Annotated in this window: 51 protein-coding genes and 1 pseudogene (1 of these 52 only partly in view); 19 read left to right on the plus strand and 33 right to left on the minus strand. The window is 71.8% G+C overall.

What is annotated here, in order from left to right; all coding sequences use genetic code 11:
- Positions 1-114: 114 nt before the first annotated feature.
- The 3 genes from ACLQ2S_RS00705 to ACLQ2S_RS00715 all read right to left on the minus strand — a co-directional run bounded on the left by ACLQ2S_RS00705 (position 115) and on the right by ACLQ2S_RS00715 (position 3,422).
- Positions 115-1,059, minus strand: a complete 945-nt coding sequence (locus ACLQ2S_RS00705) for a CDP-alcohol phosphatidyltransferase family protein (protein ID WP_155214894.1) — start codon at positions 1,057-1,059, stop codon at positions 115-117.
- A gap of 363 nt (positions 1,060-1,422) precedes the next feature.
- Positions 1,423-2,328, minus strand: a complete 906-nt coding sequence (locus tag ACLQ2S_RS00710) for an NUDIX hydrolase (protein WP_425700915.1) — start codon at positions 2,326-2,328, stop codon at positions 1,423-1,425.
- Positions 2,329-2,474: 146 nt separating this feature from the next.
- The gene (locus ACLQ2S_RS00715) at positions 2,475-3,422 is read right to left on the minus strand and encodes an NUDIX hydrolase (RefSeq protein ID WP_309222514.1); all 948 of its coding nucleotides are present in this window, start codon (positions 3,420-3,422) and stop codon (positions 2,475-2,477) included.
- Positions 3,423-3,566: 144 nt separating this feature from the next.
- Here ACLQ2S_RS00715 and ACLQ2S_RS00720 point away from each other — a divergent pair.
- Positions 3,567-3,938: pseudogene (locus tag ACLQ2S_RS00720) on the plus strand (PspC domain-containing protein); the annotation flags it as partial.
- A 156-nt stretch (positions 3,939-4,094) separates the two neighbouring features.
- Here the strand turns inward: ACLQ2S_RS00720 and guaA are convergent.
- Positions 4,095-5,651: a glutamine-hydrolyzing GMP synthase gene (gene guaA / locus ACLQ2S_RS00725; protein WP_155214606.1), complete on the minus strand. Its 1,557-nt coding sequence runs from the start codon at positions 5,649-5,651 to the stop codon at positions 4,095-4,097.
- A gap of 145 nt (positions 5,652-5,796) precedes the next feature.
- Positions 5,797-7,470, minus strand: a complete 1,674-nt coding sequence (locus tag ACLQ2S_RS00730; RefSeq protein WP_155214605.1) for an FAD-dependent oxidoreductase — start codon at positions 7,468-7,470, stop codon at positions 5,797-5,799.
- A 220-nt stretch (positions 7,471-7,690) separates the two neighbouring features.
- Between ACLQ2S_RS00730 and ACLQ2S_RS00735 the strand changes: the two genes are divergently transcribed.
- Positions 7,691-8,803, plus strand: coding sequence for an LCP family protein (locus ACLQ2S_RS00735; protein WP_155214604.1), 1,113 nt, complete (start codon positions 7,691-7,693; stop codon positions 8,801-8,803).
- Positions 8,804-8,847: 44 nt separating this feature from the next.
- Here ACLQ2S_RS00735 and ACLQ2S_RS00740 read toward each other — a convergent pair whose 3' ends face one another.
- The 3 genes from ACLQ2S_RS00740 to guaB form a co-directional block, all read right to left on the minus strand.
- Positions 8,848-10,278 carry a M1 family metallopeptidase gene (locus ACLQ2S_RS00740; protein ID WP_375335276.1) on the minus strand — a complete coding sequence of 477 codons (1,431 nt, stop codon included), beginning with the start codon at positions 10,276-10,278 and terminating at the stop codon, positions 8,848-8,850.
- A gap of 116 nt (positions 10,279-10,394) precedes the next feature.
- On the minus strand, positions 10,395-11,513 hold the full coding sequence (locus ACLQ2S_RS00745) for a GuaB3 family IMP dehydrogenase-related protein (protein WP_155214603.1): 1,119 nt from the start codon (positions 11,511-11,513) through the stop codon (positions 10,395-10,397).
- A gap of 36 nt (positions 11,514-11,549) precedes the next feature.
- Positions 11,550-13,112, minus strand: coding sequence for an IMP dehydrogenase (gene guaB / locus ACLQ2S_RS00750; protein ID WP_309222513.1), 1,563 nt, complete (start codon positions 13,110-13,112; stop codon positions 11,550-11,552).
- 196 nt (positions 13,113-13,308) lie between these two features.
- On the opposite strand from guaB, the gene ACLQ2S_RS00755 reads away from it, so the two are divergent.
- Positions 13,309-13,716 carry a DUF5319 domain-containing protein gene (locus ACLQ2S_RS00755; RefSeq protein WP_425700916.1) on the plus strand — a complete coding sequence of 136 codons (408 nt, stop codon included), beginning with the start codon at positions 13,309-13,311 and terminating at the stop codon, positions 13,714-13,716.
- Between the two features lie 7 nt (positions 13,717-13,723).
- Here the strand turns inward: ACLQ2S_RS00755 and ACLQ2S_RS00760 are convergent, their stop codons facing one another.
- Positions 13,724-14,524, minus strand: a complete 801-nt coding sequence (locus ACLQ2S_RS00760) for a helix-turn-helix transcriptional regulator (RefSeq protein WP_309222511.1) — start codon at positions 14,522-14,524, stop codon at positions 13,724-13,726.
- A 252-nt stretch (positions 14,525-14,776) separates the two neighbouring features.
- On the opposite strand from ACLQ2S_RS00760, the gene ACLQ2S_RS00765 reads away from it, so the two are divergent.
- Entirely contained in the window at positions 14,777-15,160 is a 384-nt protein-coding gene (locus ACLQ2S_RS00765) for a WhiB family transcriptional regulator (RefSeq protein ID WP_155214601.1), read from the plus strand.
- A gap of 81 nt (positions 15,161-15,241) precedes the next feature.
- Here the strand turns inward: ACLQ2S_RS00765 and ACLQ2S_RS00770 are convergent, their stop codons facing one another.
- The 3 genes from ACLQ2S_RS00770 to groES form a co-directional block, all read right to left on the minus strand.
- Positions 15,242-16,837, minus strand: coding sequence for a molybdopterin-dependent oxidoreductase (locus ACLQ2S_RS00770; protein WP_425700917.1), 1,596 nt, complete (start codon positions 16,835-16,837; stop codon positions 15,242-15,244).
- Between the two features lie 116 nt (positions 16,838-16,953).
- Entirely contained in the window at positions 16,954-18,603 is a 1,650-nt protein-coding gene (gene groL, locus ACLQ2S_RS00775) for a chaperonin GroEL (protein ID WP_155214600.1), read from the minus strand.
- A 70-nt stretch (positions 18,604-18,673) separates the two neighbouring features.
- Positions 18,674-18,988 (minus strand): co-chaperone GroES, encoded by a 315-nt coding sequence (gene groES / locus ACLQ2S_RS00780; protein WP_089155197.1) that lies wholly within the window; start codon positions 18,986-18,988, stop codon positions 18,674-18,676.
- Positions 18,989-19,359: 371 nt separating this feature from the next.
- On the opposite strand from groES, the gene ACLQ2S_RS00785 reads away from it, so the two are divergent.
- From ACLQ2S_RS00785 to ACLQ2S_RS00815, 7 genes are all read left to right on the plus strand, one after another.
- On the plus strand, positions 19,360-20,631 hold the full coding sequence (locus ACLQ2S_RS00785) for a THUMP-like domain-containing protein (protein ID WP_425700918.1): 1,272 nt from the start codon (positions 19,360-19,362) through the stop codon (positions 20,629-20,631).
- A gap of 229 nt (positions 20,632-20,860) precedes the next feature.
- Positions 20,861-21,955, plus strand: coding sequence for a sugar ABC transporter substrate-binding protein (locus tag ACLQ2S_RS00790; RefSeq protein ID WP_155214598.1), 1,095 nt, complete (start codon positions 20,861-20,863; stop codon positions 21,953-21,955).
- Between the two features lie 104 nt (positions 21,956-22,059).
- Complete coding sequence (locus tag ACLQ2S_RS00795; protein WP_309222508.1) at positions 22,060-22,878, plus strand: ATP-binding cassette domain-containing protein; 819 nt, start codon at positions 22,060-22,062, stop codon at positions 22,876-22,878.
- Positions 22,875-24,134, plus strand: a complete 1,260-nt coding sequence (locus ACLQ2S_RS00800; protein ID WP_155214597.1) for a sugar ABC transporter permease — start codon at positions 22,875-22,877, stop codon at positions 24,132-24,134. The genes ACLQ2S_RS00795 and ACLQ2S_RS00800 overlap by 4 nt, the downstream gene beginning before the upstream one ends.
- 29 nt (positions 24,135-24,163) lie before the next feature.
- The gene (locus ACLQ2S_RS00805; protein ID WP_425700919.1) at positions 24,164-25,345 is read left to right on the plus strand and encodes an ROK family transcriptional regulator; all 1,182 of its coding nucleotides are present in this window, start codon (positions 24,164-24,166) and stop codon (positions 25,343-25,345) included.
- Positions 25,346-25,491: 146 nt separating this feature from the next.
- Positions 25,492-26,229 (plus strand): DUF4142 domain-containing protein, encoded by a 738-nt coding sequence (locus ACLQ2S_RS00810; protein WP_155214595.1) that lies wholly within the window; start codon positions 25,492-25,494, stop codon positions 26,227-26,229.
- A 17-nt stretch (positions 26,230-26,246) separates the two neighbouring features.
- On the plus strand, positions 26,247-27,887 hold the full coding sequence (locus ACLQ2S_RS00815) for a copper resistance protein CopC (RefSeq protein ID WP_425700920.1): 1,641 nt from the start codon (positions 26,247-26,249) through the stop codon (positions 27,885-27,887).
- Positions 27,888-27,913: 26 nt separating this feature from the next.
- Here ACLQ2S_RS00815 and ACLQ2S_RS00820 read toward each other — a convergent pair whose 3' ends face one another.
- From ACLQ2S_RS00820 to ACLQ2S_RS00865, 10 genes are all read right to left on the minus strand, one after another.
- Complete coding sequence (locus tag ACLQ2S_RS00820; RefSeq protein ID WP_309222507.1) at positions 27,914-28,168, minus strand: hypothetical protein; 255 nt, start codon at positions 28,166-28,168, stop codon at positions 27,914-27,916.
- Positions 28,169-28,180: 12 nt separating this feature from the next.
- Positions 28,181-29,227 carry a tRNA (adenosine(37)-N6)-threonylcarbamoyltransferase complex transferase subunit TsaD gene (gene tsaD / locus ACLQ2S_RS00825; protein WP_155214593.1) on the minus strand — a complete coding sequence of 349 codons (1,047 nt, stop codon included), beginning with the start codon at positions 29,225-29,227 and terminating at the stop codon, positions 28,181-28,183.
- Positions 29,228-29,232: 5 nt separating this feature from the next.
- Positions 29,233-29,685: a ribosomal protein S18-alanine N-acetyltransferase gene (gene rimI, locus ACLQ2S_RS00830; RefSeq protein WP_425700921.1), complete on the minus strand. Its 453-nt coding sequence runs from the start codon at positions 29,683-29,685 to the stop codon at positions 29,233-29,235.
- Positions 29,682-30,359, minus strand: a complete 678-nt coding sequence (tsaB, locus tag ACLQ2S_RS00835; RefSeq protein WP_309222505.1) for a tRNA (adenosine(37)-N6)-threonylcarbamoyltransferase complex dimerization subunit type 1 TsaB — start codon at positions 30,357-30,359, stop codon at positions 29,682-29,684. Before tsaB ends, rimI begins: the two co-directional genes overlap by 4 nt.
- A gap of 185 nt (positions 30,360-30,544) precedes the next feature.
- Entirely contained in the window at positions 30,545-31,696 is a 1,152-nt protein-coding gene (locus ACLQ2S_RS00840) for a glycoside hydrolase family 11 protein (RefSeq protein ID WP_196222418.1), read from the minus strand.
- Positions 31,697-32,011: 315 nt separating this feature from the next.
- Entirely contained in the window at positions 32,012-32,713 is a 702-nt protein-coding gene (ung, locus tag ACLQ2S_RS00845) for a uracil-DNA glycosylase (RefSeq protein ID WP_155214591.1), read from the minus strand.
- An 80-nt stretch (positions 32,714-32,793) separates the two neighbouring features.
- Complete coding sequence (tsaE, locus tag ACLQ2S_RS00850; protein WP_155214590.1) at positions 32,794-33,291, minus strand: tRNA (adenosine(37)-N6)-threonylcarbamoyltransferase complex ATPase subunit type 1 TsaE; 498 nt, start codon at positions 33,289-33,291, stop codon at positions 32,794-32,796.
- Positions 33,270-34,373, minus strand: a complete 1,104-nt coding sequence (locus ACLQ2S_RS00855) for an alpha/beta fold hydrolase (RefSeq protein WP_425700922.1) — start codon at positions 34,371-34,373, stop codon at positions 33,270-33,272. Before ACLQ2S_RS00855 ends, tsaE begins: the two co-directional genes overlap by 22 nt.
- A 55-nt stretch (positions 34,374-34,428) precedes the next feature.
- Positions 34,429-35,547: an alanine racemase gene (gene alr / locus ACLQ2S_RS00860; RefSeq protein WP_155214882.1), complete on the minus strand. Its 1,119-nt coding sequence runs from the start codon at positions 35,545-35,547 to the stop codon at positions 34,429-34,431.
- A gap of 42 nt (positions 35,548-35,589) precedes the next feature.
- On the minus strand, positions 35,590-37,059 hold the full coding sequence (locus tag ACLQ2S_RS00865) for an NAD(P)H-hydrate dehydratase (RefSeq protein WP_155214589.1): 1,470 nt from the start codon (positions 37,057-37,059) through the stop codon (positions 35,590-35,592).
- Between the two features lie 221 nt (positions 37,060-37,280).
- On the opposite strand from ACLQ2S_RS00865, the gene ACLQ2S_RS00870 reads away from it, so the two are divergent.
- Entirely contained in the window at positions 37,281-37,577 is a 297-nt protein-coding gene (locus ACLQ2S_RS00870) for a hypothetical protein (protein WP_155214588.1), read from the plus strand.
- Positions 37,574-39,163, plus strand: a complete 1,590-nt coding sequence (locus tag ACLQ2S_RS00875; RefSeq protein ID WP_425700923.1) for an alpha/beta hydrolase — start codon at positions 37,574-37,576, stop codon at positions 39,161-39,163. Before ACLQ2S_RS00870 ends, ACLQ2S_RS00875 begins: the two co-directional genes overlap by 4 nt.
- Before the next feature lie 11 nt (positions 39,164-39,174).
- On the opposite strand, the gene glmS is transcribed toward ACLQ2S_RS00875, so the two are convergent.
- Positions 39,175-41,088 carry a glutamine--fructose-6-phosphate transaminase (isomerizing) gene (gene glmS / locus ACLQ2S_RS00880; protein ID WP_425700924.1) on the minus strand — a complete coding sequence of 638 codons (1,914 nt, stop codon included), beginning with the start codon at positions 41,086-41,088 and terminating at the stop codon, positions 39,175-39,177.
- 155 nt (positions 41,089-41,243) lie between these two features.
- Here glmS and ACLQ2S_RS00885 point away from each other — a divergent pair, with 155 nt between their 5' ends.
- Positions 41,244-42,437, plus strand: coding sequence for a pyridoxal phosphate-dependent aminotransferase (locus ACLQ2S_RS00885; RefSeq protein ID WP_309222502.1), 1,194 nt, complete (start codon positions 41,244-41,246; stop codon positions 42,435-42,437).
- A 69-nt stretch (positions 42,438-42,506) separates the two neighbouring features.
- Here the strand turns inward: ACLQ2S_RS00885 and ACLQ2S_RS00890 are convergent, their stop codons facing one another.
- From ACLQ2S_RS00890 to ACLQ2S_RS00920, 7 genes are all read right to left on the minus strand, one after another.
- Positions 42,507-43,595, minus strand: coding sequence for a hypothetical protein (locus ACLQ2S_RS00890; protein ID WP_155214585.1), 1,089 nt, complete (start codon positions 43,593-43,595; stop codon positions 42,507-42,509).
- 124 nt (positions 43,596-43,719) lie between these two features.
- Positions 43,720-45,072, minus strand: a complete 1,353-nt coding sequence (glmM, locus tag ACLQ2S_RS00895) for a phosphoglucosamine mutase (RefSeq protein WP_155214584.1) — start codon at positions 45,070-45,072, stop codon at positions 43,720-43,722.
- A gap of 134 nt (positions 45,073-45,206) precedes the next feature.
- A complete protein-coding gene (gene rpsI, locus ACLQ2S_RS00900; protein WP_155214583.1) occupies positions 45,207-45,671 on the minus strand; it encodes a 30S ribosomal protein S9 in 465 nt (154 codons plus the stop codon).
- A gap of 20 nt (positions 45,672-45,691) precedes the next feature.
- A complete protein-coding gene (gene rplM / locus ACLQ2S_RS00905) occupies positions 45,692-46,135 on the minus strand; it encodes a 50S ribosomal protein L13 (protein WP_309222501.1) in 444 nt (147 codons plus the stop codon).
- Between the two features lie 207 nt (positions 46,136-46,342).
- Positions 46,343-47,710, minus strand: a complete 1,368-nt coding sequence (locus tag ACLQ2S_RS00910; protein ID WP_155214582.1) for a NarK family nitrate/nitrite MFS transporter — start codon at positions 47,708-47,710, stop codon at positions 46,343-46,345.
- Between the two features lie 119 nt (positions 47,711-47,829).
- Positions 47,830-48,135: a type II toxin-antitoxin system PemK/MazF family toxin gene (locus tag ACLQ2S_RS00915; protein WP_309222500.1), complete on the minus strand. Its 306-nt coding sequence runs from the start codon at positions 48,133-48,135 to the stop codon at positions 47,830-47,832.
- A complete protein-coding gene (locus ACLQ2S_RS00920) occupies positions 48,113-48,370 on the minus strand; it encodes a hypothetical protein (protein WP_155214581.1) in 258 nt (85 codons plus the stop codon). The genes ACLQ2S_RS00915 and ACLQ2S_RS00920 overlap by 23 nt, the downstream gene beginning before the upstream one ends.
- Before the next feature lie 265 nt (positions 48,371-48,635).
- On the opposite strand from ACLQ2S_RS00920, the gene ACLQ2S_RS00925 reads away from it, so the two are divergent.
- From ACLQ2S_RS00925 to ACLQ2S_RS00945, 5 genes are read left to right on the plus strand one after another with little or no spacing between them, the layout of a single operon-like run.
- Positions 48,636-50,747, plus strand: a complete 2,112-nt coding sequence (locus ACLQ2S_RS00925; RefSeq protein WP_155214580.1) for a molybdopterin oxidoreductase family protein — start codon at positions 48,636-48,638, stop codon at positions 50,745-50,747.
- Positions 50,744-52,189 (plus strand): FAD-dependent oxidoreductase, encoded by a 1,446-nt coding sequence (locus ACLQ2S_RS00930; RefSeq protein ID WP_425700925.1) that lies wholly within the window; start codon positions 50,744-50,746, stop codon positions 52,187-52,189. Before ACLQ2S_RS00925 ends, ACLQ2S_RS00930 begins: the two co-directional genes overlap by 4 nt.
- On the plus strand, positions 52,186-54,723 hold the full coding sequence (nirB, locus tag ACLQ2S_RS00935) for a nitrite reductase large subunit NirB (RefSeq protein ID WP_155214578.1): 2,538 nt from the start codon (positions 52,186-52,188) through the stop codon (positions 54,721-54,723). Before ACLQ2S_RS00930 ends, nirB begins: the two co-directional genes overlap by 4 nt.
- A complete protein-coding gene (nirD, locus tag ACLQ2S_RS00940; protein WP_155214577.1) occupies positions 54,720-55,067 on the plus strand; it encodes a nitrite reductase small subunit NirD in 348 nt (115 codons plus the stop codon). The genes nirB and nirD overlap by 4 nt, the downstream gene beginning before the upstream one ends.
- Positions 55,067-56,155, plus strand: coding sequence for a uroporphyrinogen-III synthase (locus ACLQ2S_RS00945; RefSeq protein WP_155214576.1), 1,089 nt, complete (start codon positions 55,067-55,069; stop codon positions 56,153-56,155). The genes nirD and ACLQ2S_RS00945 overlap by 1 nt, the downstream gene beginning before the upstream one ends.
- A gap of 65 nt (positions 56,156-56,220) precedes the next feature.
- On the opposite strand, the gene ACLQ2S_RS00950 is transcribed toward ACLQ2S_RS00945, so the two are convergent.
- The 3 genes in view from ACLQ2S_RS00950 to ACLQ2S_RS00960 are tightly spaced (at most 42 nt apart) and all read right to left on the minus strand, a layout consistent with a single transcriptional unit that may run on beyond the window.
- A complete protein-coding gene (locus ACLQ2S_RS00950) occupies positions 56,221-56,844 on the minus strand; it encodes a GTP-binding protein (protein ID WP_309222499.1) in 624 nt (207 codons plus the stop codon).
- Positions 56,825-57,187 (minus strand): DUF742 domain-containing protein, encoded by a 363-nt coding sequence (locus ACLQ2S_RS00955; RefSeq protein ID WP_155214575.1) that lies wholly within the window; start codon positions 57,185-57,187, stop codon positions 56,825-56,827. The genes ACLQ2S_RS00950 and ACLQ2S_RS00955 overlap by 20 nt, the downstream gene beginning before the upstream one ends.
- Positions 57,188-57,229: 42 nt before the next feature.
- A protein-coding gene (locus ACLQ2S_RS00960) for a roadblock/LC7 domain-containing protein (protein ID WP_155214574.1) crosses the window boundary here: on the minus strand, positions 57,230-57,339 show its 3' portion. It continues 298 nt past the right edge of the window; only the last 110 of its 408 coding nucleotides appear in the window; its start codon lies off the right edge, out of view; the stop codon is at positions 57,230-57,232.

The following is a 57,339-nucleotide window of genomic DNA, read 5'->3' on the forward strand; positions in this document are numbered from 1 at the left end:
GGTGCGTCCCGGCCCCCGGGGTCCCCCCCCCCCCGCCCCCCCCCCGCCCCCCCCCTCCCAACCGGGGCGGGCGCCGCGTGCCCCCCCACGCCCCTTTTTCGGGCAACTACTGGATCAGGCGATGGTGCGGCGCTGCCGCAGCCAGAGCACCGGGCCGCTGATCAGGTAACCGACCACGACCAGCCCGAAGGTGAGCCGGATGTCGATCAGCGCACCGATCACCGGAGCGAGCCAGACCCACGGCGGCAGCTTCACCAGGCGGGCGAGCTTGGCGTACGGGAAACTGCTGACCATGGTGAAGGCGAGCAGCGCCACTCCGGCGATCTGCACCGCCCCCGGCACCGGCATGCCGATCACCACCATCAGGGCGAGCACGGCGGCGGCCATCGTGGTGGGCACCCCGGAGAAGAACCGGCCATCCGAGGGCGAGACGTTGAATCGCGCCAGGCGGATGGCGGCGCAGGCGGCGACGAGGGCGGCGGCCACCGCGGCGGCGGCGGTCGGCACGGAGCCGGCCAGCGACGCGTAGACCACCACGGGCGCGGCGAGCCCGAAGGAGCACATGTCGGCCAGCGAGTCCATCTGGGCGCCGAACGGGCTGGACACCCCGAGCTTGCGGGCCAACGCACCGTCGAGGCCGTCGAACGCCACACAGGCGATCAACAGGAACGCGGCGAGCCGCACCTCGCCCTGCATCGCGACGAAGATGGCGTTGATGCCGAGTAGCAGGCTGGCCAGGGTGCAGGCGTTGACCAGGGCGAACTTCATCCGCCGGGCCGGGGTGCGCTCACCCGGCAGAAGCGGAACCGGTGTCGCTGTTGTCGACTCGACCGGGGCTGTTGTGACGGGCGGGTCCACCGTGACCGGGCCGACCAGCGGGCTGATCGGGGCGATCGTCTCCATCCCCGTGCGGTGGAACCGCTTGAGGCCGTACCGACGACGCGGGCGGTCCTGATACCGGGGCTCGGGCAACACGTCGGTCGCACCGTGCAGTTCTGCACCTCGGCGGCCGACGCGGACCAGCAGGACCTGGCGGGCAAGGGTGCCGCTGCGGCGCAGCGGGCCCGTCCAGCTTCGCCCTGCGGGACGCGGGCTGTCAGTCGTACGACGCCGGCGCCATGGGGCTCTCGGCACGTTTCCTCCATCACCGGATCGGCTTACCGCCACGCGAGCGGGCGTCCGGCTGTCTCGTGCCGGACCTTCCTGGCCCGGCAGCCATTTTGCGGAGTACACCATCGCACAGGGGGGTGGGGAATGGCGATAGCTGCCGGCGGTACTTATAACTCCCTTAACCGTGCGAACCGCCGTCCAATTCCCATCCGGGACACCACCGCCCGTTTCTGCACCGGCCCTGCCTCGACTGTACCGGAGGGCACCCACACCGGCGCGGCGGCGAGATCACCCAGGAGCGGTGACCGTGGGTCACGTCGACGGCGTGAGGGCCAGCTCGGCGATCTCGGTCAACGGAAGTTCTCGCAGCTCAGAACGGGTGAACCAGGCAGCACGAGCGGTGGAACCGCCAGCCAGTTCGGTCACTGCCGGTTCGGTCGGTACGTCGACCCGCACCCGGTAGACGATCCGGACGCCGTGCCAGTCGATGGGGTACCCCTCCGGGCCCACCGCCGCCGGATTGTGCAGATTGTCCACCCCGATCAGCTCGGTCACCCGACCCAGTTGGCCGGACTCCTCGACCAGTTCCCGTAGCAGCGCGGTGACCGGCTGTTCACCGTGATCGGTGCCGCCACCGGGCAGGTGCCATCGGCCCGCCCCGGGGTACCCGTCGGCGATCAACGTCAGCAGCACCCGGCCGTCCGGATCGGTGACCACCCCGTACGCCCCGAACCGCTGCCGACGGTCGGCACCAGGGGTGGGGAACGGCTCCCGGCGACGCAGCGCCCCGGCCGGTAGCGCGACCACCGGCAGGCCGACGGCCTCGGCGGTGAACGCCAGCAGTGGCACTCGCGCCGCCTCGTCCAGGGTCAGCCAGCGGGCCCGGTCGATGCCGCCGTCATGCTCGGCGCGCAGCCTCCCACCCACCGCCGTCACGTCGAACAGCACTCGATCCGTGTGCAGCGCGACCCCGAGGTCCGGGTACGGCACCACGTCCGCGACGACCGCCCGCAGCCCGGTCACCTCGACCGTCAGCCCGGTCGTCTCGGTGACCTGACGGACCACCGCGTGCGCGGGATGTTCGGCATGGTCCAGTTCGCCCCCGGGCAACGACCAGACGCCGGGGAAGTCCGCCAGCGCGGATCCGCGCACCAGCAGCACCCGTCGCTCGGCGTCCCGCAGCACCCCGTACGCCCCGACCTGCCGCACCTGCTCCACCCGTCCCCACCCGCCCTACCCGGCTCGCGTCCGCCCCGCCCGCTCGGCTCGCGTCGATCAGGAAGCTATCGCCGTTCGCGTGGCGTGTCCCGACATTAACTTCATGATCAGCCGGTGCGGGCGGGTGAGTGAGGGTGGACGGCCGGTCAGGTGAGGTTGGCGGCCTGGACGGCCTCGGCGGTCACCTCGGTAAGGCGGTCGGAGGGCAGGGCGCCGAGTTCCTCGCGGGCGAACCAGCGGGCCTCGCAGGTGGAACCGCCGACGTCGCCGACGGTGGGCGGGGCGGGCTTGTCCACCACCACCCGGTAGAAGGCGCGTACCCCGTGCCAGTCGATCGGGTAGCCCTCCGGTCCGAGCGAGGCGGCGTCCCGGTGACTGGCGACCCCGAGCAGCCCGACGAGCCGCCCGGTCTGCCCGGTCTCCTCGACCAGCTCCCGGATCAGCGCCGCGCCCGGCTGCTCGCCGTAGTCGGTGCCGCCCCCGGGCAGGTGCCAGCAGCCCGCCCCCGGGTAGCCGTCGGAAACCCGGGTCAACAGCACCCGCCCCTCCGGGTCGGTCACCACGGCGTACGCGGCGAAGCGCTGCGCCCGGTGCAGCCCGTCCGGGCCGGGCACCGCGTAGAACGAGGGAAACTCCGGCGGTTCGTCGGGCACGATGTCGGCCGACGAAGCGGGCAACCCGAGAGCGCGGGCGGTGAACGAACGCAGCGGCAACTGCGCCGCCTCGTCCCGGGTGAACCAGCGGGCCAGGTCGGTCGGCCGGTCGACCCGGTCGGTGAGCGAGCCACCCCGGACCGACACCCGGTAGACCAGCCGGTCGGTGTGGATGGTGATGCCCCGCTCGGGCAGTGCCCGCATGTCGGCCAGCACGTCGTGCAGGCTGGCGACGGCCACCGACAGGCCGGTCTCGGCGGCGGTCTCGCGGACGACGGTGTGCTGCGGGTCTTCGCCGTGGTCGACTGCCCCGCCGGGCAGGGACCATGTGCCGGGGGTGCCGGAGCGCTCCGATGCGCGGACCAGCAACACTCGGTCTACGGAATCAGTACAGACGGCGTATGCCGCGATCCTGCGCAGCGGCTCCAGCATGGTGGTCACGGAGCCAAATTCTCCCCGCCACCCGTTACCGGCGCGGAAAAGAGTCGGATTCCTGACTGATCACTCGTCCCTGAGAGGCAGTTCAGGGTAGGGATCCGGGCGGTCACCGAGGTCGATACGCTCCGCGACGGGCACCGTGGAGTCATGACCTCCACACCTCACGCTCCGTATCGACAACTGCGCCGTCCGACCACCGACCGGATGATCGCCGGGGTGGCCAGCGGCGTCGGCCGCTACTTCGCCGTCGACCCCACCCTGGTCCGAGTCGCATTCGCCGTCGTCACACTGCTCACCGGTGGGCTCGCCGCGCTCGCGTACCCGATCATGTGGTTCCTGATGCCCGAGGAGCCGGCTGGCGCACCCGCCTGGCCGCACCCGGCACCCGGCGCACCACACGGACCCACCACCCCGCCGCACGGACCCGTCGGGACGCCGCCGCAGCCGGCCGCCGCGCCGCACCCCGCCTGGCCGTTCCCCGGGCCGGTGCCGCACGCCGGGCCGCAGCCCGCTCCGGCACCTACCACCTGGCCGCCGACGGCCACGCCGCCCACTCAACCGCAGCGGGCGCCCGACGCCACGTCGGAGGCCGAGACGACGCCGGAACCGGCGCCCCGCTCGACGCCTCAGCCGCCCGCGTGAGACACCGTCAACCGGCGTCGGCGAGGTGCCGCGTCACTCCCATTCGATGGTGCCCGGCGGCTTGCTGGTGACGTCCAGCACCACCCGATTCACCTCGGCCACCTCGTTGGTGATCCGGGTGGAGATCCGGGCGATCACGTCGTAGGGCAGGCGGGACCAGTCGGCGGTCATCGCGTCCTCGCTGGAGACCGGGCGCAGCACCACGGGATGCCCGTAGCTGCGCCCGTCACCCTGCACGCCGACGCTGCGCACGTCGGCCAGGAGCACCACCGGGAACTGCCAGACGTCCCGGTCGAGACCGGCGGCGCTGAGTTCCTGACGCGCGATGAAGTCGGCTCGACGGAGCACATCGAGGCGCTCCCGATCGACCGCTCCGATGATCCGGATGGCCAGGCCGGGGCCCGGGAACGGGTGCCGCCAGACCATCGCCTCGGGCAGCCCGAGCTGGAGGCCGAGCGTACGGACCTCGTCCTTGAACAGCGTGCGCAGCGGCTCGACCAGGGCGAACTTCAAGTCCTCCGGCAACCCGCCGACGTTGTGGTGGCTCTTGATGTTCGCGGTTCCGGTGCCGCCGCCGGACTCGACCACATCCGGGTAGAGGGTGCCCTGCACCAGGAACTCGACGTCGCCGTGCGAGGCGATCTCCCGGGCGGCGGCCTCGAAGACCCGGATGAACTCCCGACCGATGATCTTGCGCTTCTGCTCGGGGTCGGTCACCCCGGCCAGCGCGCCGAGGAACCGGTCCGCGGCGTCGACCACCTTCAGCTTGATGCCGGTGGCCGCGACGTAGTCCTTCTCCACCTGCTCGGCCTCACCCGCGCGCAGCAGGCCGTGGTCCACGAAGACACAGGTGAGCTGGTCACCGACGGCCCGGTGGACCAGGGCTGCGGCGACCGCCGAGTCCACCCCGCCGCTGAGGCCGCAGATGACCTCCTTGTCGCCGACCTGCGCACGGATGCGGGCCACCTGCTCGTCGATGATGTTCTCGGGCGTCCAGGTGGGCTCGATCCCGGCGATCTCGTAGAGAAAGCGGGTCAGCATCTCCTGCCCGTGCGCGGTGTGCCCCACCTCGGGGTGGAACTGCACGCCGGCCCGCCGCCCGGCCACGTCCTCGAAGGCGGCGACCGGCGCGCCGGCCGACTCGGCGGTCACCGTGAAACCCTCGGGAGCCTCGGTCACGCAGTCCCCGTGGCTCATCCAGACCGGCAGGTCGGCTGGCAGGTCACGGAGCAGCACACCCGGGTCGGTCAGGCGGGGGCGCAGCGGCGTCCCGCCGTACTCGCGGCTGCCGGTGCGCGCCACCGTGCCACCGAGGGAGCGGGCCATCGCCTGGAATCCGTAGCAGATGCCGAAGACCGGCACGCCGGTGGTGAACAGCCCGTCGTCGACCTGCGGAGCGCCCGGCTCGTAGACGCTGGCCGGACCGCCGGAGAGGATGATCGCGGCGGGGTCACGGGCCAGCATCTCGGCCACGGGCATGGTGTGCGGGACGATCTCGGAGTAGACCTTGGCCTCGCGTACCCGGCGCGCGATCAGCTGGGCGTACTGGGCTCCGAAGTCGACCACGAGGACTGGACGCGGCAGGCTCATAGCCGGCAATCCTACCGAGCGTGACCGCGCCTCCCCCGCCTACCGCCCCTTCCCCGGCGTCAGGCACGCCGAGTCACCCGACCCTCGATCGTGACGGCTGTTCCACGGGTGCCACCGAGAGCTGCGCGCGGGGCGAGGACGCCGATCAGGGGTGGGAGACGGCGGGGTTGCGGGGCGGCACGGGGGCCAACCGGCGGTACGGGGCACCGAGCTCGGGGCGGGGGTCGGGGTCGCCCTTGTTGGGCCAGAGCGACATGGCGCGTTCGGCCTGGGCGGTGATGGTCAGGGACGGGTTGACGCCGAGATTGGCCGAGACCGCGGCACCGTCGACCACGTGCAACCCCGGATGTCCGTAGACCCGGTGGTACGGGTCGATCACCCCGTCAGCGGGGCTGGCACCAATCACCGCCCCGCCGAGGATGTGCGCGGTCACCGGGATGTCGAACGGTTCGGTCAGCGCGCCGCCCGGCGTACCGTCGATCTCCTCGGCGAGCAGCCGGACCGCCTCGTTGCCCGCTGGGATCCAGGCCGGGTTGGGGGTGCCGTGACCCGGCCCGGAGACGAGCCGGCGGCCGAGCGGACCGCGCCGCAGCCGGATGGTCAGCGAGTTGTCCGCCGACTGCATGACCAGGGCGATCACCGTACGCTCCGACCAGCGGCGCACCGAGAGCATCCGGGCGGCCGACCAGGGATGCCGGAGCAACTGCCCGAGCCAACGACGCGACCGGTGCGGCCCACCGTCGACCAGCAGCGACTGGAGCAGCCCCATCGCGTTCGAGCCCCGGCCGTAGCGGACCGGCTCGATGTGGGTCTGCGGATCGGGGTGGAACGAGCTGGTGATGGCGACCCCTTCGGTGAAGTCCACGCCACGCGCACGGGCCTTCCGCTGCGCCACCGAGGCACCGAGGATCGCCTCCGAGTTCGTCCGGGTCAGCTCACCGAGCCGGGGCGATAGGCCGGGCAGGTCGCCCCGTTCCCGCATCTCGTGCAGCAGCCGCTGGGTGCCCAGCGCACCGGCGGCGAACACCACCTGACCTGCGTGGATCACCTGCGGTCGGCGCCGCAGCCAGGCACCGGTGCGTTCGGTGTGCACCTGGTACCCGCCGTCGACCGGCCGGACCGCGGTCACCGTGGTCAGCGGATGCACCTGGACGCCGAGCCGCTCGGCCAACCAGAGATAGTTCTTGACCAGGGTGTTCTTCGCTCCGACCCGGCAGCCGGTCATGCAGCCGCCGCAGTGGGTGCAGCCGGTGCGCTCCGGGCCCGCCCCACCGAAGTACGGGTCGGCGACCCGCTCCCCCGGCCGCCCGAGGTGCACGGCGACCGGGGTGGGGCGGAAGGTGTGCCCCACGCCCATCCGCTCGGCGACCCGCCGCATCGCCCGGTCGGCCCCGGTGTCGATCGGATACGTGGTCACCCCGAGCATCCGTTTCGCCTGGTCGTAGTGGGGGGCCAGTTCGGCTCGCCAGTCGGTGAGGTGCCGCCACTGCGGATCGTCGTAGAAGGCGTCCAGGGGTTCGTAGAGGGTGTTGGCGTACACCAGCGAGCCACCTCCGACACCGGCACCGGACAGCACCAGCACCCCGCCGCCGGCCCGCCGGTCGGCGGCGGGGAGCAGGGTGATGCGCTGGAGGCCGAAGCAGCCCAGTTTCGGCGCCCACAGGAAGCGGCGCATCCGCCACGACGTCTTCGGGAACTCGTCGTCGGCGAACCGCCGGCCCGCCTCCAGTACGCCCACCGAGTAGCCCTTCTCGGCCAGCCGCAACGCGGTGACGCTGCCGCCGAAACCCGACCCGATGACCACCACGTCGTACCGCATGCACGCATCATTACTCGCGAGTAGCCCTCGCGCCAGGGCCCGAATTCGCGCGATCATGCTGCGCACCGCGTCAGTTTCGCCCGACCGGGGACGCAACCCCGAGCCCGGCTCGGCGCGTTGGACCGGTATTGACCCAGGGCGGGTGTCGACGTCCCCGGCGAGCCGAGCGGAACCGCTCGTCGGCCGGGCACTTCCGACCGACGCCCGAGGAAAGCGGGGGATGATGTTCGGAGGAGACCGGAGACGGTTGACGCTGGTGCTGGCCGGTCTGGCCACGATCGCGGTGATCGCGGTGATCGGTGTGGTGGTGACCCGTACGGTCGGCGACGAGCCGCCGACGCCGACCGCCGCCACCGCGAGTCCCAGCGCGTCGCCCAGCGCCAGTGCCAGCCCGAGCCCCAGCCCGCCGCCCGGGGCCGACATCACCGGCCCGCTCAACCTGCTGCTGGTCGGGGTGGACACCCGGGTCAGCGTGCCCGGTTGGGAGCCGCACGCCGACGCCGTACTCGTGCTGCACGTGCCGGCCGGGTTGTCCAAGGCGTACCTCTTCTCCCTCCCCCGCGACCTGGTGGTGGAGATCCCGGCGTACAAGCCGGCCGGCTACCGGGGCGGACGCACCAAGCTCACCCATGCGATGAGCTACGGCAGCCGGGTGCCGGGCCGTCCCAAGCAGCCCGACCCCGCCCAGGGGTACGAGCTGCTGCGCCGCACGGTCAGCGACTACACCGGCCTGCGCATCGACGCGGGCGCGGTGCTCACCTTCGGCGGCTTCGACGAGTTGGTCGACAGTCTCGGCGGCGTGGACATCCACGTCGACCAGCGGGTGGTGTCTCGGCACCGGCAACCCGACGGCAAGCACCGGAAGCCGGGTCCGGGCGTCGGCGGCTACGTCGGCCCGCAGATGGTCTACGAGCCCGGCAAGCAGCACCTCAACGGCTGGCAGGCGCTCGACTACGCCCGCCAGCGTTACCTGCCCGGCGGTGACTACACCCGGCAACGTCACCACCAGCAACTGATCCGGGCACTGATCGGCAAGATCATGGACCAGGACCTGGCCCGGCAACCCGAGCGGGTCGAACAGGTGGTCGCCGCGCTCGGCGACGCACTGCTCTACGTCGGTGGACGGCGAATCGTGGACTTCGCGTACGCCCTCGGTACGTTGTCGCCGCAGGCGATCACGCTGGTCGGGCTGCCCGGTGCCTCGGTCGGCCGGGGTAACGCCTACCGGGGCGAGGAACTGACCTCGGTGGGTCGCCGATTCCTCACCGAACTGCGGGCCGGCAAGGCCGACGCCTACCTGGCGGAGCATCCGAAGCTCACCGTGCCGAGTTGACCGCTGCCCCCGGTGGGCTCCGGACCCGTCGGCGGTGCCGCCGGTCAGGGCAGGCCGGGCGCGGTGGTGCCGCTCAGCCAGGTGTCGAAGAAGGAGCCCAGCTCACGCCCGGACGTCCGTTCGGCCAGGGCGACGAAGTCGGCGGTGGTGGCGGTGCCGTCGCGCCGCTCGCTGGTCCACGCCCGCAGGATCTCGAAGAAGGTGTCGTCACCGACGGTACGCCGCAGGGCGTGCACGGTCAGCGCCCCGCGCTTGTAGACGGCGGAGCTGAACAGCTGGTCGGGGCCGGGATCCAGGGTGCGCCGGGACCAGTTCGTCGACGCGTACTGGATCTCGAAGTTGCGCTGGACGCTGCGCCCGCCGTCGTGCTCCTCCCACAGCCACTCGGCGTAGCTGGCGAAACCCTCGTTGAGCCACATGTCGCTCCAGCGGGCCAGCGCCACACTGTTGCCGAACCACTGGTGGGCCAGCTCGTGGGCGACCACGTGGTAGTTCGGTTCGCCACTACGGAAGAAACCCGGCCCGTAGACCGGTCGGGACTGGGTCTCCAGCGCGTACCCGATCCGGCTGTCGGAGACCACCACGCCGCCGTACGACTCGAAGGGGTACGGCCCGAACTGGCTGGTCAAGAAGTCGGCGATCTCGCCGGTGCGGGCGAGAGAGGCCGCCGCCGGCCCGCTCGCCGGAAGACCGTCGGGTACGGCGGTGACCATCGGCTTACCGGCGTGCTCGCCGGTCTCGACCCGATAGTCGCCGATCACCAACGTGGTCAGGTAGCTCGCCATCGGTGAACGCTCGGTCCACCGCCAGGTGGTCCAGCCGTCGGCGCTGGTCCGCTCCCCCGGTACCCCGTTGCTGAGCGCGGCCAGCCCGTCCGGCACGGTCACCTCAAGGTCGTACGTGGCCTTGTCGGACGGATGGTCGTTGACCGGGAACCAGGTGGCCGCCGAGTGCGGCTGGCCCAGGGCGATCGCGCCGTCGTCGGTGTGCTGGAACCCACCGCTGCCCAACACGCCGTCGGCATCCGGCTGGGGCACGCCGCCGTAGGCGACCTCCACCATGAATCGGCTTCCGGAGTCGATCCCCCGGGACGGGGTGACCACCAGTTCGCTGTCCTCCCGGCGGTGCTCGGCCGGGGCACCGTTCACGGTCACCGAGCTGACCGTCAACCCGGACAGGTCCAGGTTGAATCGCGACAGGCCGTGGGTCGCGGTCGCGGTGATCTCGGCCCGGCCGGTGAGCTGGTCGTCCGCCGGGTCGTACCGCACCCCGAGTCGGTAGTGGGCGACGTCGTACCCGCCGTTGCCGCTGCCCGGCACGTACGGGTCGCCGAGGTCGGCGCTACCGGCCCGGAATCCACCCCGATCCGCCGGCTTGCGGTCGCCGACGTCGTAGACCAGCACGATCGACGCGAGCACGGCAACGACCACTGCCGCCGCACCGGCCACCCACCACCCGCCAGACCTGCTGTTCACCAGCCCGAGCCTACTGCCGCAGCTCCGTCGATCATGGAGCTGCGGCACGTGTCGGATCGGGCATCACCGGTGTCGACCGGGTGCCGCTCCTGGGTGAACGACGCGGCGCTGCTGTCTCAGCGGTCCAGGACCAGACCGACCTTCTGGAACTCCTTCAGGTCGCGGTAGCCGCACTTGGCCATCGCGCGGCGCAGACCGCCGAAGAGGTTCAGCTGGCCGTCCGGCTCGTCGGCAGGGCCGAAGAGCAGACGCTCCATCGAGCCGAGCGGCTCACCGGCGGTCTCGAAGGCGCCCCGGGGCAGCGACGGGTGGCTGGCCGCCGAATGCCACCAGGCTCCACTGGCCGGTGCCTCCTCGCACAGCGACAACGGCTCGCCGAGCATCACCGCGTCCGCGCCGCAGCCGAGCGCCTTGGCGATGTCGCCGGAGGTGCGGATGTCACCGTCGGCGATGAGGTGCACGTACCGCCCGCCGGTCTCGTCGAGGTAGTCCCGCCGGGCGGCGGCGGCGTCGGCGATCGCGGTGGCCATCGGCACCCGGATGCCGAGCACCGACTCGGTGGTGGACCACTCGTCCCCGCCGATGCCGATGATCACGCCGGCCGCACCGGTACGCATCAGGTGCAGGGCGGTCTTGTAGTCGGTGCAGCCGCCGACGATGACCGGGAGGTCGAGATCGGCGATGAACTCCTTGAGGTTGAGCGGCTCGTCGGTGGTCGAGACGTGCTCGGCGGAGACGATGGTGCCCTGGATGACCAGGATGTCGACGCCCGCGTCGAGGATGACCGGGGCCAACGCCAGCGTGTGCTGCGGGGAGACGCGCACCGCCACCGTGCCGCCACCGTCACGCAGCTCACGAACCCGCTCGGTGATCAGATCGGGCCGGATCGGCTCGGCGTACACCTCCTGGAGCCGCTTGGTGGCGCGGGCGTCCTCGTCGAGGGCGCCGAGTTCCTTCAGCACCTTGCTCGGGTTCTCGTAGCGGGTCCACAGCCCTTCGACGTTGAGCACGCCGAGCCCGCCGAGCTGACCGAGCCGCACGGCCGAGGCCGGGCTCATCGTCGCGTCGGAGGGGTGCCCGACACAGGGGATGCCGAACTGGTACGCGTCGAGCTGCCACCCGGTGGAGACGTCGTCGACGTCCCTGGTCCGACGGGACGGCACGATGGCGATGTCGTCCAGGTGGTAGCCGCGCTGCGCGGTCTTACCCAGCCCGATCTCGACCACGTCACGCATGGGCACTCCAGATGTGTTCGGGGGTGGTGGGAGGGGTCAGCGGGTGTGGTAGTTCGGCGCTTCGACGGTCATCTGGATGTCGTGCGGGTGGCTCTCCTTGAGCCCGGCCGCGGTGATCCGGATGAGCTGACCCCGCTGGTGCAGCTCGGGGATGTTCTCCGCGCCCGCGTACCCCATCGCCAGCCGCAGGCCACCGACCAGTTGGTGGGCGACCCGGGCCAGCGGCCCACGGTACGGCACCTGACCCTCGACGCCCTCCGGGACCAGCTTCTCGTCGCTGGTCACGTCCTGCTGGAAGTAGCGGTCCTTGGAGTACGACTTGGCCTGGCCACGGGACTGCATGGCACCGAGCGAGCCCATGCCGCGGTACGTCTTGAACTGCTTGCCGTTGACGAAGATCAACTCGCCGGGGCTCTCCTCGCAGCCGGCCAGCAGGCTGCCGAGCATCACCGTGTCCGCGCCGGCGACCAGCGCCTTGGCGATGTCGCCGGAGTACTGGATGCCGCCGTCACCGATGACCGGCACCCCGGCCGGTCGGGCCGCCCGAGCAGCCTCCATGATCGCCGTGATCTGCGGCACGCCGACACCGGCCACGATCCGGGTGGTGCAGATCGCCCCCGGCCCGACACCGACCTTCACGCCGTCGGCTCCGGCGTCGACCAGCGCCTTGGCTCCGGCGTAGGTCGCCACGTTGCCGCCGACGATGTCCACGGCGACGTCCTTCTTGAGCCGGCTGACCATCTCCAGCACCGCACGCTGGTGCCCGTGGGCGGTGTCCACGATGATGACGTCGACGCCCGCGTCGACCAGGGCACGGGCCCGCTTGTACGCGTCGTCGCCGACACCGATGGCCGCCGCCACCCGCAGCCGCCCCGCCTCGTCCTTGGTGGAACTCGGGTACTGCTCGCTCTTGGTGAAGTCCTTGACCGTGATCAGGCCACGCAGCTTGCCGGAGCCGTCGACGATCGGCAGCTTCTCGACCTTGTGCTGGCGCAGCAGGCCGAGCGCATCGTCCTTGCTCACCCCGACCGGGGCCGTCACCAGCGGCGCCTTGGTCATGATCTCGCGGACCGGCAGGTCCGGGTCGGAGACGAAGCGCATGTCCCGGTTGGTGACGATGCCCACCAACTGCCCCTGGCCGTCCACCACCGGCACCCCGGAGATGCGGTAGCGCCCGCAGAGCTGGTCGACCTCCCGCAGGGTGTCGTCCGGGCTCGCCGTCACCGGATTGGTGATCATGCCGGACTCGGAACGCTTGACCAGGTCGACCTGGAGTGCCTGGTCCTCCACCGAGAGATTGCGGTGCAGCACGCCGATGCCGCCCTGCCGGGCCATCGCGATCGCCATCCGGGCCTCGGTGACCGTGTCCATCGCGCTGGACAGCAGCGGAATGGAGAGCGAGACGTTGCGGGTCAGCCGGGTGATGGTGTTCACCCGGCTCGGCACCACGTCGGACTCCCCCGGCTGGAGCAGCACGTCGTCGAAGGTCAGCCCCAGCGGCACCACCCTCGCCGAACCGGCGGGCAGCTCGGGCAGATGACCGCCCAGCTCGCCGCCCTCGATGCCGGCAGAAAGGTCGGTACGGGGCGAATTCTCCACGATTGCTCTCCTGAGCTGCTCGAACCGGGCTTCAGTGAGGTGGCACGGGGGGCACCGGCGATCGCCGGGCGAAGGGTGCGTCAGCCTCATCGTACCCACTGAAGGTTTCTCCACCCGAACCGCGCGGCACCCCCGGTGACGGCTCGCGCAACCGGGGGACAGGCGTCGACCGGGGGCAGGGGACTACGGTGAGGGGGTGCACGACGATCCCATCGACCCGTTCACCGGCGACCCGACCGACCCGGCGGCCGACCTGGACGCCTCCGGCGGCGACGCGCCGCTGGACCCACTGACCGACGTCGAGCGCCAGGACGTGCTGGAGGATCTCGCCGACCTGGAGATCTACCAGGCGCTGCTCGCACCGATCGGCGTACGCGGGCTCGTCATCGAGTGTGAGGACTGTCGGGAGCCGCACTACTTCGACTGGGACCTGCTCCGGGGCAACCTGCGGCACCTGCTCAGTTCCGGGCGGCCCCGGGTGCACGAGCCGGCCTACGACCCCGACCCCGACCACTACGTCACCTGGGACTACGCGCGCGGCTACGCCGACGGCGTGCACGACACCCTCAGCGAGGGCACCGAGGAGGAGAACGCCGAAGGCTGAGCCCGGCTCAGGCGACCAGCCCGGCCCGGAAGCCGGCGGCCACCGCGTGCGCCCGGTCCCGGGCACCGAGCTTGCGGAACAGCCGCCGAGCGTGGGTCTTCACGGTGTCCTCGGAGACGAAGAGTTCCCGGCCGATCTCGGCGTTGCTCTTGCCCTCGGCCATGCCGAGCAGCACCTGCAACTCCCGCTCGGTGAGGCCGATGGTGGACCGGTCGGGCCGCGCCGGTGTCGTCGGCGCGTCCGGCTCGACCTCGGCACCCGGCTCGGCCGGGTCGTCGCCGCGCTGCGCGGGCACCACCGCCGGCCCACCGGCCGCGTCGGTCGCCGACCAGGCGGTCGGCGGCTCGCCCCCGGTGCGTCCCCCGGGCGTGGGCCGGGTCGGGCTGCCCACCGCCGCCGCGTCCCGCGCGGGGTCGGCGATCCGGTGCCGGTTGGCCCGGCCCGGCGCGGCCAGCAGTAACAGCGCCTTGGCGACGGCACTGGTCAAGTCCTGGTCGACCCCTTGGATCAGCCCGCGGGCACCGGCGCCGATGGTCGCTGCCGCCGCCTCGGACTCCTCGGCACCGAGCAGCAGGACGGCGGCCTGCGGAGCACGGGCCAGCACCCGGCGGACGAACCCGGCGCTGTCGGGGCGGGTGAGCGCCGTGTCGGCGAGCACCACGTCGGCCGGGCGTTCGGCCAGCCGCAGCATCACCTCGGGATCAGAGACCGCCGTCCGGACGGCACCCGACAACCCCAACCGCGCTGCCGCGGAGGTCAGGTGCTGCGCCGCGAGCGGCGTTCGGACGCACACGAGAACGGTACGCACAGGCATCTCCTCTCCGGTGACGAGCAGACCATGACCGGCCTCGGTCGGGGGGAAGTTCCGGGCAATCCTCCCAACTTTTCCGACATCCAGGGCATATGGCGCAAGCTGCCACGTGTTTTGGATCTAAAGAGGTGTGAGGCGTGAGGCGCCCGGGTAGGGAGTTGCCGGGCCGGAACGGTGCGCCTGCGCGGCCCGCCGCCGGACAACCGGCAACGAGCGTCTCGCGGTGCCGCGCGAGAGGAGGGGGTGCTGATGTCGAACGTACGTAGACTGCCCGGGCCCATCATCGATCTTTGGGACTGGCAACGGCTCGGTGCCTGCCGGGGCCGTGACAGCGCCCAGTTCTTCCACCCTGACGGCGAGCGGGGCTCGTCCCGGCTGCGCCGGGAATCCGCCGCCAAGGCCGTCTGCCGTACCTGCCCGGTCCGCGCCGAGTGCGCCGCGCATGCCCTGGCCGTACGCGAGCCGTACGGCGTGTGGGGCGGCCTCAGCGAGTCCGAGCGGCTGCGGTTGCTCGCGCTCGGCTGGGAGGACCTCGCCGACCGCCGACAGACCCGGGTCGACATCAACAGGCTGGAGGCCAGGCTGGGTAACTCCCACCTGTCCACGGTGCCCAGTCAGCGCAACGTCGCCTGACCGACCGCACCGAGCGACGCCGCGCCCAGGATCCTGGGCGCGGCGTCGCTCGTTCGCCCATCGCCGCCTGGTGGCGGCGGTTCAGGTGACGGTGATCGTGACGGTGTGCCAGCCGGTGGCACCGTCCGGCGCGACACCGCGCGACTGGCCGGTCTGCGTCTCGCCGGTGCTGTCCGTCGCCCGGACCTGGAGGGTGTGCCTGCCCGGGGTGGCCTGCCATTGCCACGACCACTGCACCCAGGTGTCGACCGAGATCGTCGGGGCGAGTCGGGCCTCCTGCCAGGGTCCGTCGTCGACGCGTACCTCGACGCGATCGATGCCCCGGTGCTGCGCCCAGGCGACCCCGGCGACGGTCACCGGCCCGGCGGCCGGTCGGTTCCGCGGCCGGGGCGTGTCGATCCGCGACTGCGTCTTCACCGGCCCCTGCGCCGACCAGCCGCGAGGCACCCAGTACGCGTCGAAGTCGGCGAAACTGGTCAACTCCAGTTCGGTGATCCACTTGCACGCCGACACGTAGCCGTACAGGCCCGGCACCACCATCCGGGCCGGGAAACCGTGCCGCACGGGCAGCGGCTCACCGTTCATGCCGACGGCGAGCAGCGCGTCCCGCCCGTCGCGCAACACGGCGGTCGGGGTGCCACAGGTCCAACCGTCGACGGAACGCCCCACCACCTGGTCGGCTCCGTCCAACGGCTCCACCTCGTCGAGCAGTTCCCGCAGCGGCACGCCGAGCCAGCGCGCGTTGCCGATCAGGTCGCCGCCCACCTCGTTGGAGACACAGGCCAGCGTCACGTACCGCTCCACCAGGGGTCGGGCGAGCAGATCGGCGTAGCTCAGCGTGACCGGATGACGGACCCGGCCGTGGATGCGCAGCCGCCAGGTCTCCGGATCGACCTGCGGCAGCACCAAGGCGGTGTCGATTCGGTAGAAGCCCCGGTTCGACGTGACGTAGCTGGCCAACCCGGGCAGATCCAGGTCGGCGCCAGCCGGCACCGGCGGCGCGGCGGACACCGGGGCCGGCAACGTGATCGCCTCGCGGGCCGCCGACACCCCCTGACGACCGGCCAGCCACCGCCCGGCCACTCCCCCGACGGTGGCCACGCCGATCACGGTGCCGACACCGGTGAGGAAGCGTCGACGCGCGTCCGGGTCGACCCGCTGCCCGCGGCCGACCGGAGCCGGGGTGCCGTCGGCGGACACGGGCGGCTCGGCCACCGTCGGCGGGGCCCAGGGCCACGGGTCCAGTTCCAGCGGACCGGCGACGAACGCCCACAGCACGAGCCCACCGGCCGCCGCGCCGACCAGTGACGGCAGCACGTCTGCGACGTCCGCGCTGGCCCGGGTGAGGGCGGCTGCCGCGCCGACTCCGCCGAAGACGGCGATGCCCACCAGGCTCGCCATGAGTCGGCGCGCGGCCAGCATGCCCAGCAGGGCGGCGAACCCACCGAGCAGCAGCGCCGTGCCGACCAGCAGGGCGATCTTGTCGTACGTGCCGAAGACCTCGATGCCGAACCGCTTGACCGGCTCGGGGGCGATGTCCACGACGAGGCCGCCGACCGCGACCAACGGCGACGACCGGGGGCCGGTCAGGGCGGCGACCAGCTCGGCGGTGCCGATGGCCGCCGCAGCGGCGGCGACGCCGCCCAGCGCGGCGAACCGGGGTGTCGTGCTGCTCACCCGTCCAGTCTTTCCCACCGACCACGGCTGGGGTAGTAGCCGTGGTCTGCGTCTACGGACGCGTGGGGCGCACCGTCACGTCGACGGTGCGCCCCACGTCCGGCGTACGGCAGGGCTCAGAAGCCGGGGCCGTGCTGGTGGCTGTGACCGTGACCGTGCGAGTGGCCGTGGCCGCCCGCGGCGGGCTCCGGCTCGGCCGGCTTCTCCACCACCAGGCTCTCGGTGGTGAGCAGCAGACCGGCGATCGACGCGGCGTTGGTGACCGCGTTGCGGGTCACCTTGACCGGGTCGATGATGCCGGCCTTGGCCAGGTCGACGTAGTCGCCCACGGCGGCGTCGAGGCCGTGGCCCCACTCCTTCTCGCGGACCGTCTGCACCACCACGTAGCCGTCGTGGCCGGCGTTCTGGGCGATCCAGCGCAGCGGCTCGACCAGCGCCTTGCGCACGATCGACACGCCGACCTTCTCGTCACCGGTGAAGCCCAGGTCGTCGTCGAGCACCGGCAGGATCTGCGCCAGGGCGGCACCGCCGCCGGGCACCGTACCCTCCTCGACCGCAGCCTTGGTCGCCGCGATGGCGTCCTCGATGCGGTGCTTGCGCTCCTTCATCTCGACCTCGGTGGCCGCGCCGGCCTTGACCACCGCGATACCACCGGAGAGCTTGGCGAGCCGCTCGGCGAGCTTCTCCCGGTCCCACTCGGAGTCCGAGGCCTCGATCTCCTTGCGGATCTGGGCGACCCGGTCGGCCACCTCGCTGGCCTGGCCACCACCGTCGACGATGGTGGTGTTCTCCTTGTCGACCACGACGCGCCGGGCGCTGCCCAGCACCTCCAGGCCCACCTGGTCGAGCTTGTAGCCCAGCTCGGGGGCGACCAGCTCGGCCCCGGTCAGGATCGCCATGTCCTGGAGCATCGCCTTGCGGCGGTCACCGAAGCCGGGGGCCTTGACCGCGCAGACCTTGAGGGTCTTGCGGATGGCGTTGACCACCAGGGTGGACAGCGCCTGGCCCTCGACGTCCTCGGCGATGATGAGCAGCGGCTTGTTGTTCTGGAGGACCTTCTCCAGCAGCGGCAGCAGCTCCTCGATCGCGGAGATCTTCTGCGTGGTGATGAGGATGTACGCATCCTCCAGCACCGACTCCTGCGCCTCCGCGTCGGTGACGAAGTTCGGCGAGATGAAGCCCTTGTCGAACTGGAGACCCTCGGTGACGTCCAGCTCGGTCTGCAGCGCCGAGCCCTCCTCGACGGTGATCACACCGTCGCGGCCGACCTTCTCCATCGCCTCGGCGATCAGCTCGCCGATGGTGGCGTCCTGCGCGGAGATCGTCGCTACGTGGGCGACGGACTTCTTGTCGGAGACCTCGACGGCCTTGCCGAGCAGCGCCTCGGAGACCTTGGTGGCGGCGGCGTCGATGCCCCGCTTGAGTCCGGCCGGGTTGGCACCGGCCGCGACGTTGCGCAGGCCCTCGCGGACCATCGCCTGGGCGAGCACGGTCGCGGTGGTGGTCCCGTCACCGGCGACGTCGTTGGTCTTGGTCGCCACCTCCTTGACCAGCTGCGCACCGAGGTTCTCGTACGGGTTGGTGAGCTCGATCTCCTTGGCGATGGTCACGCCATCGTTGGTGATCGTCGGCGCACCGAATTTCTTGTCGAGGACGACGTTGCGCCCGCGCGGCCCGAGGGTGACCTTGACCGCGTCCGCGAGCGCGTTGACACCGTGCTCCAGCAGGTGCCGGGCGTCGTCCGAGAAGCTCAGGATCTTCGCCATGAATGTCCCTTCGAAGCGACGTTGCCCCGGCCCGGCGAGCCGGACCGGGGCAACGACACTGATCGGTTGCTTACTTCTCGATGACCGCGAGGACGTCGCGGGCGGAGAGCACCAGGTACTCCTCGCCGGCGTACTTGACCTCGGTGCCGCCGTACTTCGAGTAGAGAACGGTGTCGCCGACGGAGACGTCGATCGGCACGCGGTTGCCCTTGTCGTCGATCCGGCCCGGGCCGACAGCGAGGACGGTGCCCTCCTGCGGCTTCTCCTTGGCGGTGTCGGGGATCACGATGCCCGAGGCGGTGGTGGTCTCGGCCTCGTTCGCCTGGACCACGATGCGGTCCTCGAGCGGCTTGATCGCAACCTTGGTCGCGGTAGTCACGGGCATACCCTCCTGGGGTACTTGGTTTCGTTGCCGATCGGCATGCCGACCGGCGTCAATCTGCCACATGCCACCGGGCGGGGCCGTCGTCGCGGGTGCCGGTCCGCCTGGCGTTCAACCCCCGGACACCAGGGCCCGGAGGTTGGCACCCTCAGGGTGAGAGTGCTAATCGCAGGTTATTCCTCGGCTAGCACTCCGTCAAGGAGAGTGCCAATCCGGTGCCCCCTCGTGTCGCCGCTCGGGGCCCCACCGCATTCGATCGTCTGCACTCCGGTGACTCGGACGTCGGCGTGTCGGCTCACCCAGGTGCAGACGATCACGTCGCACACCGACGGGGCGGCTGCGTGGGTGGTCGGGTGGGGCGGAAGGATGGGTGGGTGGATCTGGAGCAGTTCGCCGCCTTGCGTACGCCGGAGGGGTCGGCCGCGCTCCACGCGGCGGCCCGGCTTGCCGGCGGCGATCCACTGACCGCGGCGGCGGCGCTGCGCTCGGCCGGGGTGCCCGCCGGGCTCGCGGCGACGGCGCTGACCCAGGCGGAGCTGCGCCGCCGAGCGGTGGGCAAGTTCGGGGAAGCGGCGACCGGCATGTTCTTCACCCGCCCGGGCCTGGAGCAGGCCACCCGGCAGGTCGTCGCGCGGCGACGCGCCGAGCGGCTGCGGGCCGCCGGGGTGAGCACTCTGGCCGATCTCGGCTGCGGGCTGGGGGCCGACGCGCTTGCCGCCGCCCGCGTCGGCATCCGGGTGTACGCGGTGGAGGCCGACCCGCTCACCGCCGCGCTGGCCGAGGAGAACGCCCGGGCCACCGGGCTGGCCGACCTGGTCACCGTCGAGTGCGGCGATGCGACCGCGTTCGACGTGACCCGGGTGGAGGCGGTCTTCTGCGACCCGGCCCGCCGCCGAACCGGCACCGGCCGCCGGATCTTCGACCCCAACTCGTACTCGCCGCCGTGGCACTTCGTGACCGGGCTGGCCGAGCGGGTGCCGCGCACGGTGGTGAAGGTCGCACCGGGGCTCGACCACGCGTTGATCCCGGCGGGCGCCGAGGCCGAGTGGGTCAGCGTCGACGGCGACCTGGTCGAGGCGGCCCTCTGGTGCGGCGAGCTCGCCGAAGTACCCCGCCGCGCGACCGTCCTGAAGGAAGGGCCCCTTCTTAACGCCTCCGGTATAGCAGGGGGCCCTTCCTATCACCTGGCCGGTGGCGGGACGCACCGCACCGACGGCAGCGCCCGAGCCGCGTACCAGCTCACCGGCGAGGGGGCGACCGAAGCGCCGGTGGGGCCGGTGCGGCGCTTCGTGTACGACCCGGATCCGGCGGTGGTCCGGGCGCATCTGGTGGCCGAGTTGGCCGCTGAACTGGGTGCCACCCTGGCCGATCCGACCATCGCCTACCTCTACGCCGACGCGGCGACGCCGACGCCGTACGCCCGCTGCTTGGAGGTGACCGACGTGCTGCCGTTCTCCCTCAAGCGGCTGCGGGCGTTGCTGCGGGAGCGGCGGGTCGGCCGGGTGGAGATCCTCAAACGGGGCTCCGCGGTGGAGCCCGAGCGGCTCCGGCGGGACCTGCGGTTGACCGGTGACCAGCCGGCCAGCCTGGTGCTCACCCGGGTGGACGCCGCGCCGACGGTCCTGGTCTGCCGTCCCGCTCACTGAACCAGCCGCCGGGCCGGTGCCGAATCACCGGATCGAGCACCGAGAGCGGAACGGACACCCCCTCACACGAACGGTAGTGGCGACGTATCGATCGCGTTGCTGAATTGTTACTGCCGACAACAAATTCGTGTCGGGCACACCCTTGTGCTGGCGTGTGACGCGGAATACGTTGCCGGGCACAACAAAACAAGCACCGACACCCATCCCCACCCTCGAAAGGACCCTGCACATGCGCAAGGGCTTCCTCGCCGTCGGCACCGTGGGCCTGCTGGCCCTCGGCAGCCTGACGGCCTGCGGCGACGAGTCCGGCGGCGACCGGGCCGGCTCCGACAAGACCCCGAAGATCGGCGTGATCCTGCCGGACAGCAAGTCCTCCGTCCGCTGGGAGACGGCCGACCGCAAGTTCCTTCAGGCCGCCTTCGAGGCCGCCGGGGTCAAGTACGACATCCAGAACGCGCAGGGCGACAAGACCCAGTTCCAGACCATCGCCGACCAGATGATCACGAGTGGCGTCACCGCGCTGATGATCGTCAACCTGGACTCCGGCACCGGCAAGGCGGTCCTCGACAAGGCCAAGTCGCAGGGCGTCGCCACCATCGACTACGACCGCCTCACCCTCGGCGGTTCGGCGGAGTACTACGTCAGCTTCGACAACGAGGCCGTCGGCAAGCTCCAGGGCGAGGGCCTGGTCAAGTGCCTGACCGACCAGAAGGTCGAGAAGCCGGTCGTGGCGTACCTGAACGGCTCGCCGACCGACAACAACGCCACCCTGTTCAAGAACGGCTACGACTCGGTCCTCAAGCCCAAGTTCGACGCCAACGAGTACGTCAAGGGCCCGGACCAGGACGTTCCCGACTGGGACAACGCCCAGGCCGCGACGATCTTCGAGCAGATGCTGACCCAGACCGGCGGCAAGATCGACGCCGTGCTCTCCGCCAACGACGGTCTCGGCAACGCCGCCATCTCGGTGCTGAAGAAGAACAAGCTCAACGGCAAGGTGCCGGTGACCGGCCAGGACGCCGACCCGCAGGCGTTGCAGAACATCCTCGCCGGTGACCAGTGCATGACCGTCTACAAGGCGGTCAAGCAGGAGGCCGACGCCGCCGCCGAGCTGGCCATCGCGCTGGCCAAGGGCGAGCGCAAGGAGACCGGCCAGACCGTCACGGACCCGGAGGGCAGCCGAGAGGTGCCGTCCGTCCTGCTCACCCCGCAGGCGATCTACAAGGAGAACGTCAAGGACGTCATCGCCGACGGTTACGTGACCAAGGAGCAGGTCTGCACCGGCGAGTTCGCGAAGCTCTGCGCCGACGCCGGCATCAGCTGACCGCCCCCCGCCTAGGCGACGCCGCCCGGCACGGTGACCCCGTGCCGGGCGGCGTGCGCCGCTGGACGGGCCCCGATCTCCCTCCGCGACATAAGGAGAACCCCGTGTCCGCGACCCCTCTGCTGGAGCTACGCGGGATCGACAAGAGTTTCGGTCCCGTCCAGGTTCTGCGCGACGTCGCCTTCGCCGCCTACCCGGGCGAGGTCACCGCACTCGTCGGCGACAACGGCGCCGGCAAGTCCACCCTGGTCAAGTGCATCAGCGGCATCTACCCGACCGACGCCGGAGAGTTCCTCTTCGACGGCCAGCCGGTCAGCATCAACAGCCCGCGCGACGCCGCCTCGCTCGGCATCGAGGTCGTCTACCAGGACCTCGCACTCTGTGACAATCTCGACATCGTGCAGAACATGTTCCTCGGCCGCGAGAAGCGCAACGGCATCGTCCTCGACGAGCCGACCATGGAACAGATGGCGGCCGAGACCCTCGCTGGGCTCTCCGTACGCACCGTCAAGTCGCTACGCCAGCACGTCTCCAGCCTCTCCGGCGGCCAGCGCCAGACCGTGGCGATCGCCAAGGCGGTGCTCTGGAACAGCAAGCTGGTGATCCTGGACGAGCCGACCGCCGCGCTCGGCGTGGCGCAGACCGCCCAGGTGCTCGAACTGGTCCGGCGGCTGGCCGACAACGGTCTGGCCGTCGTCCTGATCTCGCACAACATGAACGACGTCTTCGCGGTCTCCGACCGGATCGCCGCGCTCTACCTCGGACAGATGGTCGCCCAGGTGAAGACCACCGACATCACTCACGCCCAGGTGGTCGAACTGATCACCGCCGGTCGCTCCGGCGAACTCGGGCTCGCCAGCGAACCGGCAACCAGCGGCAACGGCGCGGCGTCGGCCGACAGCACCACGGGAGGCCTCGCATGAGCACCACCGTCGTCAAGCAGGAGGGGCCGGCCGCCGTCACGCCGGCACCCACCGTCGCCAGCCACGCCCGCGACTACTGGCGACGGGTACGCGGTGGTGACATCGGTGCCCTGCCCGCCGTACTCGGTCTACTCGTCCTCTGCACCGTCTTCTCGATCATGCGGCCGTCGTTCCTCACCGCCGGGAACTTCGCCAACCTGTTCACCCAGGGCGCGGCGGTCACGTTGATCGCGATGGGCCTGGTCTTCGTCCTGCTGCTCGGCGAGATCGACCTGTCGGCCGGCTTCGCCAGCGGCGTCTGCGCGGCGGTCCTGGCCAACGTGGTCACCGTGCTCGGACATCCCTGGTACGTCGCGGTGATCGCCGCCGTGCTCACCGGCATGGTGATCGGTACGACGCTCGGCTTCCTGGTCGCCAAGGTCGGCATTCCCTCCTTCGTGGTCACCCTGGCCGGTTTCCTCGCCTTCCAGGGCGTGGTGCTGCTGCTGATGGAGGAAGGCCGCAACATCTCGGTACGCGATTCGGTGCTGGTGGCGATCGCCAACCGCAACATGCCGCCGTTGCTCGGCTGGGCGCTGGCCGCCGTGGCCGTCGCCGGTTACGCCGCCGCTCAGCTGCTCCGCCACCGCAGCCGCTCCGCGCGGGGCCTGGTCACCGACCCGATCGCGGTGATCCTCGCCCGGATCGGCGGGCTGGCGGTCATCCTCGGTCTCGCGGTCTACGTGCTCAACCTGGAGCGCAGCCGCAACGTCCTGATCAGCTCGCTCAAGGGCGTGCCGATCGTGGTGCCGCTCATCGCCGTGCTGCTGGTCGTCTGGACCTTCGTGCTGCAGCGCACCAGCTACGGCCGACACATCTACGCCGTCGGAGGTAACAAGGAGGCCGCCCGCCGGGCCGGCATCAACGTGGACCGGATCCGCATCTCGGTCTTCGTCATCTGCTCGACGATGGCCGCGATCGGTGGCATCGTCGCCGCCAGCCGGGCCAACTCGGTCGACCCGAACACCGGCGGCAGCAACGTGCTGCTCTACGCCGTCGGCGCGGCCGTGATCGGTGGCACCAGTCTCTTCGGTGGCAAGGGTCGGGTCCTGGACGCGGTGCTCGGCGGCGCGGTGGTCGCGGTGATCGACAACGGCATGGGTCTGATGGGCTACAGCTCGGGCGTCAAGTACGTGGTCACCGGCGTGGTGCTGCTCCTGGCGGCCAGCGTCGACGCGTTGTCGCGCCGCCGAGCCGCCGCCACCGGCAGTCGCTGATCCGCTCCACCGAAAGTAGTCAGACCCTGATGCGCGTAGGACCGAGCCAGGACGAGATTCGTCGACAGAATCTGGGTGCCCTGCTGCGCTTCGTCCATGTGCACGGCGCGACCACGCGCGCGGAACTGACCACCGCGTTGGGGTTGAACCGGAGCACCATCGGCGCGCTCACCGCCGACCTCGCCGCGGCCGGCCTGGTGACTGAGGGGGCGCCGAGGGAAACCGGCCGGGCCGGACGACCGTCGCTGGTCGTCCGGCCCGAGTCGGAGCGGATCTTCGCGTACGCGTACAGCATCGAGGTGGACCGGCTGCGGGCCGCGCGGGTCGGGCTCGGCGGCGCGGTGCTCGACCGCCGGGAACTGGACCGTCCGCGCGGTCTCACCGCTGCGGAGGCCGCACCGCTGCTGGCCAGCGCGGTCAAGGAGATGCGCCAGGCGTTGCCGGAGGACGCCGTCTGCGTCGGCACCGGGGTGGCGGTCTGCGGCATGGTCCGTCGTGCCGACGGGCTGGTCCGGCTCGGGCCGACCACCGGTTGGGTGGACGAACCGATCGGCCCGGCCCTGAGCACGGAACTCGGTCTCGACATGCCGGTCACGGTCGGCAACGTGGCCGACGTGGCGGCCTTCGCCGAACACGCCCGGGGCGCGGCAGCCGGCTGCGACAACGTCATCTACCTCTACGGGGACGTCGGCGTGGGCGCCGGGATCATCGCCGGAGGGCGCCGGCTGACCGGGCACGGCGGCTACAGCGGCGAGGTGGGGCACATGGTGGTGACCCGCGACGGGGCCCGCTGCGAGTGCGGCAACCGGGGCTGCTGGGAGACCGAGATCGGCGAGCATGGGCTGTTGCGGGCTGCCGGCCGATCCGATGCCCGGGGTCGGGAGGCGCTGCTGGCGGTCTTCGACGCCGCCGACCGGGGGGACGCCCAGGCCCAGATAGCGGTACGGCAGGCCGGTGACTGGCTCGGCTTCGGCGTCGCCAACCTGGTCAACCTCTTCAACCCCGAGATGGTCATCTTCGGCGGCACCATGCGGGACCTCTACCTGGCCGCCGCCGCCCAGGTGCGCAGCCGGCTCAACTGCAACGGGTTGCCGGCCTGTCTGGAGCACGTCCGGCTGCGTACGCCGCTGCTCGGCGAGGACGCGCCGCTGGTCGGTGCCGCCGAACTCGCCTTCGACCGGCTGCTCGCCGACCCGCTCGACGTCGGCTGATCTCCACTTCACGTTTTCGTGAGCCGGTCTCGCCGACTGGTGAACTGATCGGCAAGACAATCCGTACCAGTCTGCGGACGGACATCCGACAGGTGCGGAGGTCCGTCGCTCAACGATCGGTTCTCGTCCGAGGAGGCGCCGCAGACATGGCACCGCTGGATTCCGCTCGTCGCCGGCAGGGCAACCGGTCCCGTCGCTTGGCGGTGCTGCTCACCACGATCGCCGCAGCCCTCGTCGTCCTGCCCGGCATGGCGCTGGCCGCGCCGGTCGCCCAGCAACTCGCCGCCGCCGACCAGGCACTGCTCGACGGAGTGCGACTGGCCGGGCTCTGGGAGATGCCGGCCGGGCAGATGGCCGCCGAGAAGGGCCAGTCACGGGTGGTCCGCGAGGTCGGCGCCGAAATCGCCCGGCAGCACGAGGAACTGGACCGACTCACGGTGGAGGCGGCCAACAAGTTGGGTGCCACCATCCCGACCCAGCCGACGGCGGAGCAGCAGGGTTGGCTGGACGAGATGAAGAACGCCAAGGGTGCCCGCTTCGACCAGATCTTCGTCACCCGGCTGCGGGTCGCCCACGGCAAGATCTTCCCGGTCATCGGCGCGGTCCGTGCCAGCACGCGAAACGATGTGATCCGGGAGCTGGCCAACTCGGCCAACACCTTCGTCGGCGACCACATGGACATGCTGGAGAGCACCGGTCTGGTCCGGTACGCCGAGCTTCCGCCCGCCGCGCTGCCGGCACCGGGCAACGACGGCCTGCTCGCCGCCGCGTCGGCCAACACCGGCCCGCAGATCGGCGTCAGCAACACGCTCATCTGGGCGATCTTCCTCGGCGCCCTCGGCACCGGCGGCTTCCTCACGTACCGCATGTTCCGCCGCGCCTGACCGTCTTCCAGCGACCGATGACCCGCCGCGCCCGAGTCACCGCCCTGCTCGGGCTGGTCCTCGCCGCGTTGTGCGCCGCCCTGGGCTCCGCCAGCCCAGCGGCGGCGCACGCCGTGGTGGTGGCCACCACTCCGCAGCACGACGAGGTGCTCGGGTACGCGCCGCGCGAGGTGCTGGTGACCTTCAGCGAGACCATCGCCGTGGTCCCCGGTCGGGTGCAGGTCCTCGCGCCCGACGGCAAGCGGATCAACGTCGGCGAACCGGAGGTCCGCGGCCGGACCATGCGGATCGCCCTGCGGGCGTCGGATCGTCCACTCGGCACCTACCTGGTCAGCTATCGCGTCATCTCGGCGGACAGTCACCCGGTCGCGGGCAGTTTCACCTTCGCCGCCGGGGCGCCGTCGGCCACCCCGCCACTACCCGCCGAGGCGGACGCCACTGCGGCCGCGACGCTGCTGCCGGTGGCGAAGTACCTCGGCTACCTGGGCCTGTTGCTGGCGGTGGGTCCGACCCTGCTCACCGCCACCCTCTGGCCCCGCCGCCGACCTCGACGCGGGGCGACGATCGTGGCGCTGGTCGGGCTCGGGTTGATCGCCGTCGGCACGCTCGGCACCTGGATCGGGCAGGCGGCACAGGTGGTCGGCGCGCCGGTCGGTCGGCTCTCCACCGCCGACCTGCGGGCGGTCGCCGACACCGACGTCGGAACGGTGCTGGCGGTACGCCTGGCGCTGGTCGGCCTCGCCGCGGCGCTGCTGCCGGCGGTCACCCGGGGTGCCGCCGGACGTCGGCGGACCGGCGCGCTGGCCACGGTGGGCGTGGCCGGCCTGGTCACCTGGCCACTGGCCGGGCATCCGATCGCCTCGCCGGTGCCGCCGGTGAGCATCGTGCTGGCCACCGTGCACATCGCCGGGGTCACCATCTGGCTGGGCGGGCTGCTCGCCCTGACGGTGTTCCTGCTCCGGGGCACCCACGAGCGGGTCCTCGCCCGGATCCTGCCGGCCTGGTCCCGGTGGGCGACGCTGGCCGTGGCCTGGCTCGTCACCGCCGGGATCATGCAGGCGGCGATCGAACTCGGCCGCCCCCCGGCGCTGTGGGAGAGCACCTACGGTCGGCTGCTGCTGGGAAAGGCGGCACTGCTGGCCGGGGTGCTGACCGTCGCGGCCGGACAACGCCGCCTGATCCGCCGTCGGGTCGCGGCCAGCCGACCCCGATGGGTCACCCGGGCGGCCGGGGTGGAACTCGCCGTGACCGCGGTGGTGCTGGCGTTGACCGCGATGCTGGTCCAGACACCACCCGGTCGCGCCGCCGGCACGACGGCCGACGGGGTGACCCGGGAGGGCGTCGCGCAGTCGCTCACCACCGATCTGTTCACCCTCCAGTTCGACGTCTATCCGGCGGTCGCCGGCACCGCGAACAGCCTGCACGCGTACGTCTACACCCCGCAGGCGAAGGAGTTGCCGGTGGCGGAGTGGACGGTCACCGCGGCGCTACCGGAGGCCGGTATCGAGCCGATCACCGTCGACGTCCTCGCGCTGGAGCCGCACCACGGCAGCGCCGAGATCCATTTCCCGGTCGCCGGTGACTGGACGTTGCGGATCAGCGCTCGGACCAGTGAGATCGACCGTTCCACCGCGACCACCACGGTGACCATTCGCTGAGCGTGCCCGCCCGCGCCGTCGTCGGGTCAGCGGTCGACCTGGGTGAAGTCCCAGGAGTGCGGCTGCCGGGCGAGCAGCATCACCGGTGGGTCGGGCAGCGGCCGAGGACTGCTGCGCCACTTGGAGATCACCACGACCCGGTGGTCGGTGGAGGAGAAGACCTCGCTGGACACGTGCAGCGGGTCGTGCTCGAACTCGGGCAGCGCGGTGTCGCAGACCCAGGTGATCAGGTCGGCGAGCGCGTACGGCTCCGCCCGTGCCTCCCACATCCGTACGATCACGTCGCTGTCCTCTCAGACGCTGACCGTGGTCAGCGGCATGGCCGAGTCCGCAGGCAGGTCCAGCCGGCTCGGCGCGACACCGGCCGCGACCAGGTGTGCGCCGAGGGCCGCCACCATCGCGCCATTGTCCGTGCACAGGCCGGGCCGGGGCACGCGGACCCGGATGCCGTGTCGGGCGGCCCGCTGCTCGGCCATCGCCCGCAGCCGCGAGTTGGCCGCCACTCCCCCGCCGATCACCAGCGTCTCCACACCCCGGCCACGGCAGGCGTCCAGCGCCTTGCCGACCAGCACGTCACAGACCGCCTCCTGGAAGGAGGCGGCGACATCGGCGACCGGGACCGGTTCACCGGCCCGCTGCCGCGCCTCCACCCACCGCGCCACCGCCGTCTTCAGGCCGGAGAAGGAGAAGTCGTGGCGGTGTGCCACGAGATCCTTCGCGGCGGTCAGGCCGCGCGGGAAGGCGATCGCCGCCGGGTCACCGTCCCGGGCCTCCCGGTCGATGTGCGGTCCCCCGGGGAACGGCAGGCCAAGCAGACGGGCCACCTTGTCGAACGCCTCACCGGCCGCGTCGTCGATCGTGGCGCCCAGCGGAGTCACCCCCCGGGCCAGGTCGTCGACCAGGAGCAGCGACGAGTGGCCACCGGAGACCAGCAGCGCGATCGCCGGTTCGGGCAGCGGTCCGTGCTCCAGGGTGTCCACCGCGACGTGGGCGGCGAGATGGTTGACGCCGTAGACCGGCTTCTCGGCGGCGACCGCGTACCCCTTGGCCGCGGCCACCCCGACCAGCAGCGCCCCGGCCAGACCCGGCCCGGCGGTGACCGCGATCGCGTCGATGTCGGCGAGCGTCACCCCCGCCTCGCTCAACGCCCGTTCCATCGTCGGCACGATGGCCTCCAGGTGCGCCCGGCTGGCCACCTCCGGCACCACGCCACCGAACCGGGCGTGCTGGTCCACGCTGGAGGCGAGCGCGTCGGCGAGCAGGGTGTGCCCGCGTACGACACCGACACCGGTCTCGTCGCACGAGGTCTCGATGCCGAGGATCAGTGGTTCGTCAGCCATGGTTCTCAATCCTGGGTGCGCCGCATGACCAGCGCGTCGGTGTTGCTCGGTTGGTAGTAGCCGCGCCGCACGCCGATCGGCTCGAAACCATACGTCGCGTAGAGCCGCTGGGCCGCCACGTTGTCGGCGGCGACCTCCAGCAACACGGCGCGTACGCCGAGCCGACCGGCCTCGGTGAGCAGCGCCTCCAGCAGCAGCCGGCCGATGCCCCGGCGTTGGGCGTCCCGCCGGACCGCGATGTTCTGCACCCACGCCTCGTCGGGCGGGGCGACCGCGAGCCCGGCGTAGCCGAGTACGGCACCCTCGTCGTCGGTGTAGACCCGGTAGAAGTGCCCGTGGGACAGCTCGTTCCAGAACATCGCCGCGGACCACTGCTCGGCGCCGAAGAGGTCCGCCTCGATGGGCAGCACCTCGTCGATGTGCCACCAGCGGAACCGGGCCGGTCCCGACTGGTTCACGGCAGCACCGACTTGCGGGCGGTGGCGGCCACCGCGTCCGGTCGGCGCAGGTAGAGCGGGGTGAGGGGATCACCGGGCGCACCCGCACGGATCCGCTCGGCGGCGAGGGTGGCCAGCGCGTGCGCGTCCGGGTAGCGCGGCTCGTCGCGCACCGGCAGACCCAGCGTGTCGGCGTAGCGGTGCGCGCCGTCGCCGACCGCCGCGACGACGGCCAGCTCACGGGCCCGCTCGGCGGCCACCGATGGGGCGGAGACCTCCGGGCCGACCAGGCGTTGACCGGCACCGTCGTAGACCGCCCAGTAGATCTCCCGACGCCGCGCGTCGCTCGCCGCCAACACCGGTTCGCCCGACGCCGCCGGGTGGCCGATGGCGTCCAGCGAGCAGACACCGTACGCCGGGATGCCGAGCGCCTGCCCCATCGTGGCGGCGGTGACCAGCCCCACCCGCAGCCCGGTGAACGGCCCGGGGCCGAGCCCCGCGACGATCGCCCCCAGGTCGGCCGGGCGGGCACCGACGTCGGCCAGCACCGCGTCCACCTGTGGGGCGAGCAGTTCGCCGTGCGCCCGGGCGTCGACCGTGCACCGGTGCGCCCGGGTCATGACGCCGCTCGCGGTGACCTCGACGAGCGCCGCGGTCACCGCCGGGGTCGAACTGTCCACCACCAGTACGAGCACGGTGAACCAGCCTAGCCGCATCGCCTCGGGCACTTGGACGCCCGCCCGCCTTCGCCGCCGGGTCGTAGCACCCGCGCGGCGCACCCACGATCGTGTGTGGTGCCGAGCAAGCCGTATTCAGCAAGAAAGCACGGGGCCAGGCTCGTGAGAGCCTGGCCCCGTGGTGACGGATCAGTCGCGATGGATCAGTTGCGACGGCTCCACTGCTGGTTCGCTCCACCCCAGCAGCTGTACAGCTGGATCATCGCCCCGTTACCGCTGCCACCGGCGTCGAGGCAGAGCCCTGACTGCACTCCGGTGATCGTGCCGTTGGAGTTGACGTTCCACTGCTGGTTCGCGCCACCGTGGCAGTCATAGATGATCACCCGCGTGCCGTTGCTGGTGCCCTGGTTAGAGGCGTCCAGGCACTTGCCGTTCACCGTCAGCTGCCTGTTCGAGGTGTGGGTGAACCGCTGGTTCGAGCCACCCCAGCAGTCGTACAACTGGATCTGGGTGCCGTTGGAGGTGCTGGAGTTCGGCACGTCCAGGCAGCGGCCGGACTGCTGGCCGACGATCATCTGGCCGCTACCGCCACTGGGCGGCGGGGTGGTGGGGTTGCCCGGGTTGGTCGGGCCGGGGTCGGAGCTGCCGCCCTCGCGCAGGGTGATGTCCGAGCTGCCCTGGCTCTGGTAACCCTCGGTCGCCATGATCTGGTAGTAGTGGTTGCCCAGGTTCAACCCGACCCGGGCCCAGGCGTCGAAGTGGTTCGCGGTGGTGATCGTGCCACTGCTGCGCTTCTGCTGCCGGACGCTCCAGTACTGGTAGAACGTCGCGGTACCGTCGATCGACGGCTGGTTCACCCGCTGGCTACGCAGAATGTCGTAGGTGCCACCATCAGTGGTCACGCTGCCCAGCCGGGTCGCGCCACTGCTCGGGTTGTAGCTACCGAAGTTCTCGACGATGTAGTACTCGACCAGCGGGTTACGGGTCCAGCCGTACAGCGCGAGGTAGCTGTTGTTGTTACCCGGGTTGTAGGTACCCGAGTAGCTGATCGTACGGCGCGTGCCAGGGTTCCAGCCCTTGCCGCCGACCCAGTTGTTCGTGCTCCTGCTCCACGAGCTGCTGTAACGACCGTTCTCGCGCAACACCATGCAGGCGTCGCCGCTGTCCTTCCAGAACGAGAAGAAGAACCCGTTGTGGGTACCCTCCGTGTTCGAACAGACCTGACGGTCAGCCTCGGCCTGGGCAGGGCTGGCCACGACGACGGTGGTTGCCAACACTGCGGCGAAGGCGGCGGCAGCCAGCATCCTGACGCGGCTGCGTCGGCGGCTCTTGCGGTGTGTGGGGACTTCGTTCATGGTGGCGTGCTTCTCCTTGCGAGAGGCGGCGTGGCGTGATCGACGGGGCGTGTGTGGTTGAGGGACGGTCACCACGCGTCGAGGCCGCGCCATGGTTGTACGAACTACCGGACTGTCGGTTGGGTGGGTGATCCACTACTGCTCGGCGTAGCCACTGACCCCCAGACTGAAAACGTTAGCCGACATCTATTTCCGATATCGTTATCCAACGATCGACGTCAGTCAAGAAGGGTCATCCGACCGGCTCTACCGAGCCAACCAGGTGGCTGCCACCACCTGGTACGTGCGGGCGGCGTGGCGGGCGGAGCACCCGGCTCAACCGGCCGAACGCTCCCAGTCGATGGTGGGCAGGCCGACGTCGGCGAGCGCCTTGTTGGCCGCGCTGAACGGCCGGCTGCCGAGGAAGCCGCGCGGATTCATCGGGCTGGGATGACCGGCCTCCAGCACCACGTGCAGGGGGTTGCCCACCAGCGAGGCCTTCTTGCGCGCGTAACCGCCCCAGAGCAGGAACACCACCCGGGAATCCAGCGCGTCGAGCGCCCGGATGGTCGCGTCGGTGAACTCCTCCCAGCCCCGGTTGGCGTGTGACCCGGGCCGCCCCTCGCGCACGGTCAGCACCGAGTTGAGCAACAGCACGCCCTGCGCCGCCCAGCCGTCGAGGTTGCCGCTGCGCGGCTTCGGCACCCCTAGATCCTCGCCCAGTTCCTTGAAGATGTTGCGCAACGACGGGGGCACCGACACCCCCTCGCGAACACTGAAGCTCAACCCGTGTGCCTGGCCGGCCCGGTGGTAGGGATCCTGGCCGAGGATCAGCACCCGGCAGGCCGAGGGGGCGCAGAGCCGGTAGGCCGCGAAGAGGTCCGCCACCGGCGGGAAGACCGTCTCGGCGGCGTACTCCCGGGCGACGAAATCACCCAGCGCGGCCGTGCGGGCCGGATCGAGGTGAGGGGTCAGCACCGCCCGCCACTCGTCGGGAAGCATCGCCGGCAGGTCGAGGGCGGGGGCGTCGTCGGGCATCGGCAACCTCTCACTGGTGAGCACGTCTACGGGCACCGTCGGTACCGGGTACGCACTGTAGGTACCGGGTGCGACAGCGCTCAGCCCAGGGCGGCGAGGCGCTCCGCCCAGTCGCCACCGACCGGCTCCAGCTCCACCGTGCGGGTGTCGTCGTCGTGCCGGTGCAGCCGGATCCGCAGATGCGCGTCGGCCAGTTGCTCGACCAACCCCTCGCCCCACTCGACCACGGTCACCGACTCGTCCACCGAGGCGTCCAGGTCGAGGTCGTCGATCTCGGCCCGGGGGTCGCCCGCGTCGCCCAGCCGGTACGCGTCGGCGTGCACCAGCGCCACCCCCCGCCCACCGGCCGGATCCGCACGGTGCACCCGGGCGATCACGAACGTCGGGGAGGTGATGTCACCGAGCACGCCCAGGCCGCTGCCGATCCCCCGGGTCAGCGCGGTCTTGCCGGCGCCCAACGGACCGGTGAGCAGCACCAGGTCACCGGCGCGCAGCAGCCCGGCCAGCCGACGCCCGAAGGCGTACGTGTCGGCGACGGTCGGCAGCACGACCTCGGTCACGGGTCGTCCCTCCGGCAGGTGTCGAGAAAGCGCAGCAACGCGGCGTTGACCTCGTCGGCGTGCTCCAGCATCACCACGTGGCCGCTGTCCGGGATCCGGACGAACTCGGCGTGCGGCAGCCGCCGGACGATCTCCTCCGAATGGTTCAGCGGGGTGATCATGTCCTTGTCGCCGACGATCACCAGCACCGGCGTGCCGGCCAACGCGGCCAACGCCGGGAACCGGGAGTGGGTCGCCAGGGTACGCAGGTAACGGGTCACCGTGTCGGCGGAGGTACGGGAGTTCATCTCCTCCACGTACGACACCAGCGCGGGGCTCGGCGTTCGGGAGCCGAAGCCGTACCGGCGGGTGAGCAACCAGGCCACGTTGGTGGTCGAGCGGCGAGCCCGGTCGATCACCGCCCCGCCGTAGCGGGTGACGTTGCCCGCCATGTAGAGCACCGGCGCACCCACCCGGCCCAGCAGGGCGGGCGCGACCAGCTTCGTCTCCGCCAGCAGCCCACCCGACGTGGCCATCAGCACGGTGCCGACCACCCGGTCACCGAACATCTCCGGATACAACTCGGCCAGCGCCATGATGGTCATGCCGCCCATCGAATGGCCGACGAGCACCAGGGGCCCCTCCGGTGCGGCCTCGTCGATCACCCGGCGCAGTGTGCGGCCCAACGCGACCAGGTCGTACTCGCCGCTCTCCAGCCGCCCCGACCGGCCGTGCCCGGGCTGGTCGTACGCGACGATCCGGTGCTCGCCCCGCTCGGCGAGCAGCTTGCGCTGGAAGTGGAAGGTGCCCATGTCCAGACAGAAGCCGTGCACCAGCACCACGGTCGGGTTGTCCGCCACCGGGCGGGTGGGCTCGACCACCTCGACGTGGATGTCGGTGCCGTCGCTCATCTCCAGCCGGTACGCCTCGTCGTACCGCTGGTCACCGAAGACCTCGTCGGCGTACGCGTCGGCGGGGTCCGCCTTGAGCCGGCGGACCAGGGCGCGTTCCGTGGCGACGCCGGCGGCCAGTCCGGCGGCGGCCACCCCCAGCGCCGCGCCGACCAGCCCGGCGGCCTTGCCGACGGTGGTCCGGGGCCGGGGAATCTGCCAGCCGGTCACCGCACCACCTCGCCGCACGACCGTGCGCCTCGTGACTCCCGCCGGGCTTGCCTGCTCACGACGACTCGCCGTCGTAGACGCGGGGCACCCGGGTGCTGCCGAACCGGGTGACGATCTCGTAGTTGATGGTGCCGACCGCCTCGGCCCAGTCGTCGGCCGTGGGTTCGCCCTCGGCCCCACTGCCGAACAGAGTCGCCACGTCGCCCGCGGCCACCGGATCGTCGCCGCAGTCGAGCACGAACTGATCCATGCAGACCCGACCGGAGATGGTCCGGCGGACTCCGCCGAGCTGCACCGGACCGGAGTTCGAGGCGTGCCGGGGCACCCCGTCGGCGTAGCCGAGCGGCACCACGGCCAGATTCGCCTCGCGTCCGGTGGTGTACGTGTGGCCGTAGGAGACACCGGCACCGGCCGGCACCCGCTTGGTCAGCATCACCCGGGCGCGGGCGCTCATCGCCGGACGCAGCCCGTACGTCTCGCCGGTCACCGGCGACAGGCCGTAGACGGCCAGCCCCGGACGGACCAGGTCGAAGTGGGTGTCCGGCCGGGTCAGCGTGGCCGCCGAGTTGGCCAGGTGCCGGTAGCGCGGACGCAGCCCGGCCCGCTCGACCATGGCCAGCCCCTCGTGGAAGACGGCCAACTGCCGGTCGGTGGTCGGGTGGCCGGGCGAGTCCGCGTACACGAAGTGGCTCCACACCCCGACCACCTCGACCAGTCCGTCGGCCTGGGCCTTCGCGGCGGCGTCGAGCAGGGCCGGCCAGTCGGCGACCGTCGCGCCGCCCCGGGCCAGCCCAGTGTCGATCTTCAGGTGCAGTCGGGCCGGACGGCCTGCCGTCCGACTCGCCTCCAGCATCTCGTCGAGCTGCGGCAGGCTGGCCGCCCCCAGGTCGACGCCGGCCGACACGCCGGCGTGCAGCGGTAGCCCCGGGGCGAGCAGCCAGGCCAGCACCGGGGCGTCGATGCCGGCCGCGCGCAACGCCAGCGCCTCGTCCAGGGTGCAGACGCCGAGCCAGTCCGCGCCCGCGTCGAGCGCGGCACGGGCCGCCGGAACCATGCCGTGGCCGTAGCCGTCGCCCTTCACCACCGCCATCAGCTCCGCGCTGGTGCCCGCGCGCAGCCGGGTCACGTTCTCCCGGATCGCGTCAAGGTCGACACGTACCTCGGCCTGCCACATGCCCTCCACCCTACTTTCCACGCTGATCACCACGGCGGGTACTCAGGGCAGACGGGCCAGCACGGGACGCAGCGCGGCGACGACGTCCGGCGCGGTGACCGGGCCGCTGCGGGCCGCCTCCCGGCCGGCCAGCCCGTGCACGTACGCCGCCGCGGCGGCGGCCCGCTCGGCCGGCAGCCCCGCCGCGAGTAGCGAACCGAGCAGGCCGGCCAGCACGTCGCCGGTGCCACCGGTGGCCAGCGCGGGCGTTCCGGTCGGGTTGACGTACGCCTGCCCGTCCGGCGTGCCGATCACCGTGCGGTCCCCCTTGAGCAGCACCACCGCGTTCATCCAGGCGGCCAGTCGCAGCGTGGCGGCGACCCGGTCGGCACCCGGTTCCTCCCCGCAGAGCCGGGTGAACTCGCGATCGTGCGGGGTCACCACGATCGGCGCGTCCCGCCGGCGCAGCTGGTCGGCCAGGGAGCCGTCGACCAGCAGGGTCAGCGCGTCGGCGTCCAGCACCACCGGAACCGGCGCGGCGAGTACGCTGCGCAGCTCGGCCGCGGCCCGCTCGTCGGTGCCCAGTCCCGACCCGCACACCCAGGCCTGCACCCGACCGGCATCGGCCACCCGGTCGGTGGCGATCACCGAGGGGTGCTGGCGCACCACCTCGTCCCGGGCGCCCCCGGCGTAGCGGACCAGGCCGGTCGGCCCGGCGAGCGCGCCGCCGACGGAGAGCACCGCCGCACCCGGGTACGTCGCGGAGCCGGTGGCCAACCCGACCACGCCCCGGGAGTACTTCTCGGAGTGGGGGCCGAGCGTGGGCCACCAGTCGGCCACGTCGGACCACTCCACCACGTGCAGGGCGGGGCTGCCGCGCAGCCACGGCGCCAACCCGATGTCGACCAGTTCCACCTCGCCGGCCAGCGCGGCGGCCGGGCCGACCGCCAGTGCCGGTTTCCACGCGCCGAAGGTCACCGTCACGTCGGCGTGTACCGCGTTCGGACGGCCGGACGCCGTCAGCGGCACCCCGCCGGTGTCCACCGTGACACCGCTGGGCACGTCCACCGCCACCACCGTCGCCCGCTCACCGTCGCGGCCCCGGTGCCGGAGCAGACTCGCCGCCAACTGCTCGGCGGTCTCCCGTAGCCCACCGTGCCCGCCGATGCCGACGATCCCGTCGAGCACCACGTCGACCACGGCCGGTGGGCGGGACACGACCCGTCCTCCGGCGGCGCGTAGCGCGGCCAGCCCCTCTCGGTGCACCCGCTCCGGGGTGAGCAGCAGGGCCGACACCTCGGCCCCACGCCGGGCGAGCCGGGCACCGGCGTAGAGGGCGTCGCCGCCGTTGTCACCGGAGCCGACGAGCAGCAGCACCGGTGCGGCGTACACCCCGCCCCGCTCGGCGAGCAGCAGCGCACAGCGGCGGGCCAGCCCGGCGGCGGCGCGTTGCATCAGCGTGCCGGACGGCAGGGTGGCCATCAGGGACGCCTCGGCGGCACGCACGTCCGCCACCCGCCAGACCGGTCTCAAGGCCCACCCCGTTCCCCGCGCGCACCGGCGCGACCGTCGCCGAACACCACGGCCAACCCTACCGGCGCGCGGGCCGCAAGATAGCCGTCGAGCACTGCTGGAGCAACACCTGTGGACAGAGCAGGAGTACCCACACCACCGGTTGTCCACAGGGCACCGCCACCGGCATCGGCGACGCCTAGCGTCGGCGGCGTCGGGCTGATGCCGGGTGGGAGGGGCCGATGACCGAGCAGAAGTTGACCGTGCGGCCGGAGCTGCTGCACCAGGCCGGGCGGGCGCTGGATGCCGCCGGCTACCGGCTGGCGCACGGGCTGGCCGGCGAGCGGGGTCTGACCGCACCGGCTCGGGAATGGTCGACGGCACAGGCGCTCGCCCGCCTGGAGGCGGCCGTGCACGCCTGGTCCGGGCGGCTCGGTGCCCGGGTCGCGGCGACCGGCGACGCGGTGCGCGCAGCCGCCGGGGCGTACGAGTCGGTGGACGCCAGGGCCGCCGCCCGGCTCTCCGCCCTGCCCCGATGAGCACACCCACGCGGGTCGGCTACGCCCAGCTCTCCACGGCCGACCCGAGCGCGTGGCGGGCCACCGGGTCGTCCTGGGCGGGGCTGGGCGGGTTGGCCGAGCGGCGGGCCGGCGAGCTGACCGAGGTCGGCAACACCCTGCGCACCGGGTGGTCCGGCAGTGCCGCCGGGTCGGCCGACGCCCGGCTGTCCGGGCTGCGCCACGAGTTGGTCGCGCTGGCTCCGGCCGCGATCGAGACCGATCAGGTACTTGCCGAGTTCGCCGCGCGGCTGGTCGCCGCCCGGGGTCGGCTGACGGCAGCCGTGGCCGCCGCTGCCGAGACCGGCGTGTTGATCGACCGTCGGGGTGGCGTACGCGCCGACCCGACCCGGATGCCGCCCGAGCACGCCGTGCGCCAGGTGTCCACGGCCCTGCGGTCGGCCCTCGACCAGGCCGCCACGGCCGACGCGGAGGCCACGGCCCGCCTGGCGCGGCTGACCGAGGCCGCCGGCACCGGCTGGACGGCCCGGCCACCGTCGTACCGTCCGCCGCCGAACGCCGATCCGGCTCTGGTGCGTCGCTGGTGGGCCGGGCTCACCTCGGCCGAGCGGCGCTGGCTGGTGGTGCACGAGCCGGAGCTGATCGGCCGCCTCGACGGGGTGCCGGCCGACGCCCGTGACCAGGCCAACCGGTTACTGCTCGCGGCCCGCCGGGCGGAGCTGGTCCAGCGGTGGGAGCAGTTGCTCGCCCGGCTGCCGCGCGGCCCGGCGGAGCTGGCCGGCCTGCGTGCCGTCGACGCCGCGAGGTCCGGGCTGGACGCCCTCGTCGACCGGCTGGAGTCGGCTCAGCAGCCCCGGGCGTACCTGCTGGGTCTGGATGTCGGCGGCGAGGGGCGGGCGGTGGTGGCGCTGGGCAACCCGGATCGGGCCACGGACGTGCTCACCTATGTGCCGGGCATGACCTCCGGACTGCACGACGCCACCGGCGAGCTGGGCCGGGCGGCGCGGGTGCTGGCCCGCTGCGCCGAGTTGGCCCCCGGTACGCAGACCTCGGCGGTGCTCTGGCTGGACTACGACGCCCCGGACTTCCTGCACGAGGCGGCCTGGGACGGGCAGGCCCGCGCGGCCGGTGAGGCGCTGCACCGGTTCCAGGAGGGCCTGCGGGCCACCCACGACGACCCGCCGGGACGGCAGACGGTGCTCGGGCACAGCTACGGGTCGCTGGTGGTGGGCACCGCCGCTCGCGATCATGGTCTGGCGGCGGACGCGCTGGTCTTCGTCGGCTCACCCGGGGTCGGCGTGACACACGCGGCCGACCTGGGCCTGCCACCCGACCAAGTGTGGGCCAGCACCGCGCCGGACGACGTGATCCGGCTGACCCGCCCGCCGGACGAACTGGCCCGGCGGGCGGCGCTCGGTGCCTCCCCGGTCGGCACCATCGTCGGCTGGCTGGCCGGGTCGGGCGACGAACGCTGGTTCGGGCGCGACCCGGCCGAGCCGGGCTTCGGGGGCCGGACGTTCCCCAGTGGCCGGTACGGCCACACCGGCTACTGGCACCCGGACAATCCGGCCCTGGACGGCATGGCGCGGGTGGTGCTGGGCCGGTGACCGGCCACCGGTCACTCCACCGTGACGGACTTGGCCAGGTTGCGCGGCTGGTCGACGTCGTGGCCCCGGGCGGCGGCGATCTCGGCCGCGAGCACCTGGAGCGGCACCGCGGTGACCAGCGGCGCGAGCAGCGTGGGCGTCCGTGGGACGTAGATCAGATGATCGGCGTACCGGACGACCGACTCGTCGCCCTCCTCGGCGATGACGATGGTGCGGGCGCCACGGGCGCGTACCTCCTGGATGTTGGAGACCACCTTGTCGTGCAGCATGCCCCGGCCCACCGGAGACGGGACGATGCAGATCACCGGGGTGTTCTGGTCGACGAGCGAGATCGGGCCGTGCTTCAACTCGCCTGCGGCGAAGCCCTCGGCGTGCATGTACGCCAACTCCTTGAGCTTCAGCGCACCCTCCAACGCCACCGGGTAGCCGACGTGCCGGCCGATGAACAGGATGGTCGGTTCGGCGCTCAACTGGCGGGCCAGCTCGCGGACCGGCTCGACCCGCCCGAGCAGTTCCCGCAGCTTGTCCGGCACCTGGTGGAGCTGCTCGACCACGGCCGCCACCTCGTCGGCGAACTTGATGCCGCGCACCTGGGCCAGGTGCAACCCGATCAGGTAACACGCGACCAACTGGGTGAGGAACGCCTTGGTGGAGGCGACGGCGATCTCCGGCCCGCCGTGGGTGTAGAGGACCGCGTCGGACTCGCGCGGGATGGTGGAGCCGTTGGTGTTGCAGATGGCCAGCACCCGGGCCTTCTGGTCCTTGGCGTGGCGCAGCGCCATCAAGGTGTCCATGGTCTCGCCGGACTGCGAGATCACCACGATCAGGGTGGACCGGTCCAGCACCGGGTCGCGGTAGCGGAACTCGCTGGCCAACTCCACCTCGCAGGGGATCCGGGTCCAGTGTTCGATGGCGTACTTCGCCACCATCCCGGCGTGGTAGGAGGTGCCGCAGGCGACGATGAAGACCTTGTCGACGTCGCGTAGGTCCTGGTCACTCAGGCGGACCTCGTCGAGCATGATCTCGCCGGACTCGGTGAGCCGACCGAGCAGCGTGTCGGCCACCGCCGCCGGCTGCTCGGCGATCTCCTTGAGCATGAACCAGTCGTAGCCGCCCTTCTCGGCGGCGGAGGAGTCCCAGTCGATGTGGAAGTCCTTGCCGGTGGCCGGCTGGCCGTCGAAGTCGGTGATCTCGATGCTCTCGCTGGTGATCAGGACGATCTGGTCCTGGCCCAGTTCGACCGCGTCCCGAGTGTGCTCGATGAACGCGGCGACGTCGCTGGCGAGGTAGTTCTCCCCGTCACCGCGACCGACGACCAGGGGTGAGTTGCGGCGTGCGCCGACCACCGCGCCGGGGATGGCCGAGTCGACGGCGAGCAGCGTGAAGGCGCCCTCCAGCCGTTGGCAGACCACCCGCATGGCGGCGGTCAGCAACTGCGGCCCGTCCGGCTGGCCCGCCGCACGCAGGTCGTTCAGGGCGGTGGAGAGCAGATGCGCGGCGCACTCGGTGTCGGTGTCGCTGGCGAAGGTGACGCCCTGCTCCTCCAACTCGGCACGGAGCTTGGCGAAGTTCTCGATGATGCCGTTGTGGATCACCGCGACCCGACCGTCGGGCGACAGGTGCGGGTGGGCGTTGCGGTCCGTCGGGCCACCGTGGGTGGCCCAACGGGTGTGCCCGATGCCGGTGGTGCCGTCGCCGATGCCGATCGGGCTGGCGGCGCAGCCGGCCGGGTCCTCGGCCGCCCGCTCGGAGAGCACCTTCTCCAGGTTGGCCAGTTTGCCGGCCTTCTTCTCAGTCAACAGCTCTCCGTCGCAGACGATGGCGACGCCGGCCGAGTCATAGCCGCGGTACTCCAGCCGCCGCAAGCCGTCGAGCACGATGCCGAGCGCCGGTCGGGCCCCGGCGTAACCCACGATTCCACACATGGGTGACAGCCTAACTAGTTTCGCTCACGATGTCTGCTCGAAACCGGGGTAAACAATCACGCAACTTGAGCGATTCGGCGATGGGGGCGGAGGTTGCCACAAAGCACTCATCCGGTGAGGGCGGACCGGCGGCTCATCCCCGTACCCTGACGGGCGTGACGATCAGCGATGTGGACCCGCTGGTGGCCCGGATGCGCCCGTTCGGGACGACGATCTTCGCGGAGATGTCCGCCCTCGCGGTAAGCACCGGCGCGGTGAACCTCGGACAGGGTTTCCCGGACACCGACGGCCCGCCCGAGATGCTCGCCGCCGCGGCGCAGGCCCTGACCAACGGACGCAACCAGTACCCACCCGGCCCCGGCATCCCCGAGCTGCGCGCGGCCGTCGCGGCACACCAGCGCCGCTTCTGGGGACTGGAGTACGACCCGGATGGTGAGGTGGTGGTGACCGCCGGAGCCACCGAGGCGGTGGCCGCCGCGATCCTCGCCCTCTGCGAGCCGGGTGACGAGGTGATCTGCTTCGAGCCCTACTACGACTCGTACGCCGCCTCGATCACCCTGGCCGGTGCGGTCCGGCGGCCGGTGACGCTCCGCCCGGACGCCACCGGGCGGTACGCCTTCGACCCCGACGACCTGCGGGCCGCGTTCGGTGCGCGTACTCGGCTGGTGCTGCTGAACTCCCCGCACAACCCGACCGGGAAGGTGTTCACACCCGACGAGTTGACCCTGATCGCCCAGCTGTGCCAGGAGCACGATACGTACGCGGTCACCGACGAGGTGTACGAGCACCTGGCCTTCACCGACGCCGCCAGCGGGCACGTGCCGCTGGCCACCCTGCCGGGAATGCGGGAGCGCACCCTGCGGATCTCCTCCGCCGGCAAGACCTTCTCCTGCACCGGCTGGAAAGTGGGCTGGGCCAGCGGCCCGGCGCCGCTGGTGTCGGCGCTGCTGCGGGTCAAGCAGTTCCTCACCTTCGTCAACGCCGCGCCCCTGCAACCCGCGGTGGCGGTGGCGCTCGCCCTACCCGACGACTACTTCACCGCGTTCCGCGACGGCTTGCAGGCCCGCCGGGACCAACTGGTCGACGGGCTGGCCGCCGCCGGTTTCGACGTACTCACCCCGGAGGGGACGTACTTCGTCACCGCGGACATCACCGCCCTCGGCGGCAACGACGGGGTGGAGTTCTGCCGCACGCTGCCCGAGTGGTCCGGCGTGGTCGCGGTGCCCACCCAGGTCTTCTACGACGACCCCGAGGCCGGTCGGCGGTTGATCCGGTTCGCCTTCTGCAAACGTCCCGAGGTGCTGACCGAGGCGGTGACCCGGCTGCGCCGGCTGCCCGAGGCCCGATGACCGACACGGCGTGAGGTCACGCGAGGGCCGCGCCCGACGTCGATTCGCCGTCGGGGCGCGGCCCCGGCGTCAGCTGGGAGTGCGGGCTGCCCCGGTCGGCGCGGCGACGACCGGTGGCCGCGCGGTCCGGGCCCGTCGCCGCGCCGCCGACCAGGCCAGCACCATCGCGACGAGGAAGAGCACGGGCGCGAGCTGGGCGACTTCGGCCGCTGACCGGACGTCGTAGGTGACCGCGAGGAACCGGGCCCGCTCGGCCGCGTCCTGCCACTCCTTCGGGTCCAGCCCGATGAAATCGTGCGCGAGGAGGAGCGCGAAGGCTGCCGGCACCGTCACGAGCAGCAGGGGCAACCGCCCACGGGTCGACCGGCGCAACGCGGCCCACCAGGTCACGGCGGCGAGCACCAGCGTGCCGACCATGGTGAGCACCGCACCGCCACCGAAGGTGGGCCACCAGGCGTTGCTCCGGTCCACTCCGCTCCCGGTCACGCCGTAGACGGTCACCCAGGGCAGCGCGATGCCGGCGAACAGCGCCAGTGTGCCGGCCCCCGCCACGACGAACCGGCCGGACCCCGGCCACAGGCTGGTCAGCACCACCGCGGCGAGCGCCGCGACGGCGAGCACGGCGAACGTCAGGCCGAGGCTGTCATAGCCGAGCCAGATCGAGCCGAAGTCCCGGTCCAGCACCGGGGTCAGCCGGCGCACGACCTCGGCCCAGCGGGCGGCGGCCTCGTCCGGTGTGGACGAGATACGGTACGCGGCACCGAACAGCACGGTCGACATCGCCAGCAGGGCACCGCCCGCCGCGACCGCGGCGATCCGTGCCACGGATCTGGGCAGCACCACCGCGCCCACCACCAGCGGCACCAGCGGCACCAACAGGAGGAGGTACGCCCAGCCCCATCCGTCGATTTCGGTGACAGCGAGCCCGGTGGTCGAATCCTGATGGATCAGCGAGTCGTTCCTGCTGCCCAGCACGCTCAGGGTCACCTCGGACCAGGGCGCTGCCACGGAGCCGACGACCAGCCCCAACGCGACCACGATCACGAGCAGGCGACCCCAGCGGGCCCCGAGCCAGCTCTGCCCTGCGTCGGGCGGGGCGTCGGCCGGCGCCGAGCCGGCGGGTTGCCCCAGGAAGCCAGGAGAACCTGGGTGAGACACGGTCACCCCCGTCAGGTGTGGTCCGCCCGTTCGGCGGCCGGCGGTCATCGTCCCACGGCACCCTACACAGTAGGGGGAGGTGCGTCGGACCTCGGCGGAGCCGAGGCGCGACCTGCCGTGTCGGTCAGGCGGGGCTGGCGGTCCGAACCTGGGCGGCGATGCGCTCGGCGATGTCGCGGGCGATCTGCTCGGTGGCCGCCTCGACCATCACCCGGACCAACGGCTCGGTGCCCGACGGACGCAGCAGCACCCGCCCGGTCTCACCCAGCTCGGCCTCGGCCCGCTCGACCTCGGCGCGTACCGCCGGTGCGGCGGCACCGACGGTGCGGTCACCGACCGGCACGTTGATCAGCACCTGCGGCAGCTTGGTGACCACGCTGGCGAGGTCCGCGAGGGAACGGCCGGTGGCCGCCATCCGGGCCATCAGGTGCAGTCCGGTGAGGACACCGTCGCCGGTGGTCGCGTACGCCGGCATCACGATGTGTCCGCTCTGCTCGCCACCGAGGGCAAGCCCGGAGGCGCGCAACTCCTCCAGCACGTACCGGTCGCCGACCTTGGTCTCGACCAGCCGGATGCCGGCGGCGGACATGGCCAGGCGCAGACCGAGGTTGCTCATCACGGTGGCGACCAGGGTGTCCCCGGTCAACGTGCCGACCTCCCGCATGGCCAGCGCCAGGATCGCCATCACCTGGTCGCCGTCGACCTCGTCGCCCTCGGCGGTCACCGCCACGCACCGGTCCGCGTCGCCGTCGTGCGCGATGCCCACCTGTGCGCCGTGCTCGACCACCGCCTGGCGCAGCGCCTCGATGTGGTTGGAGCCGCAGCCGTCGTTGATGTTGAGCCCGTCCGGCTCGGCGTGGATCGCGATGACCTCGGCGCCGGCCTCCCGGTAGACGGCCGGGGCCACCTCGGCGGCGGCACCGTTGGCGCAGTCGACCACCACCTTGATCCCGTCGAGCCGGTGCGTCGCGGTGCCGACGACGTGTTGCACGTAGTGGTTCGCGCCGTCGAGCAGGTCGTGTACCCGGCCCACCCCGGCTCCGACCGGACGCTTCCAGGCGGTGGTGGCGTTGGCCTCGATCGCCGCCTCGATCCGCATCTCGATCTCGTCGGGCAGCTTGTGCCCGCCTGCGGCGAACAACTTGATCCCGTTGTCCGGCATCGGGTTGTGCGAGGCCGACAGCATCACGCCGAGGTCCGCCTTGGCTTCGGCGGTGAGGAACGCCACCGCCGGCGTGGGCAGCACACCGACCCGGATCACCGTCGCACCCGCGCTGGTCAGCCCGGCCACCACTGCGGCTTCGAGCATCTCGCCGCTGGCCCGGGTGTCCCGACCCACCACCGCCAACGGGGGGCGACCCCGATCCGACTCGGCGAGGGTGTGGGCGGCCGCGACCGCCACCGAGAGCGCCAACTCCGGGGTGAGGTCGGCGTTCGCCCGTCCACGTACGCCGTCCGTGCCGAACAATCGGCCCATACCCACCAACCTCCGATGAACTGCCGATACAGGAAGAATGCCTTGTCGCGAAGCAACGAAAACGGCCGGGCCACCTCCCCTGTCGAGAGGAGGCGGACCGGCCGTCCGTCAGAAGTACAAGGTGCGGCTGGAGATCAGCGCTTCGAGTACTGAGGAGCCTTACGGGCCTTCTTGAGGCCGTACTTCTTGCTCTCCTTGACCCGGGCGTCCCGGGTCAGGAAGCCGGCCTTCTTCAGGGCCGGGCGGTCGTCGGGCTCGCTGACGATCAGCGCCCGGGCGATGGCCAGCCGCAGCGCACCGGCCTGGCCGGTGGTGCCGCCGCCACGCAGGTTGGCGATGACGTCGAACGCCTCGGCCTTCTCGGCGGTGACCAGCGGGTCCTTGATCAGCTGCTGGTGCACCTTGCTCGGGAAGTACGCCTCCAGGTCACGCCCGTTGCAGGTGATCTTGCCGGAGCCCGGCACGATACGCACGCGGACGATGGCCTCCTTGCGCCGACCCACGGTCTGGATCGGGCGGTCACCACGAGGCGCGCGCGCGACGGGCGCCGGCGCCTCGGTGGCCTCAAGGGCGACCTCGGTGGCGGTGATGTCGGTCATGCTGCTTCCTTCGCCCGCGCTCACTGCGCGATCTGCTTGATCTCGAACGGCACCGGCTGCTGCGCGCCGTGCGGGTGCTCGGCACCGGCGTAGACCTTCAGCTTCTTGATGAGCTGACGGCCGAGCTTGTTGTGCGGGAGCATCCCCTTCACCGCCAGCTCGACGGCCCGCTCGGGGCGCTTGGCCAGCAACTCGTCGTAGCCAACCTGCTTCAGGCCACCCGGGTAACCGGAGTGCCGGTAAGCGATCTTCTGCTGCCGCTTGTTGCCGGTCAGCGCCACCTTGCCCGCGTTCACGATGACGACGAAGTCGCCCGTGTCGACGTGCGGCGCGAAAGTCGGCTTGTGCTTGCCCCGCAGCAGCGTGGCGGCGTGGGTGGCCAGGCGGCCCAGCACGACATCAGAGGCGTCGATGACGTGCCACTGACGCTCGATCTCACCCGGCTTCGGGCTGTACGTACGCACAGGTCTACCTTGTCTCGTCGTCGGTCTGGGGTAGCGCGCCGAGGTGACCAGGACATCCCAGCCGGACCAGCGCGCACGAACGACCAAGCGTACCTCAGGCGGCACGCCCACAGATGTCGTACAACAGCAGGCAACGATACCCGTAGCCCGGTCGGCCGGTCAAAACGGGGTCCAGCCGACGGGCGACGGAAGCCGACATGACGGTCGTCACACCCCCGCCCGAGCCATCCGGCTGCCCGGACGCAGGTACGCCACCCAGGTGACCACCAGCAGCACCAGGAAGAACCCGACGTAGAAGCGCAACGCCGGCTGGATGCCCCCGTAGGTCGACCGGGCCCAGGCGTAACAGATCGGCACCAGGAAACCACCGAAGGCACCGACCGCGGAGATGATGCCCAGGGCACCGGCGGCCTGTCGGCGCATCGCCAGCATCACCTCCGGCGCGCCACCCATTTCCTCGCCCTTGATCTGGAAGATCCTGCTGATCATCCGGTAGGTCGAACCGTTGCCGACGCCGGTGGCCACGAACAGCAGCAGGAACGCCACGAAGAACAGGGGCATGCTGCGTTGCTCGACCGACCAGAGCGCCCCCAGGGCCCCGACGGCCATCAGCACGAAGCTGGCCACCGTGACCTTGGCCCCGCCGATGACGTCGGACAGGCGTCCCCCGAACGGTCGGCAGAGCGAGCCCACCCCCGCCCCGAGGAACGCCCAGGCCAGCGCGACGTCCGGCCGCCCGAACACCGAGTTGAGCAGGGTGGGGAAGGCCGCCGAGTAGCCGATGAACGAACCGAAGGTGCCGATGTACAGCAGCGACATGATCCAGGTGTCGCGGTGTGACAGCGACGACCAGACCGGCCGTACGTCGGCCTTCGCCTCGACCAGGTTGTCCATGAACAGGTACGCGCAGACGGCGGCGATCACCGCCAGCGGGATGTACATCAGACCGGCCCGGGCCAGCGCGAGCCCGCCACCGAGCACGATCACCTGGGGCACCACGAACTGCACGACGGCCACCCCGATGTTGCCGCCGGCGGCGTTCAGACCCAGCGCCCACCCCTTCTCCCGCTCCGGATAGAAGAAGGAGATGTTGGCCATGCTGGAGGCGAAGTTGCCGCCGCCGAACCCGGCCGTGGCAGCGATCAGCAGCAGGGGCAGGAAGCCGATCTCCGGGTGCTCGACCGCCCAGGCCAGTCCGGCGGAGGGCACGATCAGCAGCAGTGCGGAGATGACGGTCCAGTTGCGCCCGCCGAAGACCGGCACGGCGAAGGTGTACGGCAGCCGCAGCAGCGCGCCCACCCCGCTGGGCACCGCGGTCAGCCAGAGCGCCTGGCTGGTGGTGAGTTGCCAACCGGCATCGCCGAGCCGGACGACGACGATGCTCCAGAGCAGCCACACCGAGAAGCCGATGTGCTCGGCGAAGATCGACCAGATGAGATTACGCCGTGCGACACCGCTGCCGACCCGCCGCCAGAAGGCGGGATCCTCCGGTGCCCAGTGCCCGATCCACCGCCCCGGTCGGCGGTCCAGGCTCTCCTCTTCGATTACCGTCGGCTGCGCGCTCGTGGTGGTCATGGCGCAGAAGCTAGGGAGCCGCCGTTACCGCGGCGTTCGCCGTTCGGGTCGGCCGGGCAACGGGAAGCGCACCACCAGTCGGCCGCGTTGGTGAGACGCGCGGTGTCGCGGCGGCGCGCTCAGAGCTGCTGGAGGATGCGCAACGCGCGGTCCACCCGCCGCATCGTCTCCGCGTCGGCGACGTCCACGCACTCGGTGAACCACTTCTTCATCGGCGAGGAGATCCGGTCGGGCATCACCACCTGATCCCCCATCGGCACCGCCAGCGGCGAGTCGCGCAGCAGTGCCGCCTCCACCACCTCGGCCACGATCACGATGGGCACCGCCGTGGAGTTGTAGACGTCGGAGCTGATCACCAGCCCGAGCCGCTCCCGGGCTCCTTCGATCCGCCAGACCTCGCCCCTACGCAGCACGCGGCGGACCACCGAAGAGCAGATCGTCGACCATGCCGACCTCCTGGGCGTCGGCCAGCGAGGCGGATTCCAGATCCAGCCCGGCACGCCCGACCGCAGCGGCGTGCGCGGCGAAGACCTCGCGCAGCGCCTTCTCCCGGGCCGCCTGGTCCATCCAGGCGGAGAGCGAGAGCCCTTCCCGCTTGGCGAATCGTCGGGCGTCCGCGATCGTCTCGTCAGCGAACGACAGAGTCACCTTAGCCGTCATACCGGAAGACTACCCGCTGGTATGACCGTTAGTCATCCCGGCGACCGGCGGAAGGCCCACTGCCGGGGCGTCGAGGGCAACGGCGCAGCGTAGGTCGCTGCCGCCGATCCTCGACATCGACGGTCCGAAATGGCCCGGACGACGCCTCGGTCGCCCTCGGCCACACCAGCCGGCCCGCAGCCAAGGTGCGGTGTGAGCGGCTCTTGACAGGGCCGAAACAAACGGGACGCGGACCGGAAACTGCCCAACGGCACGCTTTGCCGACATGACAGACGGTGCATGGCCGGCGACCCGAACGGGGCGAGAGCCCCGGGAAGTGGCCACCCACTGCCCGTACTGCGCCCTCCAGTGCGGCATGGTCCTGCGCGAGGAGGCCGACACGGTCAGCGTCCTGCCCCGCGACTTCCCCACCAACCGGGGCGGCCTGTGCCAGAAGGGCTGGACCTCGACGGACCTGCTCGGGCACCCGGAGCGGCTGACCAGTCCCCTGCTACGCGACCCGGCCAGCGGCGAGTTGCGCCCGGCCAGTTGGGACGCCGCGCTGGACCGGATCGCCACCGGGCTGCGCGATGTGCGGGAACGGCACGGCCGTGACGCGGTCGCCGTCTTCGGCGGCGGCGGGCTCACCAACGAGAAGGCGTACGCGCTGGGCCGGTTCGCGCGGGTGGTGCTGGGCACCCGGTTCATCGACTACAACGGGCGGTTCTGCATGTCCTCGGCGGCGGCCGCCGGGATGCGGGCCTTCGGTGTGGATCGAGGGCTGCCGTTCCCGCTGTCCGACCTGGGCCGGGCGGACACCCTGCTGCTGGTCGGCGCGAACCCGGCGGAGACCATGCCGCCGCTGATGCGCTGGCTGACCGAGCAACGGGAACGGGGCGGCAAGCTGATCGTGGTCGACCCACGGGTCACCGCCACCGCCCGGCAGGCCGACCTGCACCTGCAACCGCTGCCCGGCACCGATCTGGCGGTGGCCAGCGCGCTGCTGCACATCGCGCTGACCGAGGGGTACGTCGACGGCGACTACATCGCCACCCGTACCACCGGGTTCCCGGCGGTGCGACGCACCGTGGCGGGATGGTGGCCGGCGCGCGCCGAAGCGCTCTCCGGTGTGCCCGTGGCCGACCTGGAGGAGACCGCCCGAGCGCTCGGCACCGCCGAGCGGGCCATCATCCTCACCGCCCGGGGTGCGGAACAGCACGCCAAGGGCGTCGACACCGTCACCGGCTTCGTCAACCTCGCCCTCGCGCTCGGTCTACCCGGACGTCCCGGCTCCGGCTACGGCTGCCTGACCGGGCAGGGCAACGGGCAGGGTGGCCGGGAGCACGGGCAGAAGGCCGACCAACTCCCCGGATACCGCCGCATCGACGATCTTCAGGCGCGGGCCCACGTCGCCCGGGTCTGGGGGGTGTCTGCGGACGAGCTGCCCGGACCGGGAGTCCCGGCGTACCAGCTGCTGGACTCGCTGGGCACGGACCAGGGGCCACGGGCGCTGCTGGTGTTCGGCTCGAACCCGGTGGTCTCCGCGCCCCGCGCCGCCCGGGTCGAGGGTCGCCTGCGCGACCTGGACCTGCTGGTAGTCGCCGACTTCCTGCTCTCCGAAACGGCCGCGCTGGCCGACGTGGTGCTGCCGACCGCCCAGTGGGCCGAGGAGGACGGCACGATGACCAACCTGGAGGGGCGGGTGCTACGCCGCCGGGCGCTGCGTCCGCCGCCGCCGGACGTCCGCACCGACCTGGAGATCCTCACCGCCCTCTCGGCCCGTCTCCGGCCGTCGGTGCGGCAATCGCCCGACGACCCGCGTTCGGTCTTCGCCGAGCTGCGCCGCGCGTCGGCCGGCGGCATCGCCGACTACGCCGGGATCAGCTGGGAGCGGATCGACGCCACCGACGGTGTCTTCTGGCCGTGCCCCGACGGCGACGGACCCGACTCCCCCCGGATGTTCACCGACCGCTTCGCCACCGCCGACGGGCGGGCCCGGTTCCACCCGGTGGAGCACCGGCCGGCGGTCGAGGAGGTCTGCGCCGACTACCCGCTGCACTTCACCACCGGCCGGGTGCTGGCCCAGTACCAGTCCGGCACCCAGACCCGCCGGGTGGCCGCACTGCGCCGGGCCGCCCCCGAGGCGTTCGTGGAGCTGCATCCGGATCTCGCCGAGCGGCTGGGCGTCGCCGATGGCGTGCCGGTACGGGTGGCCTCGCGGCGCGGCGAGTTCCAGGCACCGGCCCGGCTGAGCCCGAACATCCGGCCGGACACCGTCTTCGCACCGTTCCACTGGGGTGGGCGGGCACGGGCCAACTCCGTCACGAACGACGCCGTCGACCCGATCTCCGGGATGCCGGAGTTCAAGATCTGCGCGGTACGGGTGGAGAAGGCATGACCGGGTACAGCGAACGGGTCGTGGTGGTCGGCAACGGGATGGCCGGCGCCCGGGTGGCGGCGGAACTGCACGCCCGTGGCGACGACCTGAAGGTCACCGTGCTCGGCGCGGAGCCCCACCCCGCGTACAACCGGATCATGCTGTCCACTCTGCTCACCGGCAAGATCGGCGAGGCGGACGTGGAACTGGCCGAGGTCGTCGGCCGGGGCGTCGACCTGCGTACCGGGGTGACGGTCAGCGCGATCGACCGGGCCACCGGTCAGGTACGCACCACCGACGGCGACCGGATCCGCTACGACCACCTGGTCCTCGCCACCGGCAGCCAGGCGGTGGTGCCCGCGCTGCCCGGGCTCGACCCGGGACGGCTCCCGGCACGGGTGGTCCCGTTCCGCACCCTGGACGACTGCCAGCGCATCCTCGCCCTCGCCGCCACCGCCCGGCGCGCCCTGGTGCTCGGCGGCGGGCTGCTCGGTCTGGAGGCGGCCCGAGGGTTGGCCCTGCGCGGGCTCGACGTCGGCGTGGTGCACCGGGTGCCGTACCTGATGGACCGTCAGCTCGACCCGACCGCCGGTGCCATCCTCGCCGGCACGTTGGCCGACCTCGGCGTCACCACCCACCTGGCGGTGGAGCCGACCGCGGTGCACGCCGACGCCGCCGGGGTGCGGCTGGACCTGGCCGACGGCCGGTCACTCGACGCCGACCTGCTGGTGCTGGCCTGCGGCGTACGCCCCGACACGGCCCTCGCCACGGCAGCCGGTCTGGCCGTGGATCGGGGGGTGCTGGTCGACGACCGGCTGCGCACCAGTGACCCGCGCATCTCCGCGATCGGCGACTGCGCCGAGCACGACGGCACACTGACCGGGCTGGTGGCGCCCGCCTGGGCGCAGGCGCGGGTGGTGGCCCAGGTGGTGACCGGGCAGGACCCACTGGCCCGGTTCCGGCCACGGCCGTCGGTCACCCGGCTCAAGGCATCCGGCATCGACCTCGCCGCGATGGGTGACCCGACCAGTGGCCCCGGCGAGGAGCTGACCTTCGCCGACCCGGCCCGGGGCACCTACGCCCGGCTGCGCATCCACGACGAACGGCTGGCCGCCGCGATCCTGCTCGGCGACAACCCCGCCGTGGGCACGGTGATCCAACTGTTCGACCGTGGACACCCGGTGCCCTCCGACCGGCGGGCCCTGCTGCTCGGTCGCGCGATCGGCGGGGCCGTCACGGCATCGGCCCCGTCACCGGCGCTGATGCCGGACGCGGCAGTGGTCTGCCAGTGCAACTCGGTGAGCAAGGGGGCCCTCGTGCGGTGTTGGCGGGACGGAGCCCGCACGGTCGACGCCGTGGTCGCGGGGACCCGGGCCGGTACCGGCTGCGGCGGATGCCGCGACGCGGTCGCCGGCATCGTCGACTGGTTGTCCAAGACGGATCCGGTGGAGGTGGGACGATGACCGGCGGCAATGTGGTCGTCATCGGCAACGGCATGGTCGGCCAGCGGTTCGTGGACGCGCTGCGCGCCCGCGACCCACAGCAGCGGTGGCGGGTCACCGTGCTCGCCGAGGAGAGCCGACCGGCGTACGACCGGGTGCGGCTCTCGGCGTACTTCGATGGTGCCGACGAGGAGGACCTCAACCTGCACACCCCGCACGACGGGGTGCGGTTGCGGCTCGGTGAGGCAGCCACCGGCGTCGACCGGAGCCGCCGGGTGGTGACCACGACCAGCGGCGAGTACCCGTACGACGTCCTGGTGTTCGCCACCGGGTCGTACCCGTTCGTGCCGCCGGTGCCGGGCACCGACCTGAGCGGCGTCTTCGTCTACCGGACCCTGGACGACCTCGCCGCCATCCGCCGGTACGCCAAGGACCGCCGCACCGGCGCGGTGATCGGTGGCGGGCTGCTCGGCCTGGAGGCGGCGAACGCGCTACGCCTGCTCGGGTTGACCACCAGCGTGGTCGAGTTCGCCCCCCGGCTGATGCCGGTGCAGGTGGACACCGCCGGTGGCGCGATGCTCCGCCGTTACGTCGAGGAACTCGACGTCACCTGCCACCTGGGGGTGGCCACCACCGCGCTGCGGCCCGGGGCGGACGGGGCCGTCGCCACCCTGGAACTCGCCGACGGCGCGCTGATCGAGGCCGACCTGGTGGTGGTGGCCGCCGGCATCCGGCCCCGCGACGAGTTGGCCCGGGCAGCCGGTCTCGACATCGGTCCACGCGGCGGTGTGCTGGTCGACGACGCCTGTCGGACCAGCGACGAGCGGATCTACGCGGTCGGCGAGTGCGCCGCCGTCGACGGCACCTGCTACGGCCTGGTCGCCCCCGGTTACGCCATGGCCGAGGTGGTGGCCGACCGGCTGGTCGGCGGTGCCGCCACCTTCCCGGGCGCGGACACCGCCACCAAACTCAAGCTGCTCGGTGTCGATGTCGCCTCGTTCGGCGACGCGCACGGCACGACCCCGGGCTGTCTGGACGTCACCTGGACCGATCCCGCCTGCCGGGTGTACGCCAAGCTGGTCCTCTCCGACGACGCGTCGACGCTGCTCGGCGGGGTGCTGGTCGGCGACGCCAGCGCGTACCCGACGTTGCGGGCCAGTGTCGGCGGGCCGCTGCCGGCCGCTCCGCTGGCGCTGCTGGCCGGTGACGACGCGGTGGGCGCCTCGGCCGGTGCCCTGCCCGCGACCGCCCAGGTCTGCTCCTGCAATGCGGTGACCCGGGCGGACATCGACTCGGCCATCGCGGACGGTTGTGCCGACGTGCCCGCCCTGAAGGCGTGCACCCGGGCCGGGACGAGTTGTGGTTCCTGCGTACCGATGCTGAAGCAGTTGCTCGACGCGGCCGGCGTCGTGCAGTCGAAGGCGCTCTGCGAGCACTTCGACGTCAGCCGGCAGGAACTGTTCGACATCGTCCGGGTACGCGGCATCAAGACGTTCTCCCGGCTGATCTCCGAGCACGGTCGGGGACGCGGCTGTGACATCTGCAAGCCGGTCGTCGCCTCGATCCTCGCCTCGCTCGGCAACGGGCACATCCTCGACGGCGAGCAGGCCTCGTTGCAGGACACCAACGACCACTTCCTGGCGAACCTGCAACGCGACGGAAGCTACTCGGTGGTGCCGAGGATCCCCGGCGGGGAGATCACCCCGGAGAAGCTGATCGTCATCGGTGAGGTGGCCCGCGACTTCAACCTCTACACGAAGATCACCGGCGGTCAACGGATCGACCTGTTCGGTGCCCGGGTCGACCAGTTGCCGCAGATCTGGCGTCGGCTGGTCGACGCCGGGTTCGAGTCCGGGCACGCGTACGGCAAGGCGCTGCGCACCGTGAAGTCCTGCGTCGGCTCCACCTGGTGCCGCTACGGGGTGCAGGACTCGGTCGGTCTGGCCGTGGCCCTGGAACTGCGCTACCGGGGGCTCCGCGCCCCACACAAGATCAAGTCGGCGGTCTCCGGCTGCGCCCGCGAGTGCGCCGAGGCCCGCAGCAAGGACTTCGGTGTGATCGCCACCGAAACCGGTTGGAACCTCTACGTCGGCGGCAACGGCGGCTTCCGGCCCCGGCACGCCGACCTGTTCGCGACCGACCTGTCCACCGAGGCGCTGATCACGCTGATCGACAGGTTCCTGATGTACTACATCCGCACCGCCGACCGGCTGCAACGCACCGCCGCCTGGATCGAGGCGATGGACGGCGGGCTGGACCACCTCCGGTCGGTGATCGTGGACGACTCGCTCGGCCTCTGCGCCGAACTCGACGCCGCGATGGCCCGGCACGTCGCGTCCTACTCGGACGAGTGGCGTGACGTACTGGCCGACGCGGACCGGCTACGCCGGTTCACCTCGTTCGTCAACGCGCCGGATGTTCCCGACCCGTCGATCACCTTCGTCACCGAACGCGGGCAGCCGGTACCCGTCGGCGGCCAGCAGGCCACCCCAGGCCGCCAACCCGTCACGCTCGGCCAGCCGGTCGCGCTCGGTCTGCCGGAGGTGCGTCGATGACGACCACGACGGCACTGGACTGGGTCACCGTCTGCCCGGTGGACCGCCTGGACCCGGACCGGGGCGTCGCCGCCCTCGTCGACGGCGTGCAGGTGGCGATCTTCCGCACCACCGACGGGCTGTACGCGATCGACAACCGCGACCCGGTCTCCGGGGCGTACGTGCTCTCCCGGGGCATCGTGGGCAGCCGGGGTGAGGTGCCGACGGTCGCGTCGCCGCTGCACAAGCAGGTTTACGACCTGCGCACGGGGGATTGTCTCGACCTGCCGGGCGTCTCGGTCGCCCGGCACCAGATCCGTTGTCACGACGGCATGGTCGAGGTGCGGCTGCGACAGGAGGGCTGATGCGCGAGGAACTGGCCGGCTTCACCATCGGGGTGACCGCCGACCGGCGGCGGGACGAACTCGCCGCGCTGCTCCAACGGCGCGGCGCCCGGGTGGTGCTCGCCCCCGCCCTGCGGATCGTGCCGCTCGCGGACGACACCGAACTGCGCGAAGCGACCCGCGCCTGTCTGGAACGCCCACCCGACATCCTGATGGCCAACACCGGCATCGGGATGCGTGGGTGGCTGGAGGCCGCCGAGGGTTGGGGGCTCGCCGAGCCGCTGCGCGGGGTGCTCGGCGACGCGTACGTGGTGGCCCGGGGGCCGAAGGCGCGCGGCGCGATAAGGGCAGCCGGCCTCTACGACCAGTGGTCCCCCGCCTCCGAGAGCTGCGACGAGGTGGTCGACCACCTGCGCCAGCGCGGCGTGTCCGGCCAGGTGATCGCCATGCAGCTGCACGGCGAACGGCAACCGGAGTGCACCCGTGCGCTGGAGGACGCCGGGGCCACGGTCATCGAGATCCCGGTCTACCGCTGGGCCCCACCGACCGACCCGGCACCGCTGCACCGGCTGGTCGACCTGGTGGCGGGGCGGCTGGTCGACGCGGTCACCTTCACCTCGGCACCGGCGGTGGAGGCGCTGCTGCGGGCCGCCGGGGACCGCACCGAAACGGTGCTGGACGCGCTGCGAACCGACGTGCTGGCCAGTTGCGTCGGCCAGGTCACCGCCGAGCCGCTGGTCCGACGCGGAGTGCCGGTGAGCGCGCCGAGTCGGGCCCGCCTCGGTGCGCTGGTCCGCACCATCGTCGACGAGCTGCCGCGACGTACCAAGACCATCAAGGTCGCCGGACACCTGCTGACCCTGCGCGGGCACGCGGCGGTCATCGACGGTGAGCTGCGCCCGTTGGCCCCGGCCCCGATGGCGGTGCTGCGGGCGCTGGCCCAGTCACCCGGGCGGGTGCTGTCGCGTACCGCCCTGTTGCGAACGCTGCCCCGTGGCGCCGACGAGCACGCCGTGGAGATGGCGGTGGCCCGGCTGCGGGCCGGACTGAAGGCACCACGAGTGGTGCAGACCGTGGTCAAGCGGGGCTACCGCCTGCAGGTCGACTGAGTCGACACCACCTGCCGGCCCGGTCGGCGGCCGGACCGGCAGGTGGCCTGCGAAGCTCCGGCGGCCTACCCGACCGGGGTCGGGAAGCCGCGATCGTGCTCGGCCTGGAGCCGCGCCATGGCGTGCTCGACAACCGTCATCAAGACCTGCTTGACCGACTCACGTCGCCGGGCGTCGGTCATCACCAACGGCACGTCCGGCGAGATGGCCAGCGCCTCGCGCACCTCGTCCAGCTCGTACTGGGGTGCCCCGTCGAACCGGTTGAGTGCGACCACGTACGGCAGGTTGCGGTTCTCGAAGTAGTCGAGCGGGGCGAACGCGTCGGTGATCCGGCGGGTGTCCACCAGCACCGCGGCACCCACCGCGCCTCGGATGATCTCGTCCCACATGAACCAGAACCGGGTCTGCCCAGGCGTGCCGAAGAGGTACAGGATCAGGTCCTGCGCCATGGTGATCCGGCCGAAGTCCATGGCGACCGTGGTGGTCTCCTTGCCCGGCACCTTGGACGGGTCGTCAATTCCGACTCCCGCCGAGGTCATCACCGCTTCGGTGGTCAGCGGTGTGATCTCGGAGATCGCACCGACCAGCGTGGTCTTGCCGACACCGAAGCCACCCGCGACGACGATCTTCGCGGAGATGATTCCCCGGCTCTGGCGGGCCCCGGCGGGGTCATAGCTCGCGAAGTCCACTCAGCACCCTTCCCAGCATTTCCATCCGCTCCTCGAAACCTGTGGCGGGAGCAGCCGTCTGTAGCGTCAACAGGCCCTCGGCCACCATGTCGGCGACCAGCACCCGGGCGACACCCAGCGGTAGCCGGGTGTACGCGGCGATCTCCGCAAGCGACTCGGGCCGGCCCTCGCAGACCATGGCGATGCGATGCTTGTCGTGCCCGGCGAAACGCGACTCGGCGATCTGGGTGGGACTGGCCACCAACACCGCTTCCAGCGCGATGTCCCGCAACGGCTCGGTCCGGCCCCGGGTGACCGCGTACGGGCGGACGAGCGCACCCCGTGGGTCACGCTGTCGATCCATCCGTGATCACCTCCTCTGCCTTCCGCCGGGCTGGCGCACTCGTTACGACCGCACCGCATCCCGGGGCAGCGGTACCAGCGCCGCGCCCACCCGTTCCACCAGCAATGCCATCTCGTAACCCACCTGGCCGACGTCGCAGCTGCGCGCCGCGA

The organism is Micromonospora sp. DT48 (genome assembly GCF_049844495.1).
Lineage (GTDB): Bacteria > Actinomycetota > Actinomycetes > Mycobacteriales > Micromonosporaceae > Micromonospora.

Coding starts and splice junctions, on each gene's coding strand:
- rpsI (WP_155214583.1), bottom strand. CDS start 45,671: ATGACCGACATCACCGCCACCGAGGTCGCCCTTGAGGCCACCGAGGCG.
- ACLQ2S_RS00730 (WP_155214605.1), bottom strand. CDS start 7,470: ATGCGGTACGACGTGGTGGTCATCGGGTCGGGTTTCGGCGGCAGCGTC.
- ACLQ2S_RS00920 (WP_155214581.1), bottom strand. CDS start 48,370: ATGACGGCTAAGGTGACTCTGTCGTTCGCTGACGAGACGATCGCGGAC.
- glmS (WP_425700924.1), bottom strand. CDS start 41,088: ATGTGTGGAATCGTGGGTTACGCCGGGGCCCGACCGGCGCTCGGCATC.
- ACLQ2S_RS00945 (WP_155214576.1), top strand. CDS start 55,067: ATGCGCGAGGAACTGGCCGGCTTCACCATCGGGGTGACCGCCGACCGG.
- ACLQ2S_RS00790 (WP_155214598.1), top strand. CDS start 20,861: ATGCGCAAGGGCTTCCTCGCCGTCGGCACCGTGGGCCTGCTGGCCCTC.
- ung (WP_155214591.1), bottom strand. CDS start 32,713: ATGCCCGACGACGCCCCCGCCCTCGACCTGCCGGCGATGCTTCCCGAC.
- ACLQ2S_RS00955 (WP_155214575.1), bottom strand. CDS start 57,187: ATGGATCGACAGCGTGACCCACGGGGTGCGCTCGTCCGCCCGTACGCG.
- groES (WP_089155197.1), bottom strand. CDS start 18,988: ATGCCCGTGACTACCGCGACCAAGGTTGCGATCAAGCCGCTCGAGGAC.
- tsaD (WP_155214593.1), bottom strand. CDS start 29,227: ATGGCTGACGAACCACTGATCCTCGGCATCGAGACCTCGTGCGACGAG.
- ACLQ2S_RS00805 (WP_425700919.1), top strand. CDS start 24,164: ATGCGCGTAGGACCGAGCCAGGACGAGATTCGTCGACAGAATCTGGGT.
- ACLQ2S_RS00930 (WP_425700925.1), top strand. CDS start 50,744: ATGACCGGGTACAGCGAACGGGTCGTGGTGGTCGGCAACGGGATGGCC.
- ACLQ2S_RS00765 (WP_155214601.1), top strand. CDS start 14,777: ATGTCGAACGTACGTAGACTGCCCGGGCCCATCATCGATCTTTGGGAC.
- ACLQ2S_RS00910 (WP_155214582.1), bottom strand. CDS start 47,710: ATGACCACCACGAGCGCGCAGCCGACGGTAATCGAAGAGGAGAGCCTG.
- groL (WP_155214600.1), bottom strand. CDS start 18,603: ATGGCGAAGATCCTGAGCTTCTCGGACGACGCCCGGCACCTGCTGGAG.
- ACLQ2S_RS00870 (WP_155214588.1), top strand. CDS start 37,281: ATGACCGAGCAGAAGTTGACCGTGCGGCCGGAGCTGCTGCACCAGGCC.
- ACLQ2S_RS00875 (WP_425700923.1), top strand. CDS start 37,574: ATGAGCACACCCACGCGGGTCGGCTACGCCCAGCTCTCCACGGCCGAC.
- nirD (WP_155214577.1), top strand. CDS start 54,720: ATGACGACCACGACGGCACTGGACTGGGTCACCGTCTGCCCGGTGGAC.
- ACLQ2S_RS00815 (WP_425700920.1), top strand. CDS start 26,247: ATGACCCGCCGCGCCCGAGTCACCGCCCTGCTCGGGCTGGTCCTCGCC.
- ACLQ2S_RS00840 (WP_196222418.1), bottom strand. CDS start 31,696: ATGAACGAAGTCCCCACACACCGCAAGAGCCGCCGACGCAGCCGCGTC.
- glmM (WP_155214584.1), bottom strand. CDS start 45,072: ATGGGCCGATTGTTCGGCACGGACGGCGTACGTGGACGGGCGAACGCC.
- ACLQ2S_RS00810 (WP_155214595.1), top strand. CDS start 25,492: ATGGCACCGCTGGATTCCGCTCGTCGCCGGCAGGGCAACCGGTCCCGT.
- ACLQ2S_RS00800 (WP_155214597.1), top strand. CDS start 22,875: ATGAGCACCACCGTCGTCAAGCAGGAGGGGCCGGCCGCCGTCACGCCG.
- guaA (WP_155214606.1), bottom strand. CDS start 5,651: ATGAGCCTGCCGCGTCCAGTCCTCGTGGTCGACTTCGGAGCCCAGTAC.
- ACLQ2S_RS00745 (WP_155214603.1), bottom strand. CDS start 11,513: ATGCGTGACGTGGTCGAGATCGGGCTGGGTAAGACCGCGCAGCGCGGC.
- ACLQ2S_RS00735 (WP_155214604.1), top strand. CDS start 7,691: ATGATGTTCGGAGGAGACCGGAGACGGTTGACGCTGGTGCTGGCCGGT.
- alr (WP_155214882.1), bottom strand. CDS start 35,547: ATGTGGCAGGCCGAGGTACGTGTCGACCTTGACGCGATCCGGGAGAAC.
- nirB (WP_155214578.1), top strand. CDS start 52,186: ATGACCGGCGGCAATGTGGTCGTCATCGGCAACGGCATGGTCGGCCAG.
- ACLQ2S_RS00925 (WP_155214580.1), top strand. CDS start 48,636: ATGACAGACGGTGCATGGCCGGCGACCCGAACGGGGCGAGAGCCCCGG.